This is a genomic window from Flexivirga oryzae (assembly GCF_014190805.1).
Classification (GTDB): Bacteria; Actinomycetota; Actinomycetes; order Actinomycetales; family Dermatophilaceae; genus Flexivirga; species Flexivirga oryzae.
Genome location: NZ_JACHVQ010000003.1, coordinates 286,866 through 344,536, shown reverse-complemented (window position 1 = coordinate 344,536; position 57,671 = coordinate 286,866). Strand labels below are relative to the sequence as shown.

Genomic DNA, 57,671 nt, shown 5'->3' with positions numbered 1-57,671 from the left:
GTCGGCGTAATCGCCATGGCCGCAGGCATCCAGCAGCAACGCGAGATCTTGGGCATCTTTCGTTCTGCCATTGTTGTTGCCGCGGGTGTCCCAGGCAATCAATTTGAGGATGATGAGGCTGGCAAGAGTCGGACATCGGAAGGCCGCGTTCTTCGCGTAGTAGGTCTCAGCGCACAGGTAGGCGTCACTGAGGCCGGCCAGGTCCCACACGACGCCATCGATCTCGAGTTCTTGACTGGGCTCGAAATCAGCGCCGAACGGCAAAACGTCTACGTCCATCCCGTGCAGTTGGCCACGCAGATACACGCCGCGGCGGGTATCGAGCTTGTCCAGCTGCTGCTCCAGATCATCAGATCGCACAGCGATAGCGATATCGACGTCATACGTTTCGCGAGCATCTTTGAGCATCACGTGCGTGGGCGCCGATCACCATGCACTCCGGATATCTCGCGGTGAGGTCTGGGATCAGTGACGCCAACGCGACGAACCGGTCCCGCTCTTCAGTGCTGGACAGGTCGTAGCTCGTCATGGGTGTCCCACAAGAGGCGGGCGGCTTCTTCCTGGCGCGGGTCACCACTGGCGACGGCGTCAGCGTAGATCAGCAGAGGCGGTACCAGAGGCGCGTCGGGGACAGCGGTGGCTGGGTTCCAGAAGAGTTCTCGCACAATAGTGTTGGCACTCTCGCGGAGATTGAGATGCGCCTCTCGGACAATCTCTTTGACGCTGTCGGCGTAGATCAGGGTCTCGATCGAGTGCAGGCCAAGACCCAACGCCTCCAGTGCTACTTCACCACCGAGATAGGACCCCGCGGGCGGCCCGTTCTTCAGCCACCACTGCGGATCAGGACCACCGAAGGGACGCTGCTTGAGGTGTGGCAGCAGAGCGGTTGGATAAGCGGCTAGCCACCGCTGTGTCAGGTCCCGCGGGTCGCGAATGTACCGGCCTCCGGGTTCGCTGATCACATGGTTGTTTCTCCGCAGCGCCGCGAGTGTCTCTGAGACGGCGCCGGTGGAGACAGTCGCAGCGTCCGCGATGTCGGCGATCGTGTGCGCGACCAGGGCGGGGTTCACGAGCAAGGCGAAGATCACCTTCATGCCGGAAGGTCGGAACGAGGCTTGAGATGTAGCCCAGGCGCGGGCCTGGTTCGGGCGTCCTTCGACCCGCACGTAGAAACCTGGTTGGGTGATCCAGGCGTTCCCACCGGCGTCCAAGTACTGCACTCTCTGTTCCCGCAACCGTTGCCCGGTCGCTCGGCCCACATAGGGCAACCCCACGACGGTTTCCGGCACATCATCGGCAGAACGAGTCGAGTATGGCGAAGTGGGGCGCATCGCACGCTCGGCCGCGGCCGGGGAATCGAACGCCACTACCCGGAGTTCGCCACCCACTGGGGTGCGCACCCAAAGCTCATCGGACGTCACCAGTGGCTCGGTGTCCAACTCGCGCAACCGCTGCGCGAGCGCCGACCGGAGCCGATCGTCTCTCCATCCTGTTTCAGTAGCCATCGCAGATTCACTATACGTGAAACGTCCGCTTGAGTTGAGATGGTTCACTTAGTTCCAGCGTTTTGAGAGTTTTAGAAATAGTGTCTATAGTTCTAGTTATCTCTACTAGGTGGCATGTAGACGGAGGCTGTCGTGATCCTGGTGAACATCAAGCAGAGTGGTCGACGCGCTGTGACACCCGGCCAGATTCAGGATGCCGCTGCGGGGTCGTGGGTGGTGAGCGAAAAGTCGTTGCAAGACCACGGTGACGTCCTCGCCGCAGTGCGTCAAAACGAAGTCGTCGGGGCGTGGCCCATCGAGGGTCACACGCGCGATGATGCTGGCCGGGTGAGCTTTGTTCTCGGCCAACCCGGGCCTCGCGAGAAGCGGTTGGTTGGTTCACCCAGCCCGCAGCGGTGGGTCAAGGGCGCAGCCAACCCGGTCAAGGTTGTTCCCACCGCTGACGACTCCTCTGATGCGGGCGAGGTGCGGCAGGTACGTCTCCAGGGGTGGACATTGCGGGTGTACCCGGACAACAGCGTCCGACTCAACGCCCCCGCTGCAGGTGGGCGGCTCATGGTGGATTCTGTCCTTCCGGGCCCCGGCGGCGGCAGTCTCGGCGCGCGCCTGGTGGCTGCTTCGGTTGACTGAGTCGGCGATGCCACTCCCCGCTCTAACCGCACGACGTCAGCTACCCTGGCAGACGGACGACGAATGACTCCGCGATTGACGCTACCGCTCGGCGACCGTCGCCGCGGAGTGCACCGCGATCAGGTCGACATACGCGGACGCATTGCCCAGGAAGCCGGCGCGCTGCTCCGCGCTCAGCTCACGACGGACCTTCCCGGGCACCCCGGCAACCAGCGAACCCTCGGGGATCTGCGCACCCTCGGGCACCACAGTCCCCGCCGCAATGAGCGAATGCGCGCCGATCACAGCACCATTCAGCACCCTGGCACCCATACCGACCAGCGTCGCGTCACCAATCGTGCAGCCGTGCAGGGTCGCATTGTGCCCGACCGAGACGTTCTCCCCGATCCGCAGCGGGAAGTCCGGGTCCGCGTGCAAGACACAGTTGTCCTGGATATTGGACCGCGCACCCAGCTCGATGACCTCCAGGTCAGCGCGCAGCACCGCGCCATACCAAATGCCCACCTCAGGACCCAGACGCACCGAGCCGATGACGGTTGCACTCGGCGCGATCCACGCCGCTTCGTCGATCGACGGGATCCGGCCGGGTAGTTCGATCACAGTCACCCTGTGACGCTACCCCTGCAGTCCGGATCACGCCGACGGATTCGGCAGTAGCATGGTCAGTGCGGGTCCGGCGACGTCGGACCGAAGAGCCGACAGCAAGGATGAGAGTCGGTCACCCTGGAAGGCGTTACGCCACAAGAGCGGTTTCCTATTTAACGCGTCGGGCCCGCCTCAAGCGTTCGTGGCATCTGGGGTGTTTGTGAGAGCCTGCTGGGCTGCGTTGGACAGGCCGACGCGCAGGAGGATCTGCCATGTCGGCACCAGTCCGAGCCGCGAATACTAAGGTGCCCGTGTGATCACTGGGGACCTGAAGAGCAAAGTCGACCGCATCTGGGACGCGTTCTGGTCCGGCGGCATCAGCAACCCGCTCGAGGTCATCGAGCAGATCACCTACCTGGTCTTCCTGCGCCGCCTCGACGAGCTGCAGACGATCGCGGAGAAGAAGGCGCGCATCACGGGCGGCCCGGTGGAGGACCCGAAGTTCCTGCCCGGCCAGTCGCGTCTGCGGTGGAGCAACTTCAAGAACCTCGAACCCCAGGTGATGTTCAAGACGGTCCGCGACGAGGTCTTCCCCTTCCTGCAGAGGTATGGCGAGCAGGTCGGCGGCGACCAGTCGACGTACTCCGAGCACATGAAGGATGCTCGCTTCACCATCCCGACACCGGCGCTGCTCTCCAAGGTCGTCGACCTGCTGGACGAGATCCCGATGGAGCGCCGGGACACCAACGGCGATCTGTACGAATACATGCTGTCCAAGATCGCGAGCGCCGGGCAGAACGGCCAGTTCCGCACGCCGCGGCACATCATCCAGCTGATGGTCGACATGACGGCGCCGCAGCCGCTCGACGAGATCTGCGACCCGGCGTGCGGCACGGCCGGGTTCCTGGTCGCGGCGAGCGAGTACATCCGCGAGCATCACCCGGAAGCCCTCACCGACGCCACGCAACGGAAACACTTCCACCACAACATGTTCCACGGCTACGACTTCGACAACGTCATGCTGCGCATCGGGTCGATGAACATGTTGCTGCACGGCATCGAGGCGCCCGACATCCGCTACCGCGACTCTCTGTCCGAGGGAGCCAGCGAGGACACCGAGAAGTACACGCTGATCCTCGCCAATCCCCCGTTCGCCGGCTCGCTGGACTACGAGTCGACTTCGAAGGACCTGCAGCGGGTGGTCAAGACGAAGAAGACCGAGCTGCTCTTCCTCGCCCTCTTCCTCAAGCTGCTCAAGCCCGGCGGCCGCGCAGCGGTCATCGTGCCGGACGGAGTGCTCTTCGGGTCGTCGAAGGCACACAAGGAGCTGCGGCGGACTCTGGTCGAGGACCAGAAGCTCGATGCTGTCGTGAAGCTGCCCTCCGGGGTCTTCAAGCCGTATGCCGGAGTCTCCACCGCCATCCTCTTCTTCACCAAGACCAACTCCGGCGGAACCGATGACGTCTGGTTCTACGACGTCCGTGCTGACGGGTATTCCCTTGATGACAAACGGAATCCGATCGAAGCCAACGACCTCCTCGACGTACTGACTCGCTGGCAGAATCGTCCTGCCGAGCACGACCGCACCCGCGCCGATCAGTCCTTCCTCGTCCCCAAGGCCGACATCGTCGCCCAGGGCTACGACCTGTCGATCAACCGTTACAAAGAGATCGAGTATGACGAGGTCGAGCACCGCGCCCCGCTCGACATCATCGCCGACATCGAGCAACTCGACGAGGAGATCGCCAAGGGCCTGGCGGAGCTGCGGGCGATGCTGTCGTGAGGACCGCAGCACTCGCGGAGCTCTGCCAGATCAATGTGGGAAGGACACCGGCCCGAGCCAATCCATTGTTCTGGGGCACTGGCCACCGGTGGCTGTCTATTGCGGACATGAATCAGGGTCTGGCGATCTCAAAGACAAAGGAGCAGATCACTGACGCCGGCGCACGGCTCGGCAAGGTTGTCCCGCCCGGCACCGTGCTCCTCTCGTTCAAGCTCAGCATCGGCAAGGTCGGGATTGCCGAAGTGCCGCTCTATACAAACGAAGCGATCGCGGCCCTCCCCATCAAGAACGACCGCGTCTTGGACGCGAGATATCTCATGCGATCACTTCAAGCCATGGACCTGGCTGGCGGCTCCAACCGAGCGGCGATGGGTGCAACCCTCAACAAGAAATCGCTCGCGGCAGTTCAGATTTCTCTTCCAAGCTTGCCAGAGCAGCGCCGCATCGCCGCGATCCTCGATCGCACCGACGCCCTCCGCACCAAGCGCCGCCAAGTCCTCGCCCACCTCGACTCCCTGACCCAGTCGATCTTCCACAACACGTTCGGGCATGCCAGCGAATGGCCAACACAGCGCCTGGACTCACTCGTTGCCGATGGCGACCGAATAAACTACGGCGTCGTCCAACCCGGTGACGATACGCCGGGTGGCGTACCCCTAATACGAGTTTCCGACCTTGCCGCAGGAACGGTTAACAGGGCCAATCTGAAGCGGATCGCACCCGGCATAGAGAACTCATACGCGCGCTCTCGACTCCGCGGCAACGAGATCCTCGTCAGCAGCGTAGGCAGCATCGGAGTGATCGGGCTCGCGGGACCGGATGACGTCGGCAGCAATATCGCACGGGCGATAACCCGGGTGCCGATCAGCGACTCGACGCTACGGACATACATTGCGTGCTACCTACGCACAGCCACGCCACAGCGCTACTTCGTCTCCGAACTACGCACCGTCGCTCAACCGACGCTAAATGTTGGGCAGCTGGCGGCGACCAGTGTCCCCGTTCCACCGCGAGACTTACAAGCACGGTTCGGGGATCGGCTTCGTGAGGTGCAAGCAGCTGCAGCACTCGTCGCTCACGCCTCCCAGAGGGACGACGAACTCTTCGCCTCCCTCCAGTCCCGCGCCTTCCGAGGAGAGCTGTGATGCCGGTACCCACCTGGGAGCAGTACATGCTGCCATCGCTGCAGTACCTATCCGACGGCGAAATTCACCGCACACGCGAAATCGTCGTCGCTGCTGGCGACATACTCGGCCTGACCGATGAGGAGCGACGCATCGTCATACCCTCGGGCCAGGAACATTGGGTCAACAGGGGCAACTGGGCGCTGTCCTACCTTGCCCGAGCCGGGGCGACGGAGCGTCCGTCGCGTGGTCGTCATCAGATCACCGACGTCGGTCGGAAGTTGCTGGCAGAGCACCCGGATGGCATCACGGAGCGAGATCTTCGTGCGCTGTCCGGCATCGCGAACGCTCCCAACACCTTCAAAGCATTCCCAACCGCCACGGAGACCACCGCCTCGACCGAGGGCGTGGTCGACACGGCCCTCGATCCGGAGGAGCAGATCGCCTCGGGCGTCGCGCGCATCCACGCCGACGTTGCGGACCAACTTCTCACCCGCATCCTGGCCCAGGAGCCCGTCTTCTTCGAGCAAGCCGTCCTCGACCTGCTGATGGCCATGGGCTACGGCGGCGCCGACGGATCCGCAACGCGCACACAACTTTCGGGTGATGGCGGCATCGACGGCATCATCGACCAGGACGCGCTTGGGTTGAGCCGCATCTACGTGCAGGCCAAGAGGTACGCGCCCGACAACCAGGTGGGGCGACCCGCCATACAAGGGTTCGCGGGTGCACTGGCCGGCAACCAAGCTCACCAAGGCGTCTTCATCACGACGAGCCGCTTCAGCCGCGAGGCGACCGCGTTCGCCGAGCAGGTGCCGACCCGCATCGTACTGATCGACGGCGACCGCCTCACCCGGCTGATGATCCGCTACGGCGTCGGCGTCCAGGTGAAGCAGACGATCCAGCTCGTGGAGATCGACGAGGACTTCTTCGAGTGACGGTGCGCCGACGGCGCGGAGGAATGTCGGTGCAGGGTGGCAACCTTGCAACATGGGTGAGGGGAAATCTAGTCAACGGCGGGGTCTGAGCCGCACGAACCGAGCCGAACCGGCCATGGCGCTCGATCTGGTCGAGCGTGTCTCCGCCCTGATCGACGAAGCGCGGGAGTCGATCGCGTCATACGCCAACGCGACGCTCACAATGACGTACTGGCAGGTCGGCACGATGATCGAGTCGGAGATCCTGGGCGGCGAGAGAGCAGATTACGGATCCGAGATTCTTTCGACACTGTCGAAAGAATTGACCGAACGCTTCGGCCGAGGTTTCGCGTTGCCCAACTTGAGCCGGATGCGCAAGTTCTCGCGCCAGTTCCCCGATCCGGCGATTGTTGCGACGCTGTCGAAACGATTGAGCTGGTCACACTTCGTAGTCCTCCTACCACTCAGATCAGACTCCGCTCGCAACTTCTATGCTGACCACGCCGCCGCTGACCGGCTCACAGTGAGGGAGCTCCAACGCGCGATTGGCCGCAAGGCATACGAGCGGCGCGAGATCGCCGACTCGCAGGTTGGGCCGGGGTCGATGGTTCCGGCCGACACGTTCAGCGACCCGTACCTCCTCGACTTCCTCGGGCTCCACAACGGTTACCTGGAAGCTGACCTCGAAGCGGCGATCTTGCGGGACTTGGAGGCGTTCCTGCTCGAGGTGGGGTCTGGCTTCACCTTCGTCGAGCGTCAGAAGCGCATGGTCATCGACGGCGATGACTTCCATCTTGACCTGCTGCTCTACCATCGGCGACTACAGCGGCTCGTGGCAGTTGAGCTGAAGTTGGGCAAGTTCGACGTACGCCACGAGGGCCAGATGAGGCTCTACCTGAAGTGGCTGGATCGCTACGAGCGTCAGAAGGGCGAGGAGGCACCCGTCGGGCTGATCCTGTGCACCGAAGCCAGCCGTGAGCAGGTCGAACTCCTGGAGATGCACAAGGACGGCATCGTTGTCGCCGAATACTGGACCGACCTGCCGCCGAAGCAGGAGCTCGAGGCCCGACTGCGGGTCATGCTCCGCAACGCACGGGAGCGGCTTGCGCGACGTCGGCTGCCCGGGTCGACAGACGGCGAATGATCTCCAGGGTTGACACCACCGACCAACAATGGTCGCCGCGATGTGCGCACCGATGAGTTCGACGTAGGTAGACACGTTGACGAGCGGCGCGTTGCTCGTCCGTCGTCGTCCACCGCGGGGAGCCCCTGGCCCCGGTATTTCGGCCATGCTCACGCGCCGGGCAAAGCGCGGAACGGACGCTCGACCAGACCCAGTCTGCTGAGCTCGACCTTCGTCAACTTCGTGCAACGCTGCGGCTTCCTCTCGCTCGACCCGGTAGGTTCGAGGACGTCAGCATCGGAAGGGGGCCGGATCATGAGCAATTTCGATTTCATCAAGACCAGCCTGCCGACCGTGCACGCCGACTGCGTGCGGGCGGAGTCCTACCTGTCGAGCGACCATGCCGCCGCGTGCTTCTACAGCCGCCGGGCCGTCGAGCAGCTTGTCGGGCACTTGTATGACGTGCTCGGCCTCCCTGTCCCTTACCGCGACGACCTCGCCGCGCGGATCAACGACTCGGGCTTCAAGGCGAAGGTCGGGGTCCGGATCACGCAGAAGCTCAACCTGATTCGCAAGGTCGGCAACACCGCGGCGCACGAGGGCAAGCCGATCGCGCCCGCAGTCGCGCTGCAGGTGCTGCGGGAGCTGTTCCATGTCGTCGTGTTTGCGGCATACAGCTATTCGACCGACCCGCAGGGTGTCCCGACCGGCAAACAGTTCGACCCGTCACTCGCAGCCAAGCTGGCGCCACTGTCGCGTGACGAGCTTGTCAAGCTCGCCGCGAAGTTCAAAGCACAGGATGAAGCCCACGCGAAGGCACTGGCCGAGCGCGACGACCTGGCGGCTGCGAAGGACGCCGAGATCGCCGAGCTCAAGCAACAGATCGCCGCGGCACAGGCGACCAACACCGCGCCGGATGACCACGACTACAGCGAGGCCGAGACCCGTCGGCTGATCATCGATGTGCTGCTGGCAGAGGCGGGTTGGCCACTGGATCAGGAGCGTGACCGGGAGTACCCGGTGACGGGCATGCCTAACGGCGGCGGAGACGGGTTCGTCGACTACGTGCTGTGGGGCGCGGACGGGCTGCCTCTCGCGGTCGTCGAGGCCAAGCGGACCACCAAGAGCCCACAAGTCGGGCAACAGCAGGCCACGTTGTATGCCGACTGCCTCGAGGCCGAATTCGGCCGCCGCCCAGTGATTTTCTACAGCAACGGCTACCAGCACTGGATCTGGGACGACGCCGCGTTCCCCGGCTCGGGGTACCCACCGCGGGAGATCCAGGGTTTCTACACCCGCGACGAGCTGGAGCTGATGATCCAGCGCCGGCAGACCCGGCTGCCGCTGGCCGGAGCACCGGTCGACGCGAGCATCGTCGAGCGCTACTACCAGACCCGCGCGATCAAGGCCATCGACGCAGCCTTCGACAAGCGGGAGCGGGAAGCGTTGCTGGTCATGGCAACCGGGGCCGGCAAGACCCGCACGGTGATCGCGCTCGTCGACCAGTTGATGAAGGCCGGCTGGGTCAAACGCGTGCTGTTCCTGGCCGACCGGACAGCGCTGGTGAAGCAGGCGGTCAACGCGTTCAAGACGCACCTGCCGAGCGTCACCACCGTCAACCTGGTCACCGAGCGGAATGCCGACGGCCGGGTCTACGCCTCGACATACCCGACGATCTTGAACCTCATCAACGAAATTGACGACGGCAGCCGCCGCTTCGGGCCCGGCTATTTCGACCTGATCATCATCGACGAGGCGCACCGGTCGGTGTATCAGAAGTACGGCGCGATCTTCGACTGGTTCGACGCCTACCTGGTCGGGCTGACCGCGACGCCGAAGGACGAGGTCGACCACAACACCTACCGGCTCTTCCACCTGGAGGACGGCGTCCCGACCGACGCCTACGGCCTGGACGAGGCGGTGGCCGACGGCTTCCTGGTGCCGCCGTTCGGGGTCTCGGTCGGCACCAAGTTCTTACGGCAGGGCATCCGGTATGACGACCTGACCGACGCGGAGAAGGACGAGTGGGACGCGCTCGACTGGGGTGAGGACGGCCCGCCGGCCGCGGTCGATCCCGAAGAGCTCAACCGGTTCCTCTTCAACGAGGACACCGTGGACAGGGTGATCTCCACGCTGATGACGGAGGGTTACAAGGTGGCCGGCGGCGACCGGCTCGGCAAGACGATCATTTTCGCCAAGAGCCAGGCGCATGCCGAGTTCATCGCGGAGCGCTTCAATGTCGCCTACCCGGAGTATGGCGGGCAGTTCGCCCGGGTCATCACCCACCAGATCACCTACGCACAGAGCCTGATCGACGACTTCTCGCAGGCCGACAAGGCGCCGCACATCGCGATCAGTGTGGACATGCTCGACACCGGCATCGACGTGCCCGAAGTCGTGAACCTGGTCTTCTTCAAGCTGGTGCGGTCCAAGTCGAAGTTCTGGCAGATGATCGGTCGCGGGACGCGGTTGTGCCCGGGCATTTTCGGGCCGGGCGAGGACAAGAAGGACTTCTTCGTCTTTGACTTCTGCGGCAACCTGGACTACTTCAGCCAGGACCTGCCTGGGTCGGAGGGTTCGCTCCAGAAGTCGCTCACCCAAAGGCTTTTCGAGTCGCGGCTCGGTTTGGTGGTGGCGCTGGATCACGCGTCTGCGTCGTCGGACCTGCGGCGGACGACGGCCGACTGGCTGCAGGAGTTCGTCGCGGGGATGAACCTGGACAACGTGCTGGTGCGGGCGCAGCGGCAGCAGGTGGAGAAGTGGTCGTCGCGGGCCCGGTGGGACGCGGTGTCGAACGACGATGCGGCTGAAATCCTGTCGCACCTGGCCGGATTGCCGTCGACCGTGCGGGACCCGGACGAGGAGGCGAAGCGCTTCGACCTGCTGGTGCTGCGCCGTCAGCTGGCGCAGCTGGAGGGCGATGCCGTTGCCGCAGAACGGATCCGGGAGACCGTGCAGGCGATCGCGGCGGCGCTGCTGCCGAAGAAGACGATCCCGTCGGTCGCGGCTCAGTTGGAGTTGCTCGACGAAGTCGCCGGGGACGAGTGGTGGGTCGACGTCACCTTGCCGATGCTCGAGGTGATGCGGCTGCGGTTGCGCGGACTGGTGCGGTTCGTCGAGAAGACCCGGCAGAACCCGGTCTACACCGACTTCGAGGACACGCTCGACGACGCATCGATCGTGGAGTTGCCGCAGGCGACGGGCGGGATGAACTGGGAGCGCTTCCGCGCGAAGGCCCAGGCGTATCTGAAGGCACACGAGGACCACGTCGCCCTGCAACGACTGCGGCGCAACAAGCAGCTGACGGCCGAGGACCTGGACTCGCTGGCGAAGATGCTGGTGGAGGCCGGCGGCGATCAACCGGTCGATCTGGAGTGGGTCACCGAACGGGCCGGCGAACTCGGCCCATTCATCCGCTCCCTCGTCGGCCTCGACCGCAGCGCCGCCAACGAGGCCTTCGCCGCGTTCCTGGACGACACGAGGTTTTCCGTGGACCAGATCCGCTTCGTGTCACTGATCGTGGACGAGCTCACCGCCAACGGGATCATGGAACCTGCGCGCCTTTACGAGTCGCCATACACCGACCACGGCACCGTCGACTTCATCTTCCCGAGTGATTACGAAGGCATCGTCGAGATCCTGCGGGACGTGAACGCGCACGCGTCGCCAGGTGGCGCAGCGTGACAGCCGACGACAGAGCGCGCCACGTGCTGCAAGCCGATTTTGTCTCCTCCGGCCCAGAGGAGACAAAGACCCCCAAATGCGTGTGTCAACTGCAGACAGACAGCTCGATGGGCAATCGTGAAACTCACGGGTCATAGGCGAACGAATCCTCAGCTATCCTGAGTTACTCGCTCGGATAAAGCCCTGCAATCCATGTTCCCTGTCAGGTCGCAGAACACGGATTCCTTGACGATCAACAATCGCGCACAAAAATGGATCTGTCGAAACGACCTTCGCGTTCATCACCGAGGGCACTTGAGGGCTTGGCTTCCCGTGCATGATTATATCTTCCCAAGTCCGAGGACTCTCCCGGCGCAAGGACGCAATACCCGTAGCGATAGCGCCGTGCATCGCGGCACGAGCCCGACCCGCATCCTTTTCCCCTACCTTGGACCAAATCTCTTCGCATGAGCACTCGAACTGGTGCGTTGCAGCCATAAAACGGCCCCAAGACGTTTCATTATCGACGAACTGTCCTTGGAGAAGCGGGTAGGCTACCTGCTCGGCCTCGAACTGCCTGAGCAAAATGGCGTCAACACCATCCCTATTCGACACCGTGTCGGCGTCCTGCCATAGGGCCCGACTTCGGTCCGCCAGCCGCTCGCTCCTGCTGTAAACCTCCCGCGGTGCCAACATCGCGAGTAGGTCGTTAATGACAGCGACATCGTCGTCAGACCAGTCATATGTTCTCATCGCGATCCTCCCGTGACCGTAGCGATAAGTCGGGGATCCAGCGGCTAGGACAAAGGCATACCTCGGACTGACCGGGACCAAAACCGTACCCGGACCGTACCCAGGAAGCCAGAGCATCCCTAGGTCGTTCGTGGTCCATTCTGTAGCCGCTCCCGCTCTAGCAATCGACCACCGAGAGCGGGTCATGACTCTGTCGATGAGGCTGCCAGTGAGACCGTACCGAAAGATCCGTGCATCGTCCGTGTCGTCCACCTTTAGGTCGAACGTCTCGTGCAGAGTCAATTTTGGATGGCGTGCGAGTAGGTGTCCAACGTATGGACTTGCTGTCAGAACGAACCAAGCGGTCGGAGCCCACCCACAATTCGACGTGGCCGCGACGCCCGCCAGCAAGTCGTCAATTCTCCACTCGGCACTCTGCCATAAACCGTCCAAGTCGACCCCACCAACTCCAGGGTGACCATAGACGTGGTGCGCCCGCGGGTCGATGCCAGCCCGCTCCGCGCGCAGCCTGAGCGTCAAGTCAACGCCTCGACGTGCCACGAACACGTGGCGCGATCGGCGAGGTCCGGATGTATCCGCCGAGAAGGTTCCGATTAGGGAGGCCGGAAAGTAGTGCTGGGCCCCACGGTCCGCTGTCACATCACTATTCTATGCGCTCGATCCCGGGACGCACATTGATATACGTATTAGGTGGCGGCGACTCGGATTCGGTTCTTCTAAGGCCCAAGGGATGCCCCATTTGCCGTCCGCTTTCGTCAGGGTTTAATTTCTCGGACTTCACAATGGAGGATTTCTCGCCCCACTACAAGCCCTTGCCATGATCGAGGTCACATTTCTTGGCGCAGGTCGCTTCTATCCACCATCACTCCGGTCATCGGCACAAGGTGGTACTCCTCTGTCCACCGAGCATCTTGCGAAACCACCGGCTTCGGGACATCACGCAAAGAGGTGGAAACTGGGAGCGGGTAGCCCAGAGAGTGAAAGCTGTCGGCACTACTGTGGATTTGCTTCAGAATGCGTGCGGGAATACCCGGAGCTTCAACCTGAAGTGCAAGGTGTTGCGTGTAGTCGTGAAGCACCCAACGCAAGGTTCGATCTGGATCTCTGACAGCGAGAATTCTCGTTTGATCGAGCATTGGTTCCCGAGGTTTGCCGTCTATATCCTGGCGAGTCCGCCTCCAAGCCTCGCGCCAGCGGACGAAGGTCTCGTGCCAAGGCACTTCGCGTCGGTCATTCTGCAACTCACTGAGGCGGCGCGTATAAGCATTCCGACGCCGTAACCCATCCTCACATGCTAGCGAAAGAGCGGTCCGCGGGTATTTCGAGAGGATGTCCTGTGCAGCTAGTCGGTCACACAGGTGAGAGACCAGACGATTGACGCCGCGAACTGCTGCCTCCGCCTCCGCACGACTCGGGATGTACGCCGCGTGGACGACGCGGTGCCTCAGCGCGGCGACTTCCTGGGCCCAGACACCGATCGCGTTGCGCCGAGTCATGTCCCAAGGCCCGCCGAGACGACTTGGGAGTTCGGAGCGAACTCGGGCGTCCAAGCCCCGCATCCACTCGCGCGCGGCGTGTTCTGGTGACTTCGCCTCTTCCCACATCAGATGCAAGATTAACTCATCAAGCAGCGATTCGGCAGATATTCCGAGCAAGAGCGCTCCCATGCGCATATCCCCATATCGATCAATGGCAACCATCGCCTCTCGATGTAAATCCAGGTGCGCCGAGAAGACCCCGTTATCGAGTCGATGTCGAGTGTCGCTAAGGGAGACCATCATATCCGTGGAAATGGTCTGTGGCGCTACGATTGATCCAATCACCCCTCGCGTGACCATCAGGTTCACTTCCGGTGCCACGGTGGGATCACCGATTTGAGATGCTCGACGAAGAATCACTGGCACAAAGAGTGGCAACCGTTCAATCGAACTGATTATTGTCGGCTCACGTTGAAACGCAACTGTTGCGCGCTGTATGGATCGCAGATCTGTAATCGCGACAGCGATCGCGTTTCGCAGTCGACGCTCGACCAACAGCGGATCGATGACGGCATCCGGTGGAAAGAAGCGCCAAGACCATCTCGCCACTTGGTCCGGATAGACTTCATCGGCCTCGAGTGGCTCAGCAGTATTCTCGCGAGCACCTCCGAAGGTGAACGGTCCCGCCGAACCGAGAGTGCCTCCTGCAATCCGTAAGCCAACCCCACACTCGGCGATTGTGACTGCCCCTAGCCCTGCAGATCGCAAATGATCCAATGCGATATGTCGCACCATCTGCTCGCTCAGGGCCTCGGCCTTTTCTTCTGTCGTCAGATGCGGTCCAGAGACGACCCTCGCGACATTCATCGCGGCTTCGAGGCCATCACGGATCGCTGCGTCACTAAACGTCTGATGAAATTGGATAGAGCTGGAAAGCGCGTACTTGTCTGACCAATCGGTGTGCGACGCGTCATTCCCCAAAATCTCGCTGCACGGGTATGCATAGTCGCCCCCAGCACTGTCTTGAAACCAGAGATGGTTGAGCCACGGCTGGAGAAGGTCGATCTCTATGTTATCCAGAGGGACGAAGGTGGGGATGATTGTGCCATCTTCAAGTCCGATGGGATCCGGCAGCGGCAACAGAAATGTCGCGATTAGTTCGTCAGGCTGAATTATCCGCCATCTAGTTCTTCTCTCTTGGATCTGCTCGTCGCCATCGTCCACAATTTCTCACCCGGAATGCGTCAGAAGTTCTGCGCCATGTTCGTGAAGCGCGAGTAATGCCCCTGGAACGCAACGGTGATCGTGTCGGTGGGGCCGTTGCGGTGCTTGGCGACGATCAGGTCTGCTTCGCCGGCGCGCTCGGACTCCTTGTCATAGGAGTCCTCGCGGTGCAGCAGGATCACCATGTCCGCGTCCTGCTCAATGCTGTTGTGCGCGGCGATGCCGTCGGCGATGAAGTTGTGGCCACCGACGACGGTTGCGTCGAAGACCTCTTCGATGCCGTCCGCGTCGATGGACACGACCGGATCCCACAGGATGTCGTTGATGGCTTCCAGGTCCAGGTCGGCAGTGTCCAGGGCAGTCGCGACCGCAGAGAGAGCGGGCGCATCATCACCGCTGGCAACCGCAAGTTGCAGGTGCTCGCGCAGTGCCGGATCGACCGTCTGCTCCCCGCGCGCGGCGGTCGCTGCACGCACTTCGTCGCGGAGGGCGGCCTGCTCGGCGTTCAGCGATCCCTTGCTGTAGATCTCCTGCAGGAACCGCCGCACGTCGTCGACCCCGCGCACGTGCAGCTGGTAACCCCCGACCGCTCGCAGGACCTGCGTCGAGATGCCGAAGCGCAGCAGCAACCGCGCGACGTCGTCGATCAACCGCCGTGACGCTGCCTGCAGGAAGATCTGCGCGTCACCGTCGGCGCCACGAGTCACCGGACCGTCCAGCCGCCACAACGCGTTGGCGAAGACCGCCATCTCGCGCTTGGACATGTGGAACAGGTCCGGGATCAGCTCGCGCCTCTCGGCGGGCAGGATGTCGACCCCGATGGCGCAGGCATCCGCTTCGCGTTCATAATTGCGCGGTTTGAACGGTGTCCGCGACGACCAGTAGTACGCCATCGTCTTCAGCTGGGCGTCGTTTTCGAGCGGCTCGAACATCTCCGGCGCCGGCACGTGCCGCGGCACCGCCAGCCGGTCGCCGGTGCGCAGGTCGCCGAGCTGGCGCCAGCCGTCATACGTCAGGAAGCGGTGGTTCTCCGTTGCGCGGATGGTCTTGCCGGACGCCAGCGTCATCCGGAACACGGGGCGCACCCCTGTGGAGAAGGCGTGCGTGAGATGCCTGACGACATACCGGAGCGAATCATCCAGGGCCCAGACCGGCACGTCCTTCTCACCCCTTCTCGCCAGTTCCCCGATCGACTGCTCCGCACCCGAGTCGGCGCGCAGCAGCCGCGTGTCGGCCGTGAGGCAGCCCGACTCACGCAGGTCGGACATCTGCGGGCGCTTGTCGGTGCGCTGCTCGGGGCCACGGTTGAGCTGGCTGATCGCGATCACCGGCACGTTGAGCTCCTTGGCCAGCAGCTTCAGCGCACGGGAGAACTCCGACACCTCCTGCTGCCGCGACTCGACGCGCTTACCCGACGTCATCAGCTGCAGGTAGTCGATAACCACCAGCTTCAGGTCGTTGCGCTCCTTGAGCCGGCGACACTTGGAGCGGATCTCCATCAGCGACATGTTCGGCGAATCATCAATGAACAAAGGCGCATCCGCCACCTTGCCCATCGTGGTCGCCAGCCGCGTCCAGTCCTCGTCACGCATCGTGCCCTTGCGCATGTGCTGTAGTTGTATGCCGCCCTCGGCCGACAGCAGACGCATGGAAATCTCGGTCTTGCTCATTTCCAGCGAGAAGACAGCGGACGTCATACCCGCCTTGATCGAGCACGCCCGGGCAATGTCCAGACCGATCGTGGAGTTGTGGGTCGGGATCATCGCGCTGCTTGCGAGATAGAGGTGCTCCGGATGGTCGACCTCGACACACCGCACCGGCACGGACGGCACCGGGCGGACGTCGGCGATGAAGACCGAGTTGCGTCGCTGGAAGGTGCGCGCCCTGCGCTGCTTGTGCAGCAGCTTCTTCCGGTCGAGCCAGAAGACGTCCCGGTCCGTGGAGAAAGTGAACGTGAAGGCTGTCGACGACTTCGCCACCCCGAACCGCACTCCCAACGTGCGCAACAGGTCGTCAACGCCATCGCGCAGCTGCAGATCGGTAGTTGTGAACTGGATCCTCCCGGACGCCGTGACCGTGCCAACCGCGTCAAGCAATCCGGCCAGGAGATCCCACCGCTGTGCGGCGCCCGCCCGCAGGTAAGCCATCGGGACATGTCTGTTGCCAAGCACTCCAAGACTGGCGAGCTCGTCGGGCGACGCTCCTCCCTGACCCTCCAGGAGCATCATCAACTCGTCATCCGCCACATCGATCACCGCCGACGCAGCGTCGCCTCGAGCGAGCCACGCTCCGAATGCGTACGGCCGCACCGGCAGGTCTGCCTCCGGCAACTCCACCGGGCCGGCCAGCTGCACACTGTGCTCAAGGCCCGCCGAGTCGGCAATCTCGCGCGTGGTGCGGACTGCGGAACCACCACCGGAGCGAGTATCGGTCAGCCACTGGTGTTGCTCGTCAGCGACGATCACCGTGCCGTCGGAGAACTCGACCTCGTAGCACGGGCGCCCGGTCATCACCTCGGTCGCCGCAACGACCGTCGTCGGTGTGCCGTCGGCTGCGATCAGTCGGTCGCCGACGTTGACCTCGCCCATCGTGGTCCAGCCCGTGGGGGTCGGCAGCGGAGTGTCGAGCGCGAGCGCCTTGCCCACCGCCGGTCGTGCGGCAATGACGATCATCTGGCCAGGGTGCAAACCGTTGGTGAGTGCATCCAGGTCGGTGAACCCGGTGGGCACACCGGTCATCTGGCCGCCGGTGCTGCTGGCGGCGTCGATCTCGTCGGCCGTCTCGGCGATGATCTCGCCGAGCCGCACGTAGTCCTCGGCCTCCTTGCCGGCGGTGACACCGAAGACCTCCGCCTGGGCGGCGTTGATGACGTCGACGACATCGCCGCCGCCGTCGGCATACCCCATCTGCACGATGCGGGTGCCGGCAGTGACCAGCCGGCGCAGCACGGCCCGCTCGGCCACGATCTCGGCGTAGTAGCCGGCGTTGGCGGCGGTCGGGACGCCCTGGATCAGCTCGTGCAGGTAGGCCTGCCCGCCGACGCGGCTGAGCTCGCCGCGCTTGGTCAGCTCGTCGGCAACGGTGATCGCGTCGGCCGGCTCCCCCCGGCCGTAGAGGTCGATGATCGCTTCGTAGATCGACTCGTGCGCCGGCCGGTAGAAGTCACGGCCGTCGACCGACTCGGCCGCGTCCGCGATCGCGTCCTTGGACAACAGCATGCTGCCGAGCACCGACTGCTCGGCGGGCACGTCCTGCGGCGGCACCATGCCGCCCCCCTGGCCACCCTGGTCCGTGTAGTCAGGGGGCAGTTCAGCAATCGCCACGCAGGCACTCCTCGAAGCTGTTTTCGAACATGCGTCGATTGCACCACTGACCTCCGACACAGCCTTGACAGGGCGCTCGCGACACGCGAAAACGCCACGCTAGAACCCCACCCGGCCACCCCGCAAACCCCACGTCCACCGGGCTTGTGGACTGCTTGGGGATAACTTGTGGGGATCGCCGGTATGGCGGTGCACGCCCTGGGGACAACACTGTGGATATCGGCGCACTTCCGGCCGCTACAAGGCGCTGACCTGCCGAAACGCGATCCACCGGCTGTGCACAAGAAAAACTTTTCGGCGTCTTGTGTGGCGAGAGTTACCCACAGGGTGATGCGTTGCCAGATGGCTTCGAGAGGCACGAATCAGCTCATATGAGCGGCCTTACGTTTTGGTCAGTTGGGGTGTAGGGTGCGGCCCTTGGCCAGCTGGCATTCGCGCTCTCATTCGACGCTGAGTTCCAGGTTTGTGACGCGCCACCCGTAACCTGAGCCCGAGTCCTTGTCCAGCTCCATCCAGCCGACGAGGTGCTCCGCGTTGGAACCGTCCCCACTGACCGGGCACACGGCCCGCTGGCTCGAGACCTCGCAGGTGCCTGGAGACCCGTCCACGGTGAAGATCATGTCTCCGAACGTGGTCGTCAACTCCGTCCACTCGGCGTCGCTCACGACCTCGGGATCCTTCAATGATCCTCGCTTCTTCTCAAACTGGGCGAGGAATACGTCCTCGGCGACCGCCTCCGGCGAATAACTGACCGTGTGGTTGCTGAGCACCAACTTGCCGGACTGGTAGGAGACGGTTGCAGCCTGGTCGACGTGGTAGAAGCAGCACCCCTGGTATGTCGTCCACGCGATGTGCGCGGCATTCCCGCTGAAAGAGATGGTCGTCAGGTCGGAGTGCTCGCCCTGCACGAACCTCCCCAGGTTGAGCGACGCCAGTAGTTTCCCGCCTGCGCCGATCAACACCAGATCTTGCGGCCAGGTGACACCACCCGCCGTGCACACATACGCGGTGAGCGCCTGCTTGTAACCCAGCCCCGCGAGGTCGCCATACGCAACAATGTCCACGAGCGAGCCGCCACCCGGGCTGCCCTCGGTGGTCTTGCCATTCTTCAGCCGCTGTGCGGGCAACCGACAATCAGCCGGAACCTCGGCGGACCGCAGCGTGCTCGCGGTCACCTGCTCGGCCTGTGGGTAGACGTTCACCGTCCGCGCGGAGTCCGACAGTCGTTGCTCAAGCGCGAAATTCATCGTGGAGAAGACCGGGCCGACCAAAGCCAAGTAGACGGTCAGCCGTCCGACGACGGCGCCCGCCAATTTGCCAGCCTTCACTGGCGCGACACCGCGCTCGGTCAGATAGCTCGCCAAGGTCTTGGCGAGATCTTCGTCGATGCCGCCCAAGCAGGTGAGCGCGGCACGGGTCCACGTCCCTGCGTCGTGTGCCGCCTTCACGTCCGAGTAGCAACCGGCAATCGCGATCGCGCCGGCGGCATACCCATCGGCCAGCTGCTCCAGCTGTGCACCGACAAGGCGTCCCAGGGTGGAGACCAGGAAGCCCACCGTGGACGGCGGCTCGAGTCTCAGCACCGTCGACGTCCCCTGCAGGTTACGCACCTGTTGCTCGGTGGCACCAAAACTGAGCTCCTCCCCAGCACCGACGAGCTCAGATCCCTTCGGGGAGAACAATCCCCACGTTTGGGACACGTCATCGTCAAGGTGCCCGATGGCGGACACGACGTCGTCGAGCGACATACCACTGAAGGTGCTGTTGTAGAGCCAGTCGGTCGCCGGCCCGAGGTAGGCGTTGTAGGCGAAACCGCGATTGACCCGCGCCTTCACGTCGAGGATCGACGCGTGCTTTGGGTCGCTGCCGACACAGAACAGCAACGGGTTGTTCTTGTCGGTCTCGATGAAGACGCTGCTGCTGACCCAGTCCGGCGTGCCCGAACAACTGGGCGGATTGACCCGAGTGTCGAACACCTTGCCCACCTGGTAATACGCCCAATTCGCAGCGGAATTCACCGCATCGCTGACAGCCTTCTTCACCTTCTCCACCGCACCGGTGATGTCGGTCCACAACGACAGGTGATGCACGACCGCAGTCACAGTCCGTCGATCGCTGGAGAGCTTCGAAGGGACGGCGTGCCACGCGCCCCATTGCTCGTCATAGAACGCCATCGTCGCCGAAACACCGGTGGGCAGCGGCTGGGCATAGGTGCGGGACAGCCGGATCCCGCCCGTCGGGAGATGGGCAGTGGTGCTCACTCTGACCGGAATCCCAACGTTCAAAGTGGCATTCGGCGACCAGCCCTGCCGCAACGCCTTGGTCTGCTGCTTCGTGAGTGTCGCCGACGCGATGGTCACTTTCTGGTCCGACCCGATCGCAACGGCCTTGGTGCGTGTCACCGCCGCCGACCTTGCGCTCGCGGACACGGACTGCGTCGTCCTGGTTGCCGTCGTAGGCGTCGTGGCGCGGTGTGAGCTGGTGCAGCCCGCTGCGAGCAGGCACACCAGGACTGTGAAGATCGCCATCAAGCGGCGGCCGCTGCTCCTGTATGTCGGACGCACGCCCTGCTCCCTCCCGTGACGAGCGTCCGCGCCGGACGGACGACACCCACAACAGGGTCGTTGACGGATCGACCCGCCGTCACTGATGTTGCGTCCACCCATGGACGCTGCAAGACGCTCTGGTCAGCGGATCAAGTGGTCCGTCGCCTCCAGGATTTGCAGCTGCTGGACCGGGCCGGTGACCGTCGCCGTGCCAGGCAGGTCGGTGAAGTCGCCGCCGTCGACCGCGAACTGCCCGCCATACACCGTCGTGATGGAGGCGCCGACGGTGCCGCGCTGGAGATAGGTGTGCTTGACGTCGCCGTCCGGGTAGACGCCGCCGCGCGACGTCGTCGGGCCGAGGCTGGTGCCGTCGCCGAAACGGAACGTGTTGGATTTCAGCACCGGCTTGATCTGGACCTTGTGGCCGAGCAGCGTGACCGTGCGTACCTCGTCGGGACCGTAACCCGGGCCCGAGAAGTCGACCGCGAAGTATGTCGGCAGGTTCACCAAGGTCCGGTTGCCCACCGGCTGCATCGTGACCTTGGGCTTGACGAACGGCGTGTTCGAGAACGCCGCCTTGATCATCGCGACGGTCAGGCCGGGCTTGTGCTTGGCGTTCGGCACGAGGCTCGGCCAGCACGTCTCCCCGATCTGCTCCCAGGCACCGAACTCGTTGCCCGGCAACACCAGACGCCGCCACACCATCACCAGCGGCCCCTCGGCGTTCTTGACCGGAACGCAGGCCTTGGCGGCACGTTCGCAAGTCACCTGGTGGTCACCATCGCCTGGTTTGTTTCCCGAGCAGGCTTGCGGGATCTGGTATTCGTAGGGCACGACCTTGACGACTGTCTTGCCTTTTTTCTTGACGTTGGCCTTGCCGTTCTTTGGGAGGCTCCTGGTCTCTTGTCTGCTCATGCCAACAGCAGCACCACCCTTTACAACGCATGTGACGCAGGTTGCATTTGCGTCAGGCGTCACAATGAGAGCTTCCAGACCAGCCGCAGACACGGCAACAACTCCCACAATCGCTGCAGCCGAGGCTTTACTCATGCTGGACCTCCGCTACCCGCCAGCCCTTGCCTTTCAGCCACTCGACATGGACAACACTCTTCACCGTCGGTGTTGGTGTTGTCTCCAAAACCGTTCCGTCGCGACTTAGCAATCTGGCTGGTTGCTGCTGCATGGTTATGTGCACCAGGGAAAATTGATTTCCTAACCTGTCAGTCTTTGTCGTCCGATACTTGAATTGGTCACGATCGTAACGCTGGCCCTTAGCCATCATGGATTCAAGATCTTTGTTGATGGTGTCGCAAAAGGAACACCCGGATGTCGAGATTTCCTTCACAGTGCCTTTTTTGGGATCTCTGTACTTAGCATTAATCACCGAATAGAAATACTCAGCAAACGCCCTGGCGCCGGCTTTGGTGTGCTGGCGCGCCGGTTCGGGCACACCTGGCGCACCTGCGGCGGTGCCCTTCGACGAGGAGGCGGACGCGGGCGTCGACGATGTCGTGGACGTGGCGGGAGCGCTCGGGGTGCTGGTCGGCGAGGCAGCCGTCGTCAACGCAGCGGCCGACGTCGCCCGCGTAGTGGCGGCGACGTCCCCCGAACCCCCGCTGCAGCCCGACGCCGCCAGCACGCCCAGCATTGCCACCGTCACGCCGATCGCACGTGTCGCCCGCATGACTGGCCCCTCCCTGTGCGAAACCTGAATGCCTCGTGATTATCGGCGAACCGAGCACCTCGTGGCGCTTGACCTTCGTAAAGATTTGGTCAAGTGGTGCGATGGCTCGTCATACGACATCCCAGAATGATGCGCCCGAGGGTGGTTCGGCGCAGAAGTTATCCACAGGAGCGGTGGATTTCCTCGGCTGCGGTAGCCATCACCGGCGCCGAGAGTGCAGTAAGTGTCGTTGCGCGCCGGCGAGAACGACAGCGTGTGCACTTTCGGCGCGCGGGGTCCCGGCTGGACCTCGATCCGGACCTCCTCCGCTGCGCTCCCCCGGCCCGACTCGGCCACCGCACTTCGCTCCCCCATCCTTAGACTCGGCCACCGCAATCCACCTCCCCCGGCCCGACTCGGCCACCGCAATCCACCTCCCCCGGCCCGACTCGGTCACCGCAATCCACCTCCCCCGGCCCGACTCGGCCACCGCAATTCACCTCAGCCGGGCCGACGCGGCCACCCATATCGCTCACCCAGCGGGACCTCGATCCGGACCTCCTCCGCTGCGCTCCCCCAGCCCGACTCGGCCACCGCAATTCACCTCCGCCGGGCCGAGTCTCCACCGCACATGGCTCCTGGCCACCGCGGGCCGACAGCCGGCATACACACAAACGCGGCCACGGCCTCCCCGCGGGGTGACCGTGGCCGCGTTGGACCGTGAGTCCGGTGTGTCAGCGCAGCGTGCCGTAGTTGGACGGCGTCGTCCAGATGGTCTGCAGCTTGACCACGTCACCGGGGACCGGTGCCGCGATCATCATGCCGGGGCTGACGTAGATGCCCACGTGGTAGGCGGGCGACCCGAAGAAGACCAGGTCACCCGGCTGCGGGTTGGTGGTCTTCTTCATGTACGCCTGCTGCTGGCTGGCCGTCCGCGGGATGTAGAGGCCGGCCTGCTTGTAGACGTAGGACGTGAGCCCCGAGCAGTCGAAACCCTCCGACGGCGTCGAACCGCCCCAGACATACGGGATGCCGAGGTACTTCTTCGCGATCGGCACCACCGCGTCGACACCCTTGTCGGTGCCGGTCGACGGCGGCGGCGGGGTCGGGGTCGGGTCGGTCCCGCCGCCGGAGCCGCACGGGAAACCACCCAGCGCGGCCCAGGTCGCCGGGCCGATGACCCCGTCCACCGCCAGGCCCTTGGTGCCCTGGAACGACTTCACCCTCGTCCGCGTGTCCGCGCCGAAGATGCCGTCCACCGCAAGACCACCCAGCCGCTGCTGGGCGATCTTCACGTTGGCGCCGGTGGAGCCGTAGCGCAACACCTGCACCGTGCACGAGGGCGTCGGCGTCGGGGTCGGGGTGGGGTCGGTCGGCGGCGTGGTCGAACCCGGGAAGCCACCCAGCGCATCCCAGGTCAGCGGTCCGATGACCCCGTCCGCCGCCAGCCCCTTGCTGCGCTGGAAAGATTTCACCTTCGCCAGCGTCAGCGAGCCGAAGATGCCGTCGACGGCCAACCCGCCCAGTCGCTGCTGCGCGACCTTCACGTAGCTGCCCGTCGAGCCGTACCGCAGGTAGACGACCGACGACGGCGACGCCGCCGTGCGGGTACCCGAGGCCGCCGCGGTCGCGGTGCTGCCTGAGGCTGCTGGTGTACTGCCCTGTCCTGAACCTCCTGTATTTCCCCCACTGGGATCGGCAAACGACGGTGCGGCCTGCACGAGGCTGGCTGCGGTCGCCGGGACGCTCAACAGCGTTCCCGTCACCACCAGGCCCTTGCGGGACGTGATCGCCGGGGCGACCTTGGCGGATAAGCCAGGCCGTGGTTTGCGATGTCTAGGAGTAGTAATCGTGGTCATCTGACCCTCTCGCGTACTCGTCCGGTCCGTAAACACGCGCAAGGGGATGACACGCGTGCCGTGTCATCCCCCGATGTCGCCTACTCCTTCCCCGAAGAAGGCGCTGCACCTGCAGCACTATGCCGGGGCTCCCGAACCTGTGAAAGACGCGAAATCTGAGGGTTATTGGGCCCTCGTGACGGGTGTGACTCGTGTGGCTTGTGTGATTTGAGGCCATTCATGGCGCGCGTGGGTCGCCGCGTTGCAATTTCAACGATGCACGCCGCGTCAGCGCGGCTTGTAACACCGGTGACCCCGAAAACGTTCGAACGACACGCCGAATGGAAACTTTTTCCGGGATATCTCACGATGCGAGACGCGGAGGCTGCTGTATGACGAGACGTCGGGGCAGCGGAACGATGGCCTGTCGCCGAGCGCCGCCCGTCAGGCCCGCTCGTCGACCTGAGTGCAGAGTAGCGCCGCGTGGTCCGGTGGCGAGGTCAATCCCGGAAATCGTGCCCGGATCGCAAGGTGCGCCGTACGGGGCGTGGTCGGGCTGCGGGAGCCGGCACACCTGCCGGCATACGAAACGGCTCCCGCCGACCCGTGAGGGCCGGCAGGAGCCGTTGATCGACGAGGGACCTCAGATGCGGCCGAAGTAGTGGCTGCCCCAAAGGTTCTGCACGCCCACGACGGTGCCCGGGCGGCGGGCGGCGATGATCTTGCCACCGCCGATGTAGATCGCGACGTGGTAGGCCGGGTAGCCCCAGAAGACCAGGTCGCCCGGACGGGGCGAGGACACGCGCGTGGCGCGGGCCGCCTGGGCCGACGCGGTGCGCGGGATGCTGATGCCGGCACGCCGGTAGACGTAGGACGTGAAGCCCGAGCAGTCGAAGCCCGACGGCGAAGCGCCGCCGTAGCGGTAGGGCACGCCACGCAGGCTCATCGCGATGCTGACCACGGACGAGTTCGACTTCGGTGCGGGCTTCGGCTTGGGCTTGGGAGCCGCCGGGTAGCCGCCGAGCGCGGTCCAGGTGTAGCGACCGACGATGCCGTCGGCGACCAGGTGGTGCCTGCGCTGGAACGCCTTGACCTTCGCCCGGGTGAGCTTGCCGAAGATGCCGTCGACGACCAGGCCGCCGAGCTTGCGCTGCACGACCTTCACCGCGTAGCCGCGCGAGCCGTAGCGGACCGTCGGGCCGATGCGGACCGTGGACGGCAGGTGGCTGATCGCCGGGGTGTTGCTCACGGCTGCAGCATGTGTGGCGGTCTGCGCGAAACCGGAGGCGGGAGCGGCCGAGGCGCTCTCCATGCCCGCCAGCGGGACGATGACGGCGCCGGCAGCGGCCACTGCCACGCCTCGACGGCCGACCTTGTTCAGAACTTTCGACTCACGCTGCAAATGGCGCGGGGAGTACGAACCCATGAATCCAGGGACCCTTCAGATGGACTGCAATGACAACAGTGGGTGCGGGCGCCGTTGCCCCGGGACCGTTCGACCCCACCCAGGTTGTGCAGCCGACTCCCCGAATCGCCGGTGGCACGGTCACCGACTATGACGTACGCGCGCGCCATACCAAAGTCGAACCAGCAGATCTGTGGACAACTGTTCAGCGAGCTTCAGCCGCGACCTCGGCGTGTCGCGCGCGCGGGTGCCGTGACCGTTTCGTGATATTCCGCGGAATGCCGCGGAATGACGGACCGCCCCTTCCATCGCTCACGACCGCTCATCCGAGTTTTCGGTGCGTCTGAAATGTGAGATATCCACATCTTGTATGGCGAGACGAATGCGTCCATGTCGCCCCTCGATCGGGCGCGACGATAGCCGCCGTGGCGCCATACCCTGGTCGGGTGCCCGTCACCCCCGCCACACCAGGCACCCCAGCCACGTCCACGCACCGGCAGATCCTGGCGCTCGCCGTCCCGGCGTTCCTCGCCCTGGTGGCCGAACCGCTCTTCCTGCTGGGCGACTCGGCGATCGTCGGGCATCTGGGCACCGACCAGCTCGCCGGCCTCGGCGTGGCCAGCGCCGCGCTGCTGACCGCGGCCAACATCTACGTCTTCCTGGCCTACGGCACCACGGCGCTCGTCGCGCGCCGGCTCGGGGCCGGCCAGGAGTCCGCGGCCGTCGGCGCCGGTGTCGACGGCATCTGGCTGTCGGTGGTGCTCGGCGCGGCGACGGCGATCGTCGTGGCGGTGTTCGCCGGGCCGATCTGCGACCTGTTCGGTGCGTCCGCCCAGGTCGCGGACGAGGCCACCATCTATCTGCGGATCAGCGCGTTCGGCATACCGGGCATGCTCGCGGTGCTCGCCGCGACCGGGGTGCTGCGCGGGTTCCAGGACACCCGCACCCCGCTGATCGGCGCCACCGCCGGCTTCGGGGCCAACCTGCTGCTCAACCTGGTGCTCGTCTACCCGGTCGGCATGGGCATCGCCGGATCCGCGCTCGGCACCGTGCTCGCACAGAGCGGGCTCGCCGCGGGGCTGCTCATCGTGGTGCTGCGGCGCGCGCACCGCCTCGGGACCAGTCTGCGGCCGCACCCCGGACGCGTGCTGGCGGCCGCCCGGTTCGGTATGCCGCTGCTGGTGCGCACCCTCGCGCTGCGCGGCGCGATGCTGGCCAGCACCTGGGTCGCCACCGAACTCGGTGACGTGCCACTGGCGGCGCACCAGGTCGCGATGACGGTGTTCGGCTTCCTCGCGTTCGCGCTCGACGCGCTCGCGATCGCCGCCCAGGCGATCACCGGCCACACCCTCGGCGCCCGCGACGTCGACGGGACCAGGGCCGCCACCCGGCTGATGCTCTGGTGGGGCTGGTGGATGGGCGTCGTGCTCGGCGCGCTCGTCGCCGCAACGCACACTGTGCTGCCGCTGATCTTCACCACCGATCAGGACGTGCGGCACGCGCTCGGGGTGGCGTTGCTGATCGTGGCGGTCGGGCAGCCGGTCGCCGGGCTGGTCTTCGTGCTCGACGGGGTGCTCATCGGAGCCGGCGACGGCACCGCACTCGCGTGGTTGCAGGTAGCGGTGCTGGCGGCATACCTGCCGTTGCTCTGGCTGGTGCACGTGCACGCCGATTCGCTGCGCGCCGCCGGGGCTGCGCATGCGCTGATGATGCTGTGGTGGGCGTTCACCGGGTTCATGGTGTTCCGGCTGGTCGCGCTGGGCCTGCGGGCGCGCTCCGGGCGGTGGATGGTGACCGGCGTCTGAGGGTGGGTGGCGGCGGGTGCCGCGGCGGCTGGGTGCGGCGGGGCTAGCTGTGCGGACGGGCGCGGGCTGGGGCCGGACGGGCAGCCTCCCGCGGGCCGAAAGGCCGACCGTCGTCACTTCGGGACGCCATACCGGCCCAACGCCGTTCCCACGGACCGACCGTCGTCACTTCGGGACGCCTTCGCCGGTGCGCGCCTCGAAGCCCGGTCACACGTCCCCACCGGGGGGACCTATGAACGGCTATCCGCCCCAAACCGCGCACAAGTCGACACCGGGGGGACTCATGAACGGCCAGCACCTCGAAACCCGGTCACACGTCCCCACCGGGGGGACCTATGAGCGGCTTGCCGCCCCGGACCGCGCACAAGTCGACACTGGGGGGACTCATGAGCGGCCAGCACCCCGAAACCCGCCGGTCACACGTCCCCACCGGGGGGACCTATGAACGGGCCGCACACGCCAAGAGCCGGCCACCCCACACGGGGCGACCGGCTCTCGATGCTGCCTAAAGTCAGCGCGTCACTTGGCGGCGACGACCGACAGCTTCACCGTGGCCTCGACCTCGGGGTGCAGCCGGACGCTGACCTCGTGGTTGCCGACGTTGCGGATCGGCTTGGCGACCTGCACGGTGCGGCGGTCGATGGCACCGGCACCGGCGGCCTTGACCGCGTCCGCGATCTCGGCGGTGGTCACGGCGCCGAAGAGGCGACCGGACTGGCCGGCACGCGCCGACAGGGTCACGACGGACGACTCGAGGTTGCCCTTGAGCGACTGCGCCTGCTCCAGCGACTGCACCGCGCGGGCGGCTCGCGCCTTGGTGATCGCGTCGACCTGCTTCTGGCCGCCCTTGGTCCACGGCGTCGCCAGCTTGCGCGGCAGGAGGTAGTTGCGGGCGTAACCGTCCTTGACCTCGACCACGTCACCGGGAGCGCCGAGACCGGCGACCTCGTGAGTCAGAATGATCTTCATAACTGTCTTCTTTCTCAGCGCGCCGACGAGGAGTAGGGCAGCAGGGCCATCTCGCGGGCGTTCTTGACCGCGGTGGCGATGAGGCGCTGCTCCTGCACGGAGACGCCGGTGACCCGACGGGCGCGGATCTTGCCACGGTCGCTGATGAACTTGCGCAGCAGCGCGACGTCCTTGTAGTCGATCGTCTCGACCTTGGCCAGCTTCAGCGGGTTGGCCTTCTTCTTGGGCTTGCGAATGACGGGCTTAGCCATCGTGGTGCTCTCCTTCGTTTCCGAGAGCCCGAGCCGGAACTCGGGATGGGGTTGTTCTTGAGTTGTATGACGGTCCTTTCGACACGCCCTCGGCTAGCGCCTCGGGCTGCTCAAGGACCTCAGAAAGGGGGCTCGTCGTAGGACGGGCCGGTGCTCCAGCCACCCTGGCCGCCACCGGACTGCGGAGCCTGCTGTTGCTGGCCCCCGCCCTGCTGGCCGCCCTGGCCGCCGGTCGCCCACGGGTCGGACTGCTGTCCGCCACCGAAGCCACCGCCGGAGTTGCCACCCGAGTTGCCGCCGAAGCCGCCACCCTGCTGGCCACCGCCGCCGAAACCACCCTGGCCGCCGCCGCGCTGGGTCTTGTTGACCTTCGCGGTTGCGTAACGCAGGGACGGGCCGACCTCGTCGACCTCCAGCTCCATGGTGGTGCGCTTCTGACCGGTCTCCTTGTCGTCCCACGAGCGGGACTTCAGCCGACCGGACACGATCACCCGCGACCCGCGGACCAGCGACTCGGCGACGTTCTCCGCCGCCTCCCGCCAGACCGAGCAGCGCATGAAGAGCGTCTCGCCGTCCTTCCACTCATTGGTCTGACGGTCCATGAAGCGCGGAGTCGACGCAACGGTGAAGTTGGCCACGGCCGCCCCTGACGGGGTGAACCGCAACTCCGGGTCCTGGGTCAGGTTGCCGATGACTGTGATGGGCGTGTCGCCTGCGGCCATGTCTGAGCTCCCTAGAGGTTGGTTGCGATCCTCAGGCGTCCACGCGCAGCAGCTTGGTGCGCATGACCTGCTCGTTGAGCGACAGCTGGCGGTCGAGCTCCTTGGCGGTAGCCGACTCGGCGGTCATCGTCACAACGGCGTAGATGCCTTCGGACTTCTTCTTGATGTCGTACGCAAGACGGCGACGACCCCAGATGTCGGTGTTGTCGATCTTGCCGCCTTCGGCGGTCACGACCTTGAGCATCTTGTCCAGCGTGGGCTGGACAACGCGCTCGTCGAGCTCGGGGTCGATGATGATCATCAATTCGTACTGACGCATGCGTTAACCCACCTCCTTCGGTCTCAAGCGGTCACGGTCTCTCCGTGACAGGAGGGTCGCAGCGTGGCCCGCACCCCCTGGTCGCACCGCTTCCGGTGTTTGCAGTGAGTATGCCGGGCACCCCCGACAGAGGGGTGTGGCATGGGCCGTGGGCGAGTTTATCCGCCAACCGCCGCTCGGCGTTAATCGGTGGCGGGCTCGCCCAGCGCCCAGCCGTCGGTCACCGGGGCACTGTACGGTTCGGCCGGATCGCGCGGCAGGTCCTGGGCGGACTCCCACGAGGCCCACGCGATGCCGAGGTACGCGATCGCCCGGATCAGCACGAAGAAGCTGTATGCCGCTCCCGGCATACCCTTGGCCGGGTTGCTCGGACTGGCGATGAACAACCAGGCCATCACGAAATAGACGATCTCGGCGCCCGCCCACAGCAGGTGGTCGCGCCAGCGCAGCCCGACCAGCGCGATCAGCGGCAGCACCCACAGACAGCTCTGCACCGACATCGACTTGCCGGTCAGCAGCACGATCACCAGCATCGTGAGCGCGAGCGGGGCCAGTTGGGTGCGTTCGGCGGGACGGCCGGTCAGGTAGAGCCCGAGCAGGAACGCGATCGCCCAGCCGAGCACCGCGATGATCGACGCGGACGCCGCCGGCAGCGGGTGGTGGGCGACGGTGAGCAGATAGGAGAGCGACCCGTACCCGGGGTCCGCGTGCCACCACACCCGGTAGGGGTCCAGCGGGTCGCCGCCCATCAGGTAGGCGATGCCGAAGCACACCGCGACCGCGCCGGCGGCTCCGGCCAGCAGCCGCACCACCGCGTCCCGTGCCCCGTCGCGCAGCGCGATGAGCACGATGGCGCCGAGGATCACCAGCGGATAGGTGCGGGACATGACGGCGGCGCCGAGCAGGATGCCCGCGGCGAGCGGCTGCTTGCGCGCCCACAGCGCCATACCGACGGTGGCCAGCGCCACCCCGAGGATGTCGAAGGAGACCAGCGACGCGGTGATCAGCACCGGGCTGAGCGCGACATGGGCGGCGAGCCACGGCGTGGTGCGCATCGTCGAGGAGATCGCGACCGTGGTCAGCGCCACCAGCAGCACGATGACCACGGCGCCCAGCGCGAAGTAGACCCGCTGGGCCGCCAGCCCGGCACCCGACGGGGTGAACTGGTTGACGATCCAGGTCAGCATCGCGGTCAGCACCGGCTGGTTGTGGCCGGGGCCGCCGACCGACCAGGGCGTGCCGCCGTGCGCGCCGGTTGCGGCGACCGGCAGGTCCGAGTAGCAGGCCCGCCACAACGCACCGGGCGACCCCCACCCGTCCTCGACGCAGTGCCCCTTCTGTATGACGCCCAGCGCGACCATCACCGACGCGAGCGCGGAGAGCATCGCCCCGGCATACGTCCAGCCGCGGCGGCCGATCGCGGCGAACCGCCCGGCCGGTCCGCCGATGATCTCGGACGCGAGCGCCGCGGGCTCCTCCCCGCGGCTGGGGGCGGTCAGACGAGTGGGCGAATGCACGACGGCGAGCCTAACTCGCGACGCTGGCCGGCGGGTGGGTGATGCCCGCGGTCACGACACCGTCTGCCGCAGTTCGGCGCGCCGGAGGTGCCGGATCCCGGACAGGACACTCTCGAGCAGCATCACGACCAGCCAGCAACCGCCCACCTCCAGGGCGATCAGCACCAGGTCGAAACCCGGCGGGAGCAACGCCTCCCCGGGTCGACCACCCTGCGGATACAGCCGGCTCTGCACGACGAGGATCACCAGCGACGCCACCGGCAGCCCGGCGAGCAGCAACCAGCCGACCGGGTCGATCCGCCGCGGTCGGTACCAGGACAGCACGGCGTGGATGATCCACACCCACCCCACGATCCATGGCATCGCTCCGAACCACCATTGCGTCCCCACACCGGCCCCCTTCGTCAACCGCTCCCCACGGGTAGGACGTATGGGACGTCACGAGGTTGGCTGCGGCTCCAGGGAACTCGACTCGCCGCCGGGGTTGATCGGCGGCGGGACCACGGGTGTGCTCGGCCGCGTCACCGTCGGTGACGAGGTCGGGCTCGGCGGTTCGGTGGTGGCCGTCGTGGTCGTGGTGGGCGATGGTTCCGTGGTCGAGCTGGAACTGGAGCTCGAGCTGGACGAGCTGGACGACGAGCTCGACGGGGTGCTGGAGGGCGTGCTCGACGGGGTGGTGCTCGTGCTGGTCGGCTGCTGCGTCGGCGTGTACGTCGTGCTCGACTTCACGTGCTGCGCCTTCGGCAGCTTGGCGACGGGCTCGCCCGAGAGCGCGGCATTCATGAAGTCCAGCCAGATCGTCGCCGGCGTGTCACCGCCGTAGAACGACGCGTTGTGCGTCGCCTTGTCCAGGCCGACGGTGCCGGCCTTCGTGCCGTTGCCGGCATACATCCCGACCGAGACGGTGAGCTGGTCGGGTGTGAACCCGGTGAACCACGCCGACTTGTAGCCGCTGGAGGTGCCGGTCTTGCCGGCCGCCGGGCGCTTCAGCAAGCCGGCGGTCAGGTGCGCGGTGCCCTCGTAGTCGGTGAGCGGACCGGTCATGCCGTTGACCAGGTTGGCGGCGATGTCCTTGGAGATCGCCTGCGTCCGGTCGGGGTGCGCGGTGTAGCCGTAGTCGCCGATCACGCTGGTGACCTTGCGGATGAAGTAGGGGTCGGCCTTCTTCCCCTGCGCGCTGATCGTGTTGTAGGCGTTGGCCATGTCGATCACCCGCACGGCGGCATACCCGAGCACGTCCACGTCGGAGGGCTGATCCATGCTCGGCGAATCGGCGGGTATGCCGAGCTGCTGCGCGGCGGCCAGCGTCTTGCCGGTGCCGAGCGCCTGGTTGAGCCGCACGAACGCCGTGTTGGACGAGACCGCGAACGCGCGCTGCAACGTCAGCATGCCGAACTGCTCGCCGTTGTCGTTGAGGACCTTGGTGGTCTTGCCGCCGCTGCCCGGCAACAGCAACGGGGAGGCGCCGCTGAACTGCGTGTCCATCGTCATGCCGTCCTGCAGCGCCGCGGTCAGCGCGAACGCCTTGAAGCTCGAACCGCCCTGCAGGTGCGCCCCGGTCGCGGAGTTGACCGCGTCCTTGGCGATGTTCTTCCCGCCGTACATCGCCACGATCGCGCCGTCCGGCTGCTCGGCGATGAGGCCGGTGTGCAGCGCGTCCAGCCGCGCGGTCTGGCTCGGGACGTTCTTGTCGACCGCGGCGACGGCGGCCTGCTGGGACTTCTTGTCGATCGTGGTGGTGATCCGCAGCCCACCGCGGTCGATGTCCTCCGGGGTCAGCTTGAGCTTGTTCTGCAGCTCGCTGCGGACGGCGGCGACGATGTAGCCGTTCGGGCCGGTGATGATGCCCGCGTTGGGGTTGTACTTCTTGAACGCCGGCATCTGTTGTTTGGCCCGCTCGGCGGGCGTCATCCAGCCCTCCTTGACCATCCCGTCCAGGACGTAGGTCATCCGAGCGTTGGCGCGGGCCTCGGCGGCCGCGCCGTACTGCGGGTCGTAGAGGCCGGGTGCGTTGATCACCGAGGCCAGGAAGGCGCCCTGGCTGGCGTCGACCTTGTCGATGTCGACCCCGAAGTAGGCCTGCGAGGCCGCCTGTATGCCGTAGGCGCCGCGGCCGAAGTAGATGTTGTTCAGGTAGTCCTGCAGGATCTGGTCCTTGGAGTACTTCCGGTCGATCTTCAGCGCGATCATGATCTCCTTGACCTTGCGCTTGACCGACCGGTCCTGGGTCAGGAAGTAGTTCTTGACGTATTGCTGGGTGATGGTCGAGCCGCCCTGCTCCTGCCCACCGGACAGCGTGCTCCACGCCGCGCGCAGCGTGCCGCTGACCGAGACGCCGGAGTTCTTGTAGAAGTCGCGGTCCTCGGCGGCGAGGAACTCGTGCTGCACGACCTCCGGCACCTGGGAGAGCTTGACGTCCTCCCGGTTGATCGTGCTGAACCGGCCCAGCTCGGTCTTGCCGTCGCTGTAGTAGACGATCGACACCTGCTTGCCCGCGTCCGCCTGCGGCTGCGGGATCGGCGTGCGCAGGTAGATGACCAGGAGGGCGACGAAGCCGATCACCCCGACGATGCAGAAGCCGAGCACGGTGCGCCAGAACACCTTGAAGAACAGGCCGTGCTCCTTCTTCGGGCGCCGGCCCTTGCCGGAGCCGCGGCCCGGCGCGTCCGCGCGCGTCATACCTGCTCGCCCGCCCGATCCCCCGACCGTGGCATCGCCGTTGTCGTCCTCGCCCGGCGAAGGCACATCCTGCTCATCTGTCACCCGATGAAGGGTAACCGCCGCGGCTTGGGATCGGGAATCGCGAGACCATCGACACGCTATGTGCGGTAGATGTATCGAACCGATACATCGAATGAGGTATGCTTGCGGCAACATCCAGGTGACGACGAGATGACGAGGAGGCTTCGCATGTCACGTCGCGGCGCCATACTCGAGCTCGCGATCCTCGGGTTGCTGCACGACCAACCGTTGCACGGCTACGAGCTGCGCAAGCAGCTGTCCGGTGTGCTCGGCGCCTTCCGCGCGGTGTCGTTCGGCTCGCTCTACCCGGCGCTTCGCGGCCTGGTCGAGCGCGGCTGGATCACCGAGCGGTCCGCGTCCGACCACGACCACGCGGCCGGCGGGCTGGGCGGCAAGCGCAGCAGGATCACCTACGAGCTGACCGCAGAGGGCAAGGAGCAGTTCCAGACGCTCATGGCCCAGACGGGTCCCGCCTCGTGGGAGGACGAGAACTTCGACGTCCACTTCGCCTTCTTCGGCCGAGCATCCAGCGATGTGCGCCTGCGCATCCTGGAGGGTCGCCGCAGTCGGCTCGAGGAGCGCCTGGACGCCTCGCGGGAGCAGTCCCGCGAGCGCCGCGAGCGCACCGACAAATACACCGCCGAGCTGCACCGCCACGGGCTCGAGTCAACCGAGCGCGAGGTGCGCTGGCTGTCCGAGCTGATCGAGACGGAGCGGTCGGCATACCGCACCACCAACCCCGGCACCGCGGCGCCAGCCGAGCAGCCGGTCGCTGAAGATCTCCCGGAGCAAACCTCCGGCCGCAGCGAAAAATCCGACAAGGAGTAGAAATGGGTTCCATTCGCGTCGCCATCGTCGGCGTCGGCAACTGCGCGAGCTCGCTCGTGCAGGGCGTTGAGTACTACAAGGACGCATCGCCCGAGGCGACCGTGCCGGGTCTGATGCACGTGAAGTTCGGCGAATACCACGTCAAGGACGTGGAGTTCGTTGCGGCGTTCGACGTCGACGCCAAGAAGGTCGGCTTCGACCTGTCCGAGGCCATCAACGCCTCGGAGAACTGCACCATCAAGATCGCCGACGTGCCCCCGACCGGTGTCATCGTGCAGCGCGGCACCACGCTGGACGGCATCGGCAAGTACTACTCCCAGACCATCACCGAGTCCGACATCGAGCCGGTCGACGTCGTCCAGACGCTCAAGGACGCCAAGGTCGACGTGCTCGTGTCCTACCTGCCGGTGGGTTCGGAGCAGGCCGACAAGTTCTACGCGCAGTGCGCGATCGACGCGGGTGTCGCCTTCGTCAACGCGCTGCCGGTCTTCATCGCCTCCGACCCGGAGTGGGCCAAGAAGTTCGAGGACGCCGGCATCCCGATCATCGGTGACGACATCAAGAGCCAGGTCGGTGCCACCATCACCCACCGCGTGATGTCCAAGCTGTTCGAGGACCGCGGTGTCACGCTGGACCGCACCTACCAGCTGAACGTCGGCGGCAACATGGACTTCAAGAACATGCTCGAGCGCGAGCGCCTGGAGTCCAAGAAGGTCTCCAAGACCCAGGCCGTCACCTCCAACCTGACCGGTCCGCTGGCCGGCATCAAGGACGGCCGCAACGTGCACATCGGCCCGTCGGACTACGTCGCCTGGCTCGACGACCGCAAGTGGGCCTACGTGCGTCTCGAGGGTCGCGCATTCGGTGACGTTCCGCTCAACCTGGAGTACAAGCTCGAGGTGTGGGACTCCCCCAACTCCGCCGGCATCATCATCGACGCCATCCGCGCCGCGAAGATCGGCAAGGACCGCGGCATCGGCGGCCCCCTGCTCTCCCCGGCCGCCTACCTGATGAAGTCCCCGCCGGAGCAGCGCGAGGACACCGCGGGCCGCGCACAGCTCGAGGCTTTCATCAAGGGCGACGTCGAGCGCTGAGCCCTTCCACTCCCGATCGAGTGGACCCCTCCCGCATTGAGCGGACCCGAAATCCGGCCTGGATTTCGGGTCCGCTCATTCGGTTTTGGGTCCACTCGATCGGGGGCGCGGGGTCAATGCGTGGGGTATGGCGGCAGTGGCCGGCTCGGCTCGAAGCGGCCGGCGTTGGGCTGCGGCTGGGTCCCGTCCACGTCGGTCACGCCGTACTCGAGGGCCAGCCGGCCCACGTCGACGACCTGACCGCTGAACCGCTGCACCTGCGGGTCCGTCGCGAGCGCAACCATCACGCGCGCGGCGTAGTGCGGCGACTCGGTGTTGCCGGCGAGTTCTTCGGCGGGCACCTTCGCCTCCATCAGCTCGGTGCGCATCCAGCCCGGCGCGACCGCGATCGCCGGGATCCCCTTGGGTTGCAGGTGATAGGCCAGCGCGTAGACGAGCCGGTTCTTGGCCGCCTTGCTCGCCTCGTAGGGCAACCACGCCGGCGGCTCCGGCGTGTGCCAGGTGGAGGTGAGGATCAGCCCGTGGCCGGCCGGTCCCATGGCGAGCTTCAGCGTCAGCATGCAGGTGACGAAGTCGGAGTAGGCGCCGCCGAGCAGCATCGCGCGGAACTGGTCCATCGGCTCGTCCCAGACCTCCTCGCCACCGGGGTCGTGGTGGTCGTGCCCGCCCCAGGCATTGTTGACGAGTATGTCGATCCGCCCGTGGCGGGCGACGAGGTCGCGGACCAACGCCTCCACCTGCTCCGGGTCGGTGTGATCGCAGCGCCGCCATTCGCCGGTGCCGCCGTGCGCCTCGACCTCCTCCAGAGTGCGTTCCAGGGTGAGGTCGGCGGGCTCGGCGTGAGTCGGAGCCTCGCGGGTGCTGCGTCCGGTGCAGACGACATACGCTCCGCCCGCAGCGAATTCGATCGCGCAGGCACGCCCCAGCCCGCGGGAGGCACCGGCGATCAGCACGATCTGCCCGTCGAGCGGTCGGATGGCGGGTGTCATGCCGGCACTCCCATCGAGGCGGCGACCCGGGCCGCCGCCTCGGCAGCTTCGGCATCGGACGCGGGGTGGTGGACGACATCGACCAGGTGTGCCGGTCCCTCGTGGAGTGAGGACGTGCGCCACGGCAGCAGCCACACGTGGAAGTGCTCGAAGGCGGCCATCGTCGACCACTGGTAGACGCGCTCGCAGCCCAGGCCGGTCCGCATCGCCGCCAGCAGGCCGCCGACGACGGGCACGAAGGTGGCCGCCTCGTGCTCGTCGAACCCGCCCTGGTCCACGACATGGCGACGGGCTTCGAGGATCACCGTCCCGGCGGCGGCCATGCTCGGCGGCGCGGCGCCGGCGCGCCAGGTGCCGTCATCGAGGAACCAGCCACCCGGCGGGGCATCGGTGCCGCGGTCGTCGGTGCAGAACCAGCAGTTGTTCGTCATACCGCTGATTCTGGTGCAGTCGCCGGGTCCGTTGCTTGATCGAAATAGCTCTCCTGCCGCAGCGGACGGGGCACCCGTCGGCAAACCGCCCCCGTGGTCAGTTACTGGCCGGTATGACGCAATACTCGCCAGTAACTGACCAGTCGGAGCGATCGCTGCCCGTGTCGCCCCGCCGGTGGTGGCGCTCACGCCCTGGCGGAGAACACCGGCAGATAGGCGTACTCGTGACCGTCCGCGGTCGGGTGGTAGGCCTCGGTGATGTCCCAGAAGTTCAGCGAGTGCAGCCACCGGTCGCTGTCGCAGATCTCGTGACCGCTGAACGCACCGCGGACGTCGCCATAGGTGAAACCGGCCCTGCCTGCGGCGGTCTGGATGATCGAGTCGAGTGTGTCGATGCCGCTGTCGATGGCCGTGCGCGAGGTCTCGCTGATGCCGACGCAGTCCTTGGAGAGGTCGTAGAAGTCGGGGTAGCCGAGCACGACGACGTGTGCGTTCGGCGCCTTCGCCCTGATGCCGTCGTAGACGCCCGCCAGCTTGCTCGGCAGGTTGGCCTGCGCGTCGGCCTTCGCGGCGTTGATCTCGTTGACGCAGGTGCTGGTGCCGTCGAGGATGCAGTCCTCCATGATGCTGCTGAAGCCTTCGTCGTTGCCACCGACGGTGATGCTCACCAACGTGGTGCTGCTGGACAGGGCGGACAGTTGATTGGCAATGACGTCAGAGGTTTTCGCGCCGGAACAGGCTACTGACTTGTATGACGAAGGGTCGTGCGCATCCGCCCACAGGGCCGAATAGGCGTTGGGACTGCGATCGCACGATCCGCTGCTGCCGATGTAGTCGCCCGCTCCGACCCCCGAGGAGTAGGAGTCACCCAACGCCACGTAATTGACGGTGGCCGCGTTGGCCGCCAGTGCCGGGACGAAGGACATTGCCAGAGCGGTTGCTCCGACGCCGAGTTTCAGAGCGAGCGAACCACGTGTCATATCAGGGCTCCTTGGAGGTGTGGCTGGGGTGTGTGCCACATCGCATTGAAGACCTGTGTGACCCGGCGCTGCGGGGTTTCGGCGCCGATCGGTTCCCGGATTGACCAAACATTGGCCAAGACATTGCCGAATTATTACGGGGCGGAGGCGGTTTCGTTACCCTTGCGGCGTTCGCAACCGCTCGCGCCGACAAAAGAGAGTGCTCGTCGCAACGACGGACCGGGCCGACCTGATCGCCGCCCTGGCGTGGCGCGCCGGGCGCACTAGCCCGGAGATTTCACGGGACAGTGGTGCTCGAGCTGGTGGTGTGAGCTGAAAAGTGCCCCTGAGCTGGGAGGATAGGGATTACGACGTCACTATCCGAACCAGCTCAAGGAGCACCCTCCAGGTGAAGAAGACTACCGGGTTCTACCCGCCTGTTCGTGTCGATGCCGCGCCGGTGACTGCGGTCGGTTCCGCAGGCGGTGTGCTGCTGACCAAGACCGCCGAGGTGACCGGACTTGTCAGCGGGTTGGCGGAGGTCTTGCGGCCGTGGCGGAAACCGACGGCGGTGCATCATCCCGGGAAGGTGCTCGCCGATCTCGCAGTCACGCTCGCGCTTGGTGGCGATTGCTTGGCCGACGCTGCGGTGGTCCGATCCGAACCAGGCTTGTACGGGCAGGTCGGGTCCGAAGCGACGATCTCGCGCACCATCACCGCGCTGTCGGTGGACGCCGACAGGACACTGAGGGCTGAGGCGAACGCGCGCCGTGCCGCACGTGCGACAGCCTGGGAGCTGGTCGGTGACCGGGCGCCGAATCACCCTGCGACTGCTGATGATCCGGTGATCGTGGACCTGGACGCCACCTTGATCACCGCGCACTCGGACAAGGAGAACGCCAGGCCGACGTTCAAGCGTGGCTACGGTTTCCACCCGCTATGCGCGTTCGTCGACCACGGCCCGGACGGCACCGGCGAACCCCTGGCGATGATGCTGCGCCCGGGCAACGCCGGCTCGAACACTGCCGCCGATCACATCGCCGTCACCCGCGACGCGCTCAAACAGCTGCCCGGGATCGACCCCTCACGACCTGGCCGGAAGGTACTGATCCGCACCGACGGCGGTGGCGGCACACGCGAGTTCACCGGCTGGCTCGCCAAGCGGGGCGTGTCCTACTCGATCGGGTACACGCTGCCGATGGCCACCCCGGACATCTACCGGATCATCCCTGCCACAGCGTGGCAGCCGGCGCTGGACGGCGACCATGAGTTGCGTGCGGGCGCGGACGTCGTGGAGATCACCGACCTGCTCGCGCACCACGGGCTGCTGTCCGGGTGGCCGGACGGGATGCGGATCATCGTGCGCCGCGAGCGGCCACACCCTGGTGCACAGTTGCGGTTCGACGACGTCGACGGGTACCGACTGACCGCCTTTGCTACCAACACGATTCGTGGGCAGTTGGCCGACTTGGAGTTGCGGCACCGCCGCCGCGCCAGGTGTGAGGACCGGATCCGTATCAGCAAGGACACCGGACTGACCAACCTGCCGCTGCACAGTTTCGCCCAGAACAGGATCTGGTGCGCGCTGGTGATGCTCGCCGTGGAGTTGACTGCCTGGACCCAGTTGCTTGCTTTCGATGTCGGCCACGAGGCACGCCGGTGGGAGCCGAAGAAGCTGCGGTTCTACCTGTTCACGATCCCGGCCACGATCGCCCGCCGCGGCCGACGAATCCTGGTACACATCAAGGAAACCGCGCCACACGCCGACCTGGTCACGACCGGATGGGACCGGCTACAGCGGCTCACCGCGCCGACCTGAGCCAGCACACCGCCCATCCCGACCACCCAGGAACGAACCGGCCAGTGGAACCGGCACCCCACCGCGAGTGACATCGCGGCAGACTGTCACACCCACAAGGCAAAATCGAGACCAGGGCCAGCGATCAAGCCGGGAACAACGTCACACGGCAGCCCCATGAAATTTCGAGGCTAGGGTCGGTCCATGACTTGCAAACGCGTCGCGGTCTACATCGACTTCGACAACGTCGTGATCTCGCGCTACGACGACGTCCACGGCTCCGGACGATGGCGCAAGGACGATGCCCGGCACCACTCCCCCCACGAGTCCGACGCTGAGCCCGCCCGCCGGCTCATCGAGGCGGAGGTCGATCTCGGCGCGATCATCGACTACGCGTCGTCCTTCGGCACCGTCGCCCTCACCCGGGCGTATGCCGACTGGTCGGTGCCGGCGAACGCGGCATACAAACGGCAGTTGGTCGATCGGGCAGTCGACCTGGTGCAACTCTTCCCGACCGCCGGCACCAAGAACGGCGCCGACATACGGCTGTCGATCGATGCGATCAACGACCTGTTGCAATACGCCGACCTGACCCACGTGGTGGTCGTGGCCGGCGACTCGGACTACATCGCGCTCGCGCAACGGTGCAAGCAACTCGGCCGCTTCGTGGTCGGCATCGGGGTGACCGGCTCGACCAGTCGGGCCCTCGTCGCAGCCTGCGACGACTTCAGCTCGTATGGCGACCTGCCCGGCGTCTCCGATGACCCGGCGCCGGCCGAATCCGCCACAGAGTCAGCCGAACCCGTCGCGAACTCCGAGTCTGCCGCCACCACCAAGAAGCCGAAGAAGGCTGCGGCGGGCAGATCGAAGCCCAGCCAGGCGGCCTCCAAGGGCAAGCAGGGACAGGCGACCGCGCTGCTGCGGCGGGCGCTGCAGATCGGCGCCGAGAAGAGCGATGACGGGTGGCAGTACGCCGCGAGCCTGAAGTCGCAGATGCAGCGCCTGGACTCCACGTTCAAGGAGAAGCCACTGGGGTTCACCTCCTTCCGGGCGTTCCTGGAGAGTCGCACGGACGTCGTGGAGACCAAGATCGAGAGCGGCCAGCAGCAGGTCCGGTTGCGCTGACCCGCCGGCCTACGACCGGGTTCGCCGACCGACGTCCGCGCCGATGATGGCCTGGACGATCGATGCGAAGGCGACCGCGTGACCGCGCGCGTTGGCATGGACCCCGTCCGAGGAGTAGAGGCCGGGGTCGGCGGCCAGCGGGTGGTGGTGGGTGTCGACGTGTATGCCGCCGAGACTTCGGGTGACCGACGCAGTCAGCCGGTCGAGCTCGTCGAACCGGCGCGCCATTGCGTCGGCGTGTTCGGCCGGCACCAGACCCGACCTGGCCAGATCGAAGAGGCCGACAGTCAGCACGACCGTGCCACTGCCGGCCAGCGGGCGCAACAACCCGGCCAGCCGACTGCGCAACTGCTCGGCGTCGAAGCGGTGGAAGGCGTCGTTCCCGCCGGCGGAGACCAGCACCGCATCGGGCGCGAAGGCCATGGCCCTCGGTAGCTGTTGCTCCCGGATCTCGGCGACCGTCAGTTGTGGTGTGGCCACGTTGATCGAGGCGAAACCGGGCCTGGTCGAGCCCAACGCCTCGGCCAGCCGGTCCGCGAACGAGACGTCGCGGTAACCGTCGAGCGGCTCACGCACACCCGCCGTGACGCTGTCCCCGAGGATCGCGAGGCGTTGCCACGGCTCCGGGCGCAGCAGCTCGGCTGCCAGGTCGCGGTCGATGCACCACGGGTCGTCGGCCTCACTCGGCCGGCGCGGATCCGGCGTGCGGGCCCGGCTGGTCATCGGCCCACCCGCGTGCTCAGTTCGGAGACACCCGAGGTCACCGCCGGCGCGGGGACCGGCGGTCGCAGCAGGAGACCGCCGCCCGCCGCAAGCAGCGCGGCGCCGGCCGCGACCAGGTAGACGACGGTGTAGGGGCGGCTGACACCGCCGACGTCCGCCAGCACGAATGCGACGGCGGACAGCCCGAGTGCACCGCCCAGCTGACGGGAGGCCATCAGCACACCGGTTGCGGCGCGAAGTGCTGCGGTGGCGCGGCCAGGGTGCCCCCGGTCTGGATGCCGACCGTCAGCAGGCCGATGCCGACACCCATCACCGCCCCGACCGGCAGCCACAGCGACACGAAGTGCGCAGTGCCGGTGATCGCCAGCGCCAGCGTCGTCGTCGCCGCGGCCTCCACCAGGGCTCCGGTGCAGATCATCACTCGTGGCGGGAGCGGGACTCGCAGACGGCTGATCCCGACGCCGGTGGCGGCAGTGACGACGGCCGCCGGCGTCATCGCCAGGCCGGCACGCAGTGCGCTGTAGTCCCACACGTCGACGAGGAAGAGGACACCGAGCAGCATCGTCGCGAAGAGCGCCACGCCATACAGCGTCGAGATGCCGGTCGCCGTCGCGAACGACGTGTTCCACAACAGATCCGTCCGCAGCGCGGGGTGCTCGTGCCGCAGCGATCGCACGCCGGCGCCGCAGCCGGCGATCGCCGCGCCGGTGAAAGCCGCGAGGACGACCGGTGACGTCCATCCACGGCCGGGCGCCTCCGTGAGTCCGTAGACCAGGGCACCGACCGAGAGCGCCAGCAGCACCGAACCGGCGAGGTCCGGGACGCGGTGGTCGCGGGCATCGTGCGCGAGGAATCCGCGGGCCGCCCACAGCACCCACGCGCCGATCGGCAGGTGGAGGAAGAACACCGCGCGCCAGTCAAGTCGATCCACAACGACTCCGCCGACCGCCGGCCCGACAGCGGCGGCGAGCGCACCGGCCGCGCTCCACAGCGCGATCGCCGGTCGGCGCCGGTCGGCAGGGACCTCGGCGAGGACCAGCGCGAGCGAAGCCGGAAGCAGCAGGGCCGGGCCCAGGCCCTGGACGGCCCGACCGGCGAGCAGCACCGCGAAGTCCGGCGCGAGGGCCACTCCGAGGGACGCAAGGGTGAAAAGGACTGTGCCCACGCGGAACAGGCGCGTCCGTCCCACGGCATCGGCGAGCGCTCCGTTCGCTATTTCAATAGCGAACGGTCGTCCGCCTTCTGCTAGCATGTGTGGTCATGGGCGGACGCGCATCGGCACAGGCGGCGCGGCAGACGCGACGGAACGTGCTGCACACGGCCGCCGATCTGGCGTCGGTCGAAGGACTCGACAGCGTCACCGTGGGCCGCCTGGCCGACCTGTTGCAGATGAGCAAGTCCGGCGTCATCGGCCCGTTCGGGACCAAGGAGGCGCTGCAACTGGAGACGGTCGAGCTGGTCTTCGCCGACTTCCGGGCCCGCGTGTGGGAGCCGGTCCGCGACACCACCCCGGGCCTGCCCCGGTTGCTGGCCGCCTGCGAGTCGTGGCTCGCCTATTCAGCGGATCCCGGCTACCCCGGCGGTTGCCTGTTGACCCAGATGACCTACGACTACGACGGCAGACCGGGCTCGGTGCACGACCGGCTGGCCGAGGGCCGGGACCTGTGGCGCGCGACGCTGCGAGCCGACCTGCGCACGGCGGTCGAGGGCGGGCAGCTGCCCGCCTCCCTCGACGTCGAGGTGGTGCTCTTCGGGATGGAGTCCGTCGCGGCGTTCGTGACGCCGGCGCGGCTGCTCCACGCGGACGGCCAGGCCGCGGAGCACGGCCTGCGCGCGATCCGGCAGCTGCTCGCGGTCGGGACGTGACCGGGCCCGTATGCCGCGGCACCCCCGAAGTGCCACGCCATACGGCTTCGCTGTCCCTCGCTCAGATGGTGAGCTCCGAGTCCCCTCCCCGGCCGAACTTCTCGGTGAGGAAGCGGTGGTTGGCCAGCAACTCGTCGCTGCCGAGCCGGGACGCGCGGTGCAGGTGCGCGTCGACCTGGGCGAGCAGCAGATCCAACTGCTCGACGATCAGCTGGTGACCCGTCTTGCCGTCGAGCACCTCGTCGGTGTCCTCGGTGCCGGGTGCGAGCGCCAGGTAGGACCGCAGCGCCTGGGGCCCGAAATCGGACTGGATCTGCTCGACCTCGAAGACCTGGGAGGTCGGTGCACCGTGCTCGCGCAGATAGGTCAGGACGCTGACGGCCTCCCGGTCGAGACGCTGGGCGCGCTCGCGGAGGTCGGCCGGGATGCGCGGTGAGCTGCTGAGGCTCGCCAGCGTCTCCGGCGCCCGCTTGGTCAGGTCGACGTGCGGTCCAGTCGCGTGCTCCCACTGAGCGCGCTGCTCGGCGGAGTGCCCCACGCCGACGTGCTCGTGATGCCGCTGCCACTGCTCCTGCCGGCGCTGCCATTTCGCCTGCTTCCGCTGCAGTTTCGCCCGCTGACGCTGGTTCGCACTGCCGCACCCGCCGAAGCGCGACAGTCCACCACCGAGGAAGACGGTCACGAAGACCATCGGCCAGACCAGCCAGTGGCCGACGACGCCGACCATCATCCAACCCAGCGGGATCAGCAACCACCACTGTGAGCGGTGCAGCCGGACCGGTGCCATGTCTTCACTCCTTGTCACGTCACGCCTTCGAGGTTGACTCCCACGTTAGGCAGTGGAGGGCCGGTGTACCTGTGCCGAATGTCATGACTGGACCGGATGTTTGGTCATGGTCGCCGCGGGTTCCGGACCGATCCTGTCCTGCGCGGTTGATGTGCTGGCAGCACGTCAACCGAGAAGGAGAATCCCCATGTCAGCCCCGAATCTGTTCCTCATCTACGTGCGCGACGCCGAGGCCGCGACGGAGTTCTACCGCGACCTGTTCGAGACGGAACCGGTCTTCACCAGCCCGCGGTATGTCGCGTTCGAGGTTGCCCCCGGCGTCCTCTTCGCGGTCTGGACCGGCCGCAGCGAACACGTCACGCCGGGCCTGCCGCGCACCTGCGAGGTCGGGCTGATGGTGCCCGGCGGCGGCGCGGCGGTGGACGCCATACATGACAGCTGGGCCGCGAAGGGCGTCACCGTGCTCGAGCCGCCGTATGACGAGGTGTTCGGCCGCACCTTCGTCGCCGCCGACCCGGACGGCAACCTGATCCGGGTGTCACCGGTGGACTAACTGCCCGCTGAGACGCTCTGCGTCCGGGTGGCGGCCGTGGCGACATACCCGTCGGCGAGCGTGACCAGCACCGGCAGGGCGGCAGACAACGCCTCCCGCTGCTCGTCGGTCAGCTGCTCGATCCCGGCGGCCAGGTCGCCGGTCCCTTCGCGGCGCAGCTTCTCCAACGCGGCCTCACCCTGCGGGCTGAGGCTCAGCAGGCAGGCGCGACCGTCGCTCGGATCCGGGTCCCGACGGGCCCACCCGCCGTCGATCAGCACGTCGATGAGCCGGGATGCACTGGCCGCGCTGATGCTCAGCCGCTCGGCGAGTGCGCCGGGGCGCAGCGGCCCGTGCTTCATCAGCACGACCAGGGCGGACAGCCGGGTCGGGGTGATCCCCTCGGCGGCGACCGGCAGCCGCAACACGTACGCCAGCCGGTTCACGGCGGTGCGCAGCCCGCCGGCGAGCTCGCCGACCGAGGGCGCGTCCGGCGTCCTCGGGTCGCTCACTCGGCACCTTCCGCGAGCAGCTCCGCCGGGGTGGTGGAGTCCTCGTCGGGCGGCTGCTCCTCGTCCTGGTGGATGTACTTGCCACCGCGGAAGGCCGACGCGAAGGCGGCGATCAGGCAGGCTGCGATGGCGAAGCTGAACGCGACCCCGAGGCCGTCGGAGAACGGCCCGGAGATCAGCGACGGGAAGAACTCGTGGCCGGTCAGATGCGCCTGGGTGGCCGCCGGCAACTGGTGCAGCACGTGCGGGCCGAGCAGGGACTGGATCGGGTTGTAACCCAGCAGCGAGGCGAAGAGCACGCCGACCGGTGGCAGCGACGCGACCTGTGCCGCGGAGTCGTGGGGCACGCCGTTGGCGGTCAGCCCCTGCATCACCGCGTCCGGCAGTGAGCCGGACAACCCGGTGATCATCAGCGAGAAGAAGATGCCGATCGACAGCACCATCGCGGAGTTGCTGAAGACCGTGCTCATCCCGGCACCGACCCCGCGTTGATCGGCGGGCAGGCTGTTCATGATCCCGGTCCGGTTGGGCGCCGCGAACAGGCCCATGCCCAGGCCGTTGATCAGCAGTGCCAGCGCGAACTGCCAGTAGCTGAAGTTGACCGGCAGCGCCCACAACCAGACGAAACTGCCGGACGCGACCAGCATGCCGCCGGTCGCGAAGGCGCGCGCACCGAACCGGTCGGACAGCCAGCCCGACGTCGGCCCGGCGACCAGGAAGCCGATCGTCATGGGCAGCATGAAGATGCCGGCCCACAACGGGGTGGACTCGAAGCTGTACCCGCGACGCGGCAGCCAGATGCCCTGCAGCCAGATGATCAGGATGAACATCAGCCCGCCACGCCCCAGCGCGCCCAGCAGGCTGGCGAAGTTGCCGAACGTGAACGCCCGGATCCGGAACAGGTCGAGCCGGAACATCGGCTCGGCGACCTTGGTCTCCACCCACGCGAACACCACGAGCACCGCGGCGCCGCCGATGAGAGCGGTGAGCACCCAGGGGTTGGTCCAGCCCATGGTGTGGCCGGCATACGGCTGGATCCCGTACGTGATCCCGACGAGTATGGCGATCAGGCCGACGGCGAAGGTGAGGTTGCCCCACCAGTCCATCGACGCGTGCTTGCGCACACCGGTGTCGTGCAACCGCAGGTAGGCCCAGACGGTGCCGAACAGGCCGATCGGCACCGAGACCAGGAAGACCAGGTGCCACTCGACCGGCGCGAGCAGGCCGCCGACGATCAGCCCGATGAAGGACCCGGCGATGGCGGCAACCATGTTCAGGCCCAGGCCGAGTCCGCGCTCGTTGGGCGGGAACGCGTCGGTGATGATCGCGCTCGAGTTCGCCATCAGCATCGCGCCGCCCACACCCTGGAAGATGCGCATCGCGATCAGCCACAGGCCCGCCGGGGTGCCGTGCATCCAGGTGATGGCCAGCATGACCGAGAAGAAGGTGAAGATGGCGAATCCGGCGTTGTAGATCCGCACCCGGCCGTACATGTCACCCAGCCGGCCCAGCCCGACGACGAGCACCGCCGTCACGACCATGTAGCCCATGATCAGCCACAGCAGCAGGCTGGTGTTGCCGGGAGCCAGCGGGTTGATCTTGATGCCGCGGAAGATGTCCGGCAGCGCGATCAGCAGGATCGAGGAGTTGATCGTCGCGATCAGCACCCCGAGGGTCGTGTTGGACAACACGATCCACTTGTAGTGCGGGCTCGCCACCTGCGCAGCGGCACGCTCACGCGCTGCCGACAAGCCGGCCTTGCGCTGCGGGGCGGATATGTCGTCTGACATCCGTGGATCTCCTGAAGTATTTGTTTAGCCTGTACTAAACAAAATACACTTCGGATGGCTAACTTTCAGGTCCAATCCCAGGGACTGGCCCGCCGGCCCGCGGTCAGGCCGCGTGGTACGCCGTGTCGGTGCTCGTCTTCGGCACGACCACCGCGCAGCGGTACTGCCGCACCCCGTCGTGGGTGCCGGGCACGAGCCGCACGGGGTATGGCGTCAGCTGCAAGGCGTCCCGCAGCGTGTACCGCCCACCCGGGGTCTTGCAGACACCGTCCGCGTTCGGCGAGCCGGACAGCTTCAGCCACTTGCCGACGATCTCGACCCGGTGCGGCTTCGAGCACGGGATCACGGGTGCGCCGTCCCCGGGCTGCGCCAGACAGGACAGCAGCGCGGGCTTGGGGCTGCTCATCGTGAACAGCGCCATCACGTCGAAACCGGTGGCGCCCTCCGACGCCGCCGCATCGGTCGGGAAGGCCTCGCACCGGCCGCCCGACCCTTTCAGGTAGGTCAACAGCGGCGCGAGCTGGTCGTCGTAGGACGTGCTGCGTTGCACCGAGACCGCGTCGCAGGTCGCGTCCTGCACGACATACCCCGACAGGGCGTCCGTGCACCCGACGTCGTTGCCCTGTTTGTCGACACTGCATCGCGCCGTCCGCGGCGCCCGTGGCGGATCCGGTGGTCGTGCCGGGGTCGGAGCTGGTCGTGGTCTCCGCGGTCCGCGGGGCGGCGCCGCCACCCGTGGTGACCGCCGTTGCGGGTGGTTGTACAGAGGTCGCCGGGCCGTCGCCGTTGGCCAGCGACTTGACCAGCAGCCCGCCACCGCCGAGTACGACGACCGCGGCGGCGGCCGCTGCGACCCAGCGGGTGCGGTTGCTGCGCGTCGGTGGCCGGCCGGCCGGCACCGTCGGTGCATCCGGGCCGGCCCCGGCGGGGTTGGTCTTGGCGATGATGGTGGTGGCCGCCGCGCGGTCGCCGCCGGACAAGGCCTCGACCGCGAGACGGGCGAATTCGCCTGTGCTCGCAGGGCGTTCGGCAGGGTTGCGGGCCAGTCCGCGTTGGATCACCGGCAACAGCCGGGCCGGCACGGACCCCGCGTCGAGCGGCGGCGCACCGTCCAGGTGGGACCGCAGGATGACCTCGGCGGAGCCGGAGAACACCGGGCGTCCCGTCAGGCACTCCGCGAGGACGCAGGCCAGCGAGTAGACGTCCGCGGCGGGGTGGTCCTGATAGCCCTGGCTGAAGCGCTCGGGAGCCATGTAGGGCAGCGAACCGACCGTGCTGCCGATCTCGGTCACCCGGGTGCTCTCGGCGGACCGTGCGATGCCGAAGTCGATCAGGTAGGCGAAATCGTCGTCGTTGACCAGGATGTTCGCCGGCTTCACGTCGCGGTGCACCAGGCCCTGCGCGTGCGCCGCGTCCAGCGCGGCGCCGATCTGCTGGACCAGGGCGACCGCCACCGACGGCTGCAGCGGCCGCCCGTCGATGCGCTCGGCCAGGCTGCGGAACCCGTCCGCCAGGCGCATGTCGATGTAGAGCACACCGTCCAGCTCGCCGAAGTCGTGGATCGGGATGACGTGCGGCTCGGTCAGCTGCGCGGCGGTCTGCGCCTCCCGCTGGAAGCGGGTCCGGTAGACGGTGTCCTCCACCAGCGACGGCGGCAGGAGTTTCAGCGCCACCACCCGGTTCCGCCGCCGGTCGAACGCCTGGTAGACCTCACCCATCCCGCCGCGACCGACCAGGTCACGCAGTTCGTAGTGCCCGAAGGCCATGCCGGTTCGTGGTCCTGGTCCCGTCATACCTCGTCCGAACGTGCGGTGGGGGTGACTACTTCGCGGTGATCCAGAGCTTCGTGATCAGCGCCATGGTCGACTCGCAGTCGTTGTCACCAGCAGGCTGGGCAGTGATCTCGATCGAAGCCACACCGCTGAGTGGCGTCGACATCTCTCCCGACTGCTTGAACGTGACGTTCTTCGACTTCACCGTACGGCCGTCTACCGTTAGGTCGAATTCCAACGTCTGGTCGGAGCTGTCGGATTGGATGTCCTGTGCAAACGCGACATGTAGCGTGCCAGTCGTCTGACCGAAGCGAAGCTCGATCGGTTCCGACGCGCTGCAGTAGACATCAGTACGGATTCCCTGCACAGGGTCGGCCTTACCAGCGGGCGTGTAGCTGCCTTCCTCCCAGTTGTCAGCCGAAAAGGCGTCTGACAGCGTCAACGTACGATCCGCGCCAGTGGCTTGGAGTACCGGTGGACCCGAGGACTCGCCGCTGCCTACTTCGTCGTCCGACGGGTCGACGGTAGCTCCAGCATCGGCGTCGGTCGAGGGAGCGGAGTCCGGGGTCGTCGCACTGGTTGCGCGAGGTGCCTGCACGGTCTTGGTGACTACCATCGTCCGCGTCACAGCCGAGGGCGCCGCTTTGTTGCTTCCACCACCGCAACCTGCCAGCGCCAACGATCCAACCACGACAACTGGCATCAGACTCCACCGCATGGTGCCCCTCCTCCGAACGACCATCGCCACACAGTTTTGCGGGCGCTGCACTATATCGACTGGCATCGTCGGTGCCCGGCGTGTTGCGCGGCGTGGAACGCAGCGCAACACGGTCCTCGTCACGGCGCAGTCGCCCCCCGCTGCCAGAGCGAGCCGGTAACCGCGTTACGACTGGCCACGGCACATCGCACTTGCCGTCCGCTCGGCCCGGTGCCCTGCAGCAACTGGACCGTGACGGACTGGTCGGTGCCGTCGAAGGTGCGGCCCGAATAGGTCTGTGCCGGCACGGCGCATACAGCATTCACGCTCAGGTCGTCGGGCGGTGTCATCCACGCACCGACGAACTCAAGTCGATGTGTCTTGGAGCAGGGGATCTCCGGACCCGAGCCCGTGGCCGACGCGGTGCAGGCGAGCAGTTGCGCGGACGGGTGGCCGGCGAGCGTCTTGATCTGGGCCGCTCCGGCACCGGCGTTGCCGGCACTCGTCGTGGGGAAAACCACGCAGGCGTTCCCAGATCGCTGCAAGCGCAAGAGTGGGGACAGCAGTTCGTCATACCCGATCCGGGATCGCACCGACGCCGTTGTGCAGTCGGTGTCCGCCAGCACCAAGCCGGAGCCGCTCTCGCTGCAGGGAGTCGCCCTGCCCGCCGAGTCGACGCACGATCCGTCGGCCAGCGCAGCAGCACTGGTTCCCGTCGGGCCCGTCGACGGTTCGCCGGTCGCGCTGTTCGCGGGCTCGCTGCTCGGTACAGTGGCATGGGAGTGGCCGACCGCCTGGTTCGAGGTGGTCCCAGCTCGCGGTGTGGCGCCGTGCGATCGGCCGGACCACAACACGTAGCCTCCGATCGCGAGGAGCACGACCACGACGGCTGCGCCGGCCGAGCGCCACAGGCGACCGTTCGTCGCGTGCGACGACAGAGTGGCGCCTTGGTCACCGTCCAAGGTGTCGGGTGCCGGCAGGTCATGTGTGGCGGAAGGTGTGATTCGCTCGGTGAGCGGAACGGTAGTCGAGTCCTCACCGACGCCCTCGTCCATGATCTGCTGGACCGTTGCCTGTTGGTGGCGGTTCAACTGATCGATCGCCCGCCGGGCGAACTCCCCGGCGGATTTCGGGCGTTGGGTCGGGTCGACCTCGAGCGCCTGTCGTATGACGTCGGCGAGACCGGCCGGGACGGCGTTGCTCGGCCGAGCCTCGCCGCTCGGGCCGGCGTCCGGTGGAGCACCCGTCAGCGCTTTGTGCAAGACGCACGCCAGGGAGTAGATGTCGCCGGCGGCTGCGTCCCGGTAACCGCTGGTGAAGCGCTCGGGTGCCATATAGGGACGCGAGCCCATCACGAATCCGGGCTGGGTCAGACGTTCGTCGTCGGCTGCGGTCGCGATGCCGAAATCGATCAGATACGCAAAGTTCCCGGGACCGATCAGGATGTTGGCGGGTTTGACGTCCCGGTGCACCAGGCCTCGCTCGTGGGCCGCATCCAGCGCTGCCGCGACCTGGCCGACGACGGCGACAGCGACCGCCGGGTCCATCGGCTCGGTCCGCAGTACATCCGCGAGACTGCGGTAGCCCTCGGCATACCTCATGTCCATGTAGAGGATGCCGTCAATCTGTCCGAAGCTGTGGATCGGCAGCACGTGTGGCTCGGTGAGGCGGGCGGCGATGTGCGACTCGCGGTCGAATCTCTCCCGGAACGCGGGATCCTGGGCAAGGCTCGGCAAGAGCAGTTTCAGCGCGACCGTCCGGCCGTGCCCGGTATCGAACGCGCGGTACACGGTGCCCATCCCGCCCTGGCCGAGGCGGCTGCGCAACTCGTAGCGGCCGAAGGTGTCGCCGACGTCGGGTTCGCGAGTCATCGTCATCCCTTGGTCTCGACGGTGCCGCCCGGACCGGCCGGTTGCGAGCGTATCCGCCCTGTCTCGCCACGCACTGTTCCTTGCCGCTCCCTCCTGGCGCCGACCGGCGCCAACGCGAGTATGCCGAAGTCCGCTCGACCTACCCGACTCCCACACAGTGTGCTACTCATCAGGCATGACATCGGCCGGGACGTGCAGCGAGGGTTCGCGCTGCCCGCTGTTGACGGACTCGTCCGTCGAGGACCTGGCCCGCTCCGGGCCGGTCGTGCTCGACTCCTGGCACCTGTATGACGGCGCCGGTGTCGCGGTCGACCGGCATCGCGCCCGGTTCGTGGCGGGCGTGCTCGACGTGTTCGGGGTGCCGGTGGACGAGGCCGGCGCGGCATACGACCACGCACTGGGCCATCTGCCCGTCACCGGTTCGTGGTTCCCGGCGTTGGTGTGGACGCGCGAGGGGCTGCGGTGCGCGGTCCGGATGTTTCCCGTGGAACGACTCCGCACGAGCATCACCCTGGGATCGGCATTCCTCGATGGGCGAAAACAACCTGATATCAAAGGGATCGACTACCTCTGGCAGACGGAGCAGGCCGCCGTCGCAGCCGCCGGCGGGTATGACGACCGGGTGCTGGTCACCGCGGGCGGCCTGGTGAGCGAGACGATATTTGCGACCTTGCTCGTACTGCGGGGCCGGGAGTTGATCGCGCCCCGCGCGCCACGATTGCGGGGCGTGACGCTGTCGGTGCTGCGCGACGAGGCGCCGAAGGCCGGGCTGACCGTGCGCGACGACGTGGTCCGCCTGTCCGATCTCGGTGCCGCAGATGGCATGCTGACGCTTTCGGCGCTCCACGGTGTCCGGGTCGTCGAACGGTTGGGTGACCTTGTGCTGCAACCGGATCGGGGCCTGCGGGATGCGTTGCAGGCGGCGCTCGAGACGGCAAGGCGACCGGTGCCGGACGGGAGCGGTGCGTGCGGGTCCTGCTGATCGACAACCACGACAGCTTCACCCACAACCTGGTGCAGCTGGTGCGTGCGGTGCCGGGCACCGAGGTCGTGGTGCTGCGCAACGACGCGCCGCTGCCACCGGACTGGTCGACCGGCTTCGACGCCGTCGTGATCTCGCCGGGCCCGGGTCATCCGTCCGTCGACGCCGACGTGGGGATCTCGCGGGTCGTGCTCGAACACAGCGACCTGCCGGTGCTCGGTGTCTGTCTCGGTCACCAGTTGCTCGCCGTGCTGCACGGCGGTGTCGTGGATCGCTCACCGTACCCGCGACACGGTGAAACGTCGGCGGTGACACACACCGGGGATGCGCTGTTCGGCGGCATACCAACGGAATTCGTCGCGGTGCGCTATCACAGCCTGGACGTGCGAACCCTCCCCGGTGCGGTCGTCCCCATCGCGCACGCGGCCGACGGCACGGTGATGGCGCTGCGGGTGCGGGACCAACCGCGGTGGGGTGTGCAGTTCCACCCGGAGTCGATCGAGAGCGAGCACGGCGCGACGCTGGTGGGCAACTTCCTCCGGCTGGCCGCGGCAGCGCGGCACCGCCTGGAGCGCACCCACCCGGCCCGGCAGCGCTCGACACGGGTGCCCGGAGTGCGGTCGCTGGCGCAGGTGCTCGCCGCTGTGACCGAACCGCCACGCGTTGTGCTCGACGGCGTCGAGACGCCCGCCGGGCCGGTGACCGTCGCCGGCTGGGACTCGCCGTGGTCGCACCGGTTGTCGGGCGTCGCGGGTGCCGGCACGCGCACCACGTACCCGGACGGCACTGTGACCGAGACCGCCGCTTCGGTGCTCGACGAGTTGCAACGGCACCTGCGGCGGCCGGTCGACGTCGCCGGCGAGCACCCCGGCGTGGCCCTCGGGTATGCCGGATTCCTCGGCTACGAAATGGGATTCGAACTGCTCGGGCTGGAGCTTCCCGTGACACCCGACACCGGGTGGCCCGACTCGTGGTGGACCCTGCTGACCCGGGCCGTCGTGCTGCGGCCCGATGGCGAGTGCTGGGTGACCGGGCTGGACGAGCCGGGCGACGACGCGTCGGTCGCCGATCTGGACACCTGGCTGCGCACGCCGCTCGACCGGCCGGCCGGCGCGACCGACTCCGCGACGTCACGCTCGGACGCTGCGCTTCAGCTCGAATACGGCTGCGAACAGGGCGAATACCTGCACCTCATCGCCACCTGCCAGGACGCCATCGCCCGCGGGGAGTCCTACGAACTGTGCCTGACCAACCGGTTGCACGGCGGTTTCACCGGCGATCCGCTGGCGGTGTTCCTCGCGATCCGGGCGGGTGGCCGGGTGCCGCGGGCGGCATACCTGCGCATCGACGACCGGCACACGGTCGTGTCCGGTTCGCCGGAGCTCTTCCTCGCCGTCGACGCCGACGGGCACGCGCGCACCGAGCCGATCAAGGGGACCCGACCGGCGACGGGTGACCCCGCCACCGACGACGCGACCGCGCAGGAGCTGGCGACGTCCCGCAAGGACCGCGCGGAGAACCTGATGATCGTCGACCTGATGCGCAACGACTTCAGCCGCGTCGCCGTGCCCGGGTCCACCACCGTCACCGGCCTGTATGACGTCCGTCGCTTCCCCACGGTGCTGCAACTGGTCAGCACCGTCGAGTGCGAACTGCCCGCGGGCACGGGGGTGGTCGACCTGATCCGGGCGACGTTCCCACCCGGTTCGATGACCGGGGCACCCAAGGAACGGTCGGTGCGGATCCTCGGCGAGCTGGAACGCGAGCGCCGCGGTGTCTACTCCGGCGCGATCGGGCTGCTCGGGCTGGACGGCACGGCCACCCTCAGCGTCGCGATCCGCACCCTGGCGCTCACCGGCGACCGGTTCACCCTCGGGGTCGGCGGCGCGATCACCCGGCTGTCCGACCCGCCGGCGGAGTGGCAGGAAACCCTCGACAAGGCGCAATCCGCGCTACGCGCCCTTCGCCGACAGGACAACTACTTCCCGAGAGGCTCACAACGGGCACCCGAAACAGGGTGAGATCGGGCCGAAATCGTGCGGTTTCTTGTCCTGTCGGCGCTTTTGTGTCCTGTCGGTGAATGAGCGTCAGGTGGTGGTGGAGGGTTTGCCGGGGGCGCCGAAGCGCAGGCCGTCGTAGATCAGGTCGACGACGGCGAGCGAGGTCTCCTGGCCCTCGGGGGTGCCGGAGGCCAGGCACACGCCGCCGAGGGCCCGGGTCAGCTCCGCGGCCGAGGCGTCGGGGCGGATGACGCCGGCGTCGATTGCCGGCTGCAACACCCGCGCGGCGGACTCCCGCAGGACCCGGCGGGCCGACTCGAAGGTCTCCGGATTGCCCTGCGTCATCGACCGCAACAGGTTGATCAGGCCCATCTTCACCGCGTAGTACTCGACGAAGCCGCGCATCCACTCGTGCAGCGCCTCGCCGGGCTCCAGCTCCTTGGGCAGGTCGTAGGACCGCTGCTCGATGCCGGAGACCTGCTCACCGTAGACCGCGAGCACCAGCTCGCAGCGGGTCGGGAAGTGCCGGTAGAGGGTGCCGATGCCGACTCCGGCCCGCTTGGCGATCTCGTCGAGCGGGATGTCGACGTCCTCGGTGAACGCCTTGGTCGCCACGTCGATCAGCTTCTGCCGGTTGCGCGCCGCGTCGGCACGCAGTGGCTTGCACGCCGCCGGATCCGGGGCCTCACCAGCGATTTCCGCCGGCTGCAGCTCGCTTTTCGGCGTCGCTTTCGGCTTCGTTGCCGTACCGCTTCGAGCCATCGTTCTCACACCTCATGGCATATCCGGTTGCAAAACCGGAGGATGCCTCCGTATAGTTCTAAGCGGAGATCGTCTCCGCTTCCATTTCATGGTACGCCTCGCTACCGCGAAGGACATAACTCGTGACCATTACTACCAAGGTTCACACCACTACGGCGCCCGCGACCGCCACCAATGTCGCCGCACCACCACACCGGGCCACCCGCCTCGTCCTGACCGCGGTGCTCGTCACCCAGCTGATGCTGGTGCTGGACGCCGCGATCGTGAACATCGCGCTGCCCGACATCGGCAGCCAGCTGCACATGTCCTCGACGTCGCTGTCCTGGATCGTCAACGCCTACACGCTGGCCTTCGGTGGCCTGCTGCTGCTCGGCGCCCGCGCCGGCGACATACTCGGCCGACGCACCACGTTCCTGGCCGGTATGGCGGTCTTCGTCGCCGCCTCGATGGCCGGCGGCGTCTCCCAGGGTGAGGGCCTGCTGCTCGCCGCACGCGCCCTGCAGGGTGCCGGTGCCGCGTTCGCCGCGCCGTCCGCCCTGGCCATCCTGATGTCGCTCTACAAGCCCGGCGCGGAGCAGACCCGCGCCATCGGCTGGTACACCGTCGTGTCCGCCTCCGGCGCCGCGACCGGCCTGCTCGCCGGCGGCATCCTCACCTCGGTCGCCTCGTGGCGCTGGGTGTTCTTCGTCAACGTCCCGATCGGCATCGCCGTCATCGCGGCCGGCTGGCGTGCGCTGTCCCGCGACAAGGGCGTGCGCGGGTCGGTCGACGTCTCCGGCGCGCTCCTGGTGACCGTCGGAATGACCTCTGTCGTCTACGGATTCATCCGGGCCGCATCGGACGGCTGGACCGAGTCCGGCACCCTGGCCGCGTTCGGCCTCGGGCTCGTCCTGCTGGCCGCTTTCATCGCGGTCGAACTACGCGCGGCCTCCCCGGTGATGCCGCTGCGGCTGTTCGCCGACCGCGACCGCGCCACGGCATACCTCGCCCGGCTGATGCTGGTGGCCGGCTCGCTCGGCGCGTTCTTCTTCATGAGCCAGTACATGCAGATCGTGCTCGGCTGGACGCCGTGGCAGTCGGGGCTGGCCTTCCTGCCGTTCCCGGTGACCATCTTCATCAGCTCGCAGCTGGTGGCCCGGGTCATCTCCAACCACTTCTCCACCAGGACGATCGCGGCCGTCGGCACCCTGCTGTCGACCGTGGGCATGCTGATGCTCACGACGCTGACCGCGCACACGACCTACCTGCAGATGCTGCCGGCGTTCGTGGTGTTCGCGCTCGGCAACGGCATCGCCTTCGTGCCGCTCACCACCGCCGGCCTGTCCCGGGTCGAGAAGTCCGACACCTCGGTCGCGTCCGGGCTGGTCAACGTCACCCAGCAACTCGGTGGCGCCCTCGGCCTGGCCGTGCTGGTGACGGTCTTCGCCACCGCGGGCAAGAACCCGGCGGTGGCACCCGGCGCCGGCGACCACGCCATCCACACCTTCGTGACCGGCGCCGACCGCGGCTTCGAGATCGGCGGGCTGATGCTGGCCGTGGCGTTCGTGCTCGTCATGCTCGTGATGCGACGCACCCCGCGCGGCGGGGCCGTCCGCGACGCCGCCGCGCCGGTCGAACGGCTGCGCGACACCGAGGAGATCGCCCTCGAGGCGACGACCTGAGGAGCCGCGAGGTACGAGCGGCGTCTCGAAGGACCGGCTGACGTCATACCCCTCGGCACGCCGCAGCGGCTCGGTCCTCGACCGGGCCGCTGCGCCGTGTTCGGCGGCCCCCTCGCCAGGCACAGGAAGTAAGGGTAACCTCACTTCTATGTCGCTCGCTGATTCGCCGAGGAGAACCCTCCTGAGGGCCGCCGACCTGCGTGCTGCCATCGCCGGACTGGTCGATGTGCCGATCGAGCGCCTGTCGGATCACGCGAACCTCATCGAGCACGGCATCGACTCCTTCCGGGTGATCCAGCTCGCCGAGCGGTGGTCCCGGCTGACCGGGCGCGTGGTGCGCTTCGCCGACCTGGCCGCCGAACCCACGCTGGCTGCCTGGGCCCGGATCGTCGGTGTCACCGCCTGAGCCGTGGCTGTCGTCACTGCCGGCCCGCCGGTCGCCGAACGCGTCGCCTCTCCGGTCATCACCCGGCTGGGCGAGCGCATCGCGGCGTCGCCCGGGGACGGACCGGCGCTCGTCGAACGCTTCTGGACGGATCTGGCGCACGCCGGAGGTACGCCGCTGGTCGACGCGGCCGGCGACGGCGAGGTGATCGCGACCTTCGTA

At 66.9% G+C, this 57,671-nt stretch carries 50 protein-coding genes (2 of these 50 cut by a window edge); 20 read left to right on the top strand and 30 right to left on the bottom strand.

Going from position 1 to position 57,671, the window contains the following annotated elements; all coding sequences use genetic code 11:
* Both FHU39_RS18540 and FHU39_RS18535 read right to left on the bottom strand, forming a co-directional pair.
* On the bottom strand, window positions 1–408 hold the 5' portion of the coding sequence (locus tag FHU39_RS18540; protein WP_343066018.1) for a nucleotidyl transferase AbiEii/AbiGii toxin family protein. It extends 231 nt beyond the left edge of the window; only the first 408 of its 639 coding nucleotides appear in the window; its start codon is at window positions 406–408; its stop codon lies off the left edge, out of view.
* A 92-nt stretch (window positions 409–500) separates the two neighbouring features.
* Window positions 501–1,505 (bottom strand): type IV toxin-antitoxin system AbiEi family antitoxin, encoded by a 1,005-nt coding sequence (locus FHU39_RS18535; RefSeq protein WP_183322181.1) that lies wholly within the window; start codon window positions 1,503–1,505, stop codon window positions 501–503.
* Between the two features lie 132 nt (window positions 1,506–1,637).
* Between FHU39_RS18535 and FHU39_RS18530 the strand changes: the two genes are divergently transcribed.
* Window positions 1,638–2,135, top strand: a complete 498-nt coding sequence (locus FHU39_RS18530; RefSeq protein ID WP_183322180.1) for a hypothetical protein — start codon at window positions 1,638–1,640, stop codon at window positions 2,133–2,135.
* 81 nt (window positions 2,136–2,216) lie between these two features.
* Here the strand turns inward: FHU39_RS18530 and FHU39_RS18525 are convergent, their stop codons facing one another.
* Window positions 2,217–2,741 carry a gamma carbonic anhydrase family protein gene (locus FHU39_RS18525; protein ID WP_343065995.1) on the bottom strand — a complete coding sequence of 175 codons (525 nt, stop codon included), beginning with the start codon at window positions 2,739–2,741 and terminating at the stop codon, window positions 2,217–2,219.
* A 292-nt stretch (window positions 2,742–3,033) separates the two neighbouring features.
* Between FHU39_RS18525 and FHU39_RS18520 the strand changes: the two genes are divergently transcribed.
* From FHU39_RS18520 to FHU39_RS18500, 5 genes are all read left to right on the top strand, one after another.
* Window positions 3,034–4,503, top strand: coding sequence for an N-6 DNA methylase (locus FHU39_RS18520; RefSeq protein ID WP_183322179.1), 1,470 nt, complete (start codon window positions 3,034–3,036; stop codon window positions 4,501–4,503).
* Window positions 4,500–5,648, top strand: coding sequence for a restriction endonuclease subunit S (locus FHU39_RS25080; protein ID WP_183322178.1), 1,149 nt, complete (start codon window positions 4,500–4,502; stop codon window positions 5,646–5,648). Before FHU39_RS18520 ends, FHU39_RS25080 begins: the two co-directional genes overlap by 4 nt.
* On the top strand, window positions 5,648–6,565 hold the full coding sequence (locus FHU39_RS18510; RefSeq protein WP_183322177.1) for a restriction endonuclease: 918 nt from the start codon (window positions 5,648–5,650) through the stop codon (window positions 6,563–6,565). The genes FHU39_RS25080 and FHU39_RS18510 overlap by 1 nt, the downstream gene beginning before the upstream one ends.
* A gap of 52 nt (window positions 6,566–6,617) precedes the next feature.
* Window positions 6,618–7,688 carry a PDDEXK nuclease domain-containing protein gene (locus FHU39_RS18505; protein ID WP_221185678.1) on the top strand — a complete coding sequence of 357 codons (1,071 nt, stop codon included), beginning with the start codon at window positions 6,618–6,620 and terminating at the stop codon, window positions 7,686–7,688.
* Between the two features lie 294 nt (window positions 7,689–7,982).
* Window positions 7,983–11,351, top strand: coding sequence for a DEAD/DEAH box helicase family protein (locus FHU39_RS18500; protein ID WP_183322176.1), 3,369 nt, complete (start codon window positions 7,983–7,985; stop codon window positions 11,349–11,351).
* Between the two features lie 1,559 nt (window positions 11,352–12,910).
* On the opposite strand, the gene FHU39_RS18495 is transcribed toward FHU39_RS18500, so the two are convergent.
* The 3 genes from FHU39_RS18495 to FHU39_RS18485 all read right to left on the bottom strand — a co-directional run bounded on the left by FHU39_RS18495 (window position 12,911) and on the right by FHU39_RS18485 (window position 20,369).
* Window positions 12,911–14,785 (bottom strand): hypothetical protein, encoded by a 1,875-nt coding sequence (locus FHU39_RS18495; RefSeq protein WP_183322175.1) that lies wholly within the window; start codon window positions 14,783–14,785, stop codon window positions 12,911–12,913.
* A 20-nt stretch (window positions 14,786–14,805) separates the two neighbouring features.
* The gene (gene dnaB, locus FHU39_RS18490; protein WP_183322335.1) at window positions 14,806–18,051 is read right to left on the bottom strand and encodes a replicative DNA helicase; all 3,246 of its coding nucleotides are present in this window, start codon (window positions 18,049–18,051) and stop codon (window positions 14,806–14,808) included.
* Between the two features lie 497 nt (window positions 18,052–18,548).
* Entirely contained in the window at window positions 18,549–20,369 is a 1,821-nt protein-coding gene (locus tag FHU39_RS18485) for a hypothetical protein (protein ID WP_183322174.1), read from the bottom strand.
* A gap of 73 nt (window positions 20,370–20,442) precedes the next feature.
* On the opposite strand from FHU39_RS18485, the gene FHU39_RS18480 reads away from it, so the two are divergent.
* Window positions 20,443–20,691, top strand: coding sequence for a hypothetical protein (locus tag FHU39_RS18480; protein WP_183322173.1), 249 nt, complete (start codon window positions 20,443–20,445; stop codon window positions 20,689–20,691).
* Between the two features lie 104 nt (window positions 20,692–20,795).
* Here FHU39_RS18480 and FHU39_RS18475 read toward each other — a convergent pair whose 3' ends face one another.
* Together FHU39_RS18475 and FHU39_RS18470 are read right to left on the bottom strand one after the other, a co-directional pair.
* Window positions 20,796–21,704: a hypothetical protein gene (locus FHU39_RS18475; protein ID WP_183322172.1), complete on the bottom strand. Its 909-nt coding sequence runs from the start codon at window positions 21,702–21,704 to the stop codon at window positions 20,796–20,798.
* Window positions 21,697–22,104: a DUF6318 family protein gene (locus FHU39_RS18470; protein ID WP_183322171.1), complete on the bottom strand. Its 408-nt coding sequence runs from the start codon at window positions 22,102–22,104 to the stop codon at window positions 21,697–21,699. The genes FHU39_RS18475 and FHU39_RS18470 overlap by 8 nt, the downstream gene beginning before the upstream one ends.
* A gap of 19 nt (window positions 22,105–22,123) precedes the next feature.
* On the opposite strand from FHU39_RS18470, the gene FHU39_RS25075 reads away from it, so the two are divergent.
* A complete protein-coding gene (locus FHU39_RS25075) occupies window positions 22,124–22,366 on the top strand; it encodes a hypothetical protein (protein ID WP_183322170.1) in 243 nt (80 codons plus the stop codon).
* A gap of 685 nt (window positions 22,367–23,051) precedes the next feature.
* On the opposite strand, the gene FHU39_RS24790 is transcribed toward FHU39_RS25075, so the two are convergent.
* Together FHU39_RS24790 and FHU39_RS18455 are read right to left on the bottom strand one after the other, a co-directional pair.
* A complete protein-coding gene (locus FHU39_RS24790) occupies window positions 23,052–24,083 on the bottom strand; it encodes a peptidoglycan-binding protein (RefSeq protein ID WP_221185677.1) in 1,032 nt (343 codons plus the stop codon).
* Between the two features lie 715 nt (window positions 24,084–24,798).
* A complete protein-coding gene (locus FHU39_RS18455) occupies window positions 24,799–25,581 on the bottom strand; it encodes a C40 family peptidase (RefSeq protein ID WP_183322168.1) in 783 nt (260 codons plus the stop codon).
* Window positions 25,582–26,006: 425 nt separating this feature from the next.
* On the opposite strand from FHU39_RS18455, the gene FHU39_RS18450 reads away from it, so the two are divergent.
* Complete coding sequence (locus FHU39_RS18450; protein ID WP_343065993.1) at window positions 26,007–27,365, top strand: MATE family efflux transporter; 1,359 nt, start codon at window positions 26,007–26,009, stop codon at window positions 27,363–27,365.
* 519 nt (window positions 27,366–27,884) lie between these two features.
* Here FHU39_RS18450 and rplI read toward each other — a convergent pair.
* From rplI to FHU39_RS18415, 7 genes are all read right to left on the bottom strand, one after another.
* Window positions 27,885–28,334: a 50S ribosomal protein L9 gene (gene rplI / locus FHU39_RS18445; protein ID WP_183322167.1), complete on the bottom strand. Its 450-nt coding sequence runs from the start codon at window positions 28,332–28,334 to the stop codon at window positions 27,885–27,887.
* A 14-nt stretch (window positions 28,335–28,348) separates the two neighbouring features.
* The gene (gene rpsR, locus FHU39_RS18440; RefSeq protein WP_123272507.1) at window positions 28,349–28,585 is read right to left on the bottom strand and encodes a 30S ribosomal protein S18; all 237 of its coding nucleotides are present in this window, start codon (window positions 28,583–28,585) and stop codon (window positions 28,349–28,351) included.
* Window positions 28,586–28,704: 119 nt separating this feature from the next.
* Window positions 28,705–29,307 carry a single-stranded DNA-binding protein gene (locus FHU39_RS18435; RefSeq protein ID WP_183322166.1) on the bottom strand — a complete coding sequence of 201 codons (603 nt, stop codon included), beginning with the start codon at window positions 29,305–29,307 and terminating at the stop codon, window positions 28,705–28,707.
* Window positions 29,308–29,338: 31 nt separating this feature from the next.
* Window positions 29,339–29,626: a 30S ribosomal protein S6 gene (gene rpsF / locus FHU39_RS18430; protein ID WP_183322165.1), complete on the bottom strand. Its 288-nt coding sequence runs from the start codon at window positions 29,624–29,626 to the stop codon at window positions 29,339–29,341.
* Window positions 29,627–29,808: 182 nt separating this feature from the next.
* Window positions 29,809–31,143 carry a glycosyltransferase 87 family protein gene (locus FHU39_RS18425; protein ID WP_183322164.1) on the bottom strand — a complete coding sequence of 445 codons (1,335 nt, stop codon included), beginning with the start codon at window positions 31,141–31,143 and terminating at the stop codon, window positions 29,809–29,811.
* A 51-nt stretch (window positions 31,144–31,194) separates the two neighbouring features.
* Window positions 31,195–31,506, bottom strand: a complete 312-nt coding sequence (locus FHU39_RS18420) for a hypothetical protein (RefSeq protein WP_183322163.1) — start codon at window positions 31,504–31,506, stop codon at window positions 31,195–31,197.
* 75 nt (window positions 31,507–31,581) lie between these two features.
* On the bottom strand, window positions 31,582–33,906 hold the full coding sequence (locus FHU39_RS18415) for a transglycosylase domain-containing protein (protein ID WP_183322162.1): 2,325 nt from the start codon (window positions 33,904–33,906) through the stop codon (window positions 31,582–31,584).
* 147 nt (window positions 33,907–34,053) lie between these two features.
* On the opposite strand from FHU39_RS18415, the gene FHU39_RS18410 reads away from it, so the two are divergent.
* Together FHU39_RS18410 and FHU39_RS18405 are read left to right on the top strand one after the other, a co-directional pair.
* Complete coding sequence (locus FHU39_RS18410; RefSeq protein ID WP_183322161.1) at window positions 34,054–34,713, top strand: PadR family transcriptional regulator; 660 nt, start codon at window positions 34,054–34,056, stop codon at window positions 34,711–34,713.
* A gap of 2 nt (window positions 34,714–34,715) precedes the next feature.
* A complete protein-coding gene (locus FHU39_RS18405) occupies window positions 34,716–35,807 on the top strand; it encodes an inositol-3-phosphate synthase (protein ID WP_183322160.1) in 1,092 nt (363 codons plus the stop codon).
* 113 nt (window positions 35,808–35,920) lie between these two features.
* On the opposite strand, the gene FHU39_RS18400 is transcribed toward FHU39_RS18405, so the two are convergent.
* The 3 genes from FHU39_RS18400 to FHU39_RS18390 form a co-directional block, all read right to left on the bottom strand.
* Window positions 35,921–36,796 (bottom strand): SDR family NAD(P)-dependent oxidoreductase, encoded by an 876-nt coding sequence (locus tag FHU39_RS18400; protein ID WP_183322159.1) that lies wholly within the window; start codon window positions 36,794–36,796, stop codon window positions 35,921–35,923.
* A complete protein-coding gene (locus tag FHU39_RS18395; protein ID WP_183322158.1) occupies window positions 36,793–37,227 on the bottom strand; it encodes a hypothetical protein in 435 nt (144 codons plus the stop codon). Before FHU39_RS18395 ends, FHU39_RS18400 begins: the two co-directional genes overlap by 4 nt.
* A 185-nt stretch (window positions 37,228–37,412) precedes the next feature.
* The gene (locus FHU39_RS18390; protein WP_183322157.1) at window positions 37,413–38,207 is read right to left on the bottom strand and encodes an SGNH/GDSL hydrolase family protein; all 795 of its coding nucleotides are present in this window, start codon (window positions 38,205–38,207) and stop codon (window positions 37,413–37,415) included.
* Between the two features lie 388 nt (window positions 38,208–38,595).
* Here FHU39_RS18390 and FHU39_RS18385 point away from each other — a divergent pair, with 388 nt between their 5' ends.
* Both FHU39_RS18385 and FHU39_RS18380 read left to right on the top strand, forming a co-directional pair.
* The gene (locus FHU39_RS18385; protein WP_183322156.1) at window positions 38,596–40,005 is read left to right on the top strand and encodes an IS1380 family transposase; all 1,410 of its coding nucleotides are present in this window, start codon (window positions 38,596–38,598) and stop codon (window positions 40,003–40,005) included.
* Between the two features lie 183 nt (window positions 40,006–40,188).
* Window positions 40,189–41,109, top strand: coding sequence for an NYN domain-containing protein (locus FHU39_RS18380; protein WP_183322155.1), 921 nt, complete (start codon window positions 40,189–40,191; stop codon window positions 41,107–41,109).
* A gap of 9 nt (window positions 41,110–41,118) precedes the next feature.
* Here the strand turns inward: FHU39_RS18380 and FHU39_RS18375 are convergent, their stop codons facing one another.
* From FHU39_RS18375 to FHU39_RS18365, 3 genes are read right to left on the bottom strand one after another with little or no spacing between them, the layout of a single operon-like run.
* Window positions 41,119–41,832, bottom strand: coding sequence for an SGNH/GDSL hydrolase family protein (locus FHU39_RS18375; RefSeq protein WP_183322154.1), 714 nt, complete (start codon window positions 41,830–41,832; stop codon window positions 41,119–41,121).
* A complete protein-coding gene (locus tag FHU39_RS18370) occupies window positions 41,829–42,047 on the bottom strand; it encodes a hypothetical protein (protein WP_183322153.1) in 219 nt (72 codons plus the stop codon). Before FHU39_RS18370 ends, FHU39_RS18375 begins: the two co-directional genes overlap by 4 nt.
* Window positions 42,047–43,084, bottom strand: coding sequence for an MFS transporter (locus FHU39_RS18365; protein WP_246336705.1), 1,038 nt, complete (start codon window positions 43,082–43,084; stop codon window positions 42,047–42,049). Before FHU39_RS18365 ends, FHU39_RS18370 begins: the two co-directional genes overlap by 1 nt.
* A gap of 8 nt (window positions 43,085–43,092) precedes the next feature.
* Here FHU39_RS18365 and FHU39_RS18360 point away from each other — a divergent pair, with 8 nt between their 5' ends.
* Window positions 43,093–43,698 (top strand): TetR/AcrR family transcriptional regulator, encoded by a 606-nt coding sequence (locus FHU39_RS18360; protein WP_183322151.1) that lies wholly within the window; start codon window positions 43,093–43,095, stop codon window positions 43,696–43,698.
* Window positions 43,699–43,759: 61 nt separating this feature from the next.
* Here the strand turns inward: FHU39_RS18360 and FHU39_RS18355 are convergent, their stop codons facing one another.
* Window positions 43,760–44,485 carry a hypothetical protein gene (locus FHU39_RS18355; RefSeq protein ID WP_183322150.1) on the bottom strand — a complete coding sequence of 242 codons (726 nt, stop codon included), beginning with the start codon at window positions 44,483–44,485 and terminating at the stop codon, window positions 43,760–43,762.
* A 187-nt stretch (window positions 44,486–44,672) separates the two neighbouring features.
* Between FHU39_RS18355 and FHU39_RS18350 the strand changes: the two genes are divergently transcribed.
* Window positions 44,673–45,038, top strand: a complete 366-nt coding sequence (locus FHU39_RS18350) for a VOC family protein (protein ID WP_183322149.1) — start codon at window positions 44,673–44,675, stop codon at window positions 45,036–45,038.
* On the opposite strand, the gene FHU39_RS18345 is transcribed toward FHU39_RS18350, so the two are convergent.
* From FHU39_RS18345 to FHU39_RS18325, 5 genes are all read right to left on the bottom strand, one after another.
* Entirely contained in the window at window positions 45,035–45,529 is a 495-nt protein-coding gene (locus FHU39_RS18345; RefSeq protein ID WP_183322148.1) for a MarR family transcriptional regulator, read from the bottom strand. The genes FHU39_RS18350 and FHU39_RS18345 overlap by 4 nt on opposite strands.
* A complete protein-coding gene (locus FHU39_RS18340; protein WP_183322147.1) occupies window positions 45,526–47,319 on the bottom strand; it encodes an MFS transporter in 1,794 nt (597 codons plus the stop codon). Before FHU39_RS18340 ends, FHU39_RS18345 begins: the two co-directional genes overlap by 4 nt.
* Window positions 47,320–47,384: 65 nt before the next feature.
* Window positions 47,385–49,112, bottom strand: coding sequence for a serine/threonine-protein kinase (locus FHU39_RS23865; RefSeq protein ID WP_221185676.1), 1,728 nt, complete (start codon window positions 49,110–49,112; stop codon window positions 47,385–47,387).
* Window positions 49,113–49,140: 28 nt separating this feature from the next.
* Window positions 49,141–49,794 (bottom strand): hypothetical protein, encoded by a 654-nt coding sequence (locus FHU39_RS18330; RefSeq protein WP_183322146.1) that lies wholly within the window; start codon window positions 49,792–49,794, stop codon window positions 49,141–49,143.
* A 134-nt stretch (window positions 49,795–49,928) separates the two neighbouring features.
* Window positions 49,929–51,659, bottom strand: coding sequence for a serine/threonine-protein kinase (locus FHU39_RS18325; protein ID WP_183322145.1), 1,731 nt, complete (start codon window positions 51,657–51,659; stop codon window positions 49,929–49,931).
* A 220-nt stretch (window positions 51,660–51,879) separates the two neighbouring features.
* Between FHU39_RS18325 and FHU39_RS18320 the strand changes: the two genes are divergently transcribed.
* Together FHU39_RS18320 and FHU39_RS18315 are read left to right on the top strand one after the other, a co-directional pair.
* Window positions 51,880–52,641, top strand: coding sequence for an aminotransferase class IV (locus FHU39_RS18320; RefSeq protein WP_183322144.1), 762 nt, complete (start codon window positions 51,880–51,882; stop codon window positions 52,639–52,641).
* A complete protein-coding gene (locus FHU39_RS18315; RefSeq protein ID WP_183322143.1) occupies window positions 52,626–54,662 on the top strand; it encodes a chorismate-binding protein in 2,037 nt (678 codons plus the stop codon). Before FHU39_RS18320 ends, FHU39_RS18315 begins: the two co-directional genes overlap by 16 nt.
* Window positions 54,663–54,728: 66 nt before the next feature.
* Here the strand turns inward: FHU39_RS18315 and FHU39_RS18310 are convergent, their stop codons facing one another.
* A complete protein-coding gene (locus FHU39_RS18310; protein WP_183322142.1) occupies window positions 54,729–55,403 on the bottom strand; it encodes a TetR/AcrR family transcriptional regulator in 675 nt (224 codons plus the stop codon).
* A gap of 122 nt (window positions 55,404–55,525) precedes the next feature.
* Here FHU39_RS18310 and FHU39_RS18305 point away from each other — a divergent pair, with 122 nt between their 5' ends.
* The 3 genes from FHU39_RS18305 to FHU39_RS18295 all read left to right on the top strand — a co-directional run.
* Window positions 55,526–57,064 (top strand): MFS transporter, encoded by a 1,539-nt coding sequence (locus tag FHU39_RS18305; protein ID WP_183322141.1) that lies wholly within the window; start codon window positions 55,526–55,528, stop codon window positions 57,062–57,064.
* Window positions 57,065–57,212: 148 nt separating this feature from the next.
* On the top strand, window positions 57,213–57,470 hold the full coding sequence (locus tag FHU39_RS18300; protein ID WP_183322140.1) for a phosphopantetheine-binding protein: 258 nt from the start codon (window positions 57,213–57,215) through the stop codon (window positions 57,468–57,470).
* A gap of 3 nt (window positions 57,471–57,473) precedes the next feature.
* Window positions 57,474–57,671: the beginning of an enterochelin esterase domain-containing protein gene (locus FHU39_RS18295; RefSeq protein WP_183322139.1), read on the top strand. 1,062 nt of this gene lie beyond the right edge of the window; only the first 198 of its 1,260 coding nucleotides appear in the window; it begins with the start codon at window positions 57,474–57,476; its stop codon lies beyond the right edge, outside the window.

Excerpts from the sequence above, each read along its gene's own strand:
- FHU39_RS18535 (WP_183322181.1), bottom strand. The coding sequence starts at position 1,505 with ATGGCTACTGAAACAGGATGGAGAGACGATCGGCTCCGGTCGGCGCTC.
- FHU39_RS18510 (WP_183322177.1), top strand. The coding sequence starts at position 5,648 with ATGCCGGTACCCACCTGGGAGCAGTACATGCTGCCATCGCTGCAGTAC.
- FHU39_RS18505 (WP_221185678.1), top strand. The coding sequence starts at position 6,618 with ATGGGTGAGGGGAAATCTAGTCAACGGCGGGGTCTGAGCCGCACGAAC.
- FHU39_RS18500 (WP_183322176.1), top strand. The coding sequence starts at position 7,983 with ATGAGCAATTTCGATTTCATCAAGACCAGCCTGCCGACCGTGCACGCC.
- dnaB (WP_183322335.1), bottom strand. The coding sequence starts at position 18,051 with ATGGTGCCGCCGCAGGACGTGCCCGCCGAGCAGTCGGTGCTCGGCAGC.
- FHU39_RS18475 (WP_183322172.1), bottom strand. The coding sequence starts at position 21,704 with ATGAGTAAAGCCTCGGCTGCAGCGATTGTGGGAGTTGTTGCCGTGTCT.
- FHU39_RS18455 (WP_183322168.1), bottom strand. The coding sequence starts at position 25,581 with ATGGGTTCGTACTCCCCGCGCCATTTGCAGCGTGAGTCGAAAGTTCTG.
- rplI (WP_183322167.1), bottom strand. The coding sequence starts at position 28,334 with ATGAAGATCATTCTGACTCACGAGGTCGCCGGTCTCGGCGCTCCCGGT.
- rpsR (WP_123272507.1), bottom strand. The coding sequence starts at position 28,585 with ATGGCTAAGCCCGTCATTCGCAAGCCCAAGAAGAAGGCCAACCCGCTG.
- FHU39_RS18435 (WP_183322166.1), bottom strand. The coding sequence starts at position 29,307 with ATGGCCGCAGGCGACACGCCCATCACAGTCATCGGCAACCTGACCCAG.
- rpsF (WP_183322165.1), bottom strand. The coding sequence starts at position 29,626 with ATGCGTCAGTACGAATTGATGATCATCATCGACCCCGAGCTCGACGAG.
- FHU39_RS18420 (WP_183322163.1), bottom strand. The coding sequence starts at position 31,506 with ATGCCATGGATCGTGGGGTGGGTGTGGATCATCCACGCCGTGCTGTCC.
- FHU39_RS18410 (WP_183322161.1), top strand. The coding sequence starts at position 34,054 with ATGTCACGTCGCGGCGCCATACTCGAGCTCGCGATCCTCGGGTTGCTG.
- FHU39_RS18405 (WP_183322160.1), top strand. The coding sequence starts at position 34,716 with ATGGGTTCCATTCGCGTCGCCATCGTCGGCGTCGGCAACTGCGCGAGC.
- FHU39_RS18400 (WP_183322159.1), bottom strand. The coding sequence starts at position 36,796 with ATGACACCCGCCATCCGACCGCTCGACGGGCAGATCGTGCTGATCGCC.
- FHU39_RS18395 (WP_183322158.1), bottom strand. The coding sequence starts at position 37,227 with ATGACGAACAACTGCTGGTTCTGCACCGACGACCGCGGCACCGATGCC.
- FHU39_RS18390 (WP_183322157.1), bottom strand. The coding sequence starts at position 38,207 with ATGACACGTGGTTCGCTCGCTCTGAAACTCGGCGTCGGAGCAACCGCT.
- FHU39_RS18380 (WP_183322155.1), top strand. The coding sequence starts at position 40,189 with ATGACTTGCAAACGCGTCGCGGTCTACATCGACTTCGACAACGTCGTG.
- FHU39_RS18375 (WP_183322154.1), bottom strand. The coding sequence starts at position 41,832 with ATGACCAGCCGGGCCCGCACGCCGGATCCGCGCCGGCCGAGTGAGGCC.
- FHU39_RS18370 (WP_183322153.1), bottom strand. The coding sequence starts at position 42,047 with ATGGCCTCCCGTCAGCTGGGCGGTGCACTCGGGCTGTCCGCCGTCGCA.
- FHU39_RS18365 (WP_246336705.1), bottom strand. The coding sequence starts at position 43,084 with ATGCTAGCAGAAGGCGGACGACCGTTCGCTATTGAAATAGCGAACGGA.
- FHU39_RS18360 (WP_183322151.1), top strand. The coding sequence starts at position 43,093 with ATGGGCGGACGCGCATCGGCACAGGCGGCGCGGCAGACGCGACGGAAC.
- FHU39_RS18355 (WP_183322150.1), bottom strand. The coding sequence starts at position 44,485 with ATGGCACCGGTCCGGCTGCACCGCTCACAGTGGTGGTTGCTGATCCCG.
- FHU39_RS18350 (WP_183322149.1), top strand. The coding sequence starts at position 44,673 with ATGTCAGCCCCGAATCTGTTCCTCATCTACGTGCGCGACGCCGAGGCC.
- FHU39_RS18340 (WP_183322147.1), bottom strand. The coding sequence starts at position 47,319 with ATGTCAGACGACATATCCGCCCCGCAGCGCAAGGCCGGCTTGTCGGCA.
- FHU39_RS23865 (WP_221185676.1), bottom strand. The coding sequence starts at position 49,112 with ATGACGGGACCAGGACCACGAACCGGCATGGCCTTCGGGCACTACGAA.
- FHU39_RS18330 (WP_183322146.1), bottom strand. The coding sequence starts at position 49,794 with ATGCCAGTTGTCGTGGTTGGATCGTTGGCGCTGGCAGGTTGCGGTGGT.
- FHU39_RS18325 (WP_183322145.1), bottom strand. The coding sequence starts at position 51,659 with ATGACTCGCGAACCCGACGTCGGCGACACCTTCGGCCGCTACGAGTTG.
- FHU39_RS18310 (WP_183322142.1), bottom strand. The coding sequence starts at position 55,403 with ATGGCTCGAAGCGGTACGGCAACGAAGCCGAAAGCGACGCCGAAAAGC.
- FHU39_RS18300 (WP_183322140.1), top strand. The coding sequence starts at position 57,213 with ATGTCGCTCGCTGATTCGCCGAGGAGAACCCTCCTGAGGGCCGCCGAC.